This is a genomic window from Streptomyces sp. NRRL S-87 (genome assembly GCF_000719335.1).
Classification (GTDB): domain Bacteria; phylum Actinomycetota; class Actinomycetes; order Streptomycetales; family Streptomycetaceae; genus Streptomyces.
This window is the reverse complement of sequence record NZ_JOGB01000062.1, coordinates 1-40,574: the sequence shown is the minus strand read 5'-3', so window position 1 is coordinate 40,574 and position 40,574 is coordinate 1. Positions and strand designations below refer to the sequence as shown.

Here is a 40,574-nt window from a genome sequence, read left to right as displayed (position 1 = left end):
TGGTACTGCAGGGGGGACCCTGTGGGAGAGTAGGACGCCGCCGAACAATCATTGTGGGAAAGCCCCGCACCTTCTGGTGCGGGGCTTTTCTGCGTTTACGGGCCGGTGATCCCCGTACCTTTAGGGTCGGGGTCATGGGCTATGAACTCGTCATCTTCGACAACGACGGCGTGCTGGTCGACAGCGAGCCGATCTCGAACCGCATCCTGGCCGGCTACCTGACCGAGCTGGGCCACCCCACCAGCTACGAGGACTCCCTGCGCGACTACATGGGGTCCGCGATGCACCGCATCCACGACCTCGTCCTCGAGCGGACCGGGCAGCGGCTGCCGGACGACTTCGACGAGGTCTTCCACGGCCGGGTGTTCGCGGCCTTCGAACGCGAGCTCAAGGCCGTGCAGGGGGCACGTCAGGTCCTGACGGAGCTGGCCGAGCGCGGGATCCCCTACTGCCTCGCCTCCTCCGGGAGCCACCAGCGCATCCGGGTCGGGCACCGCAGCGCGGGGCTCAGCGAGTTCTTCGACGACGCCCGCGTCTTCAGCGCCGAGGACGTCGGCAAGGGAAAGCCCGCCCCCGACCTGTTCCTGCACGCCGCCGCGCGCATGGGAGTCGCACCGCAGCGCTGCGTCGTCGTCGAGGACAGCGGGCTCGGCGTCCAGGCCGCCGTGGCCGCCGGCATGGACGTGTACGCGTTCACGGCGATGACCCCCGCCGAGCGGCTCGCCGGGGCGACCGGGTACTTCGGCGCGATGGACGAGCTGCTGCCCAAACTCGCCGTGTGATCCATCTACCCACCGGTAGGCACGGGCCCTACGCTGTGCGGCCATGACTGACGTGCGCCTGCGCCGCGGCAGGGCCTCCCTGGGTCTCAGCTTCTTCGCCCAGGGGGTCACCTTCGCGCTCCTCGTGACGAGGATCCCCGCCATCCAGGACCGGTACGGCATATCCGACGGCCTGCTGCCGCTCTTCCTGGCCGCCGTGCCCGTCCTGGCGGGAGCCTCCAGCGTCGCCACCGAGAAGCTGGTGCGGAGCGTCCCGCCGAGCCGGGTCCTGCGCTGGACGCAGCCCCTGGTGCTGCTCGCCCTCCTGGGCGTCGGTGCCGGGTCCGGGATGTGGCAGGTGGCGCTGGCGCTGGGCGCGTTCGGCCTGGCGGTCGGCGGGCTCGACGCGTCCATGAACATGCTCGGCGTGAGCCTCCAGCGCGACTACGGCCGCAGCATCATGCTGGGCTTCCACGCCGCGTACAGCCTCGGCGGGATCGTCGGGGCCTCCGCGGCCTGGGCCGGGGCGCACTGGCACCTGTCGCTGTTCGCCTCCTACCTCCCGGCCGTGGTGCTCCTGCTGCCCGCGGCCCTCCTCGGGTCCCGGTGGTACGTCGACCAGCAGGGCGCCGGGCAGGGGGCGCCGCCTGTCACCGGGGACGCTCCCGACGGGGACGCCCCCGCCCCGGCCGGCTCCGCCCTCGTGTTCCGGCTGCTGCTGCCGCTGTGCCTCGTCATGGCCTGCGCGTACATCGGCGACTCCACCGTCGCGAACTGGAGCGCCAAGTACCTCCAGGACGTCCTCGGCAGCTCCGAGCAGCTGGCGACCGTCCCCTACAACGTGTACATGGTGACGACGCTGCTCGGCCGGGCCGTCGGGGACCTCGGCGTGCGCCGCTTCGGGGCGGTGGCCGTCGTCCGGGCCGGCACGCTGGTCGCGGCCGCCGGGTTCGCGGTGGTGGCCGCGGCGCCCGGGGCGTGGACCGGCATGGTCGGCTTCACCCTCCTCGGGCTGGGGCTGTGCGTGATCGTGCCGCAGACCTTCGCCGCCGCGGGCCGGCTCTTCCCCGGCGCCTCCGACGCCGCGATCGCGCGGCTGAACATCTTCAACTACGTGGGCTTCCTGGTCGGCTCCCCGCTCGTCGGCGCCCTGGGCGACGCCTGGAGCTACCGCGGCGCCATGCTCGTGCCGATGGCCCTGGTCCTCGTCACTCTGGTCCATGCCCGCTCGTTCGGCGCGGAGGGAGCCCGATACGGTGGCGGGCATGAGCGGCCGCGGGTTGTTGATGTGGGACGAGGCGGTAACGGGGTATGACTTCGGACCGAACCATCCGATGGACCCGGTGCGCCTGGCGCTGACCATGGGCCTGGTCCGCGCCTTCGGGCTGGACCGGGAGATGGCGGTGCGGGCCGCCAGGCCGGCGGGGGACTCGACCCTGCGGCTGGTCCACCGGGAGGACTACGTGGCCGCCGTGCGGGAGGTCTCCGCCGATCCCGGGGCCGCCGACGGCTCGTACGGGCTGGGCACCATGGACGACCCGGCCTTCCGCGGCATGCACGAGGCCTCCGCCCTGATCGCCGGGCAGTCGGTGGCCGCCGCCGAGGCCGTGTGGCGCGGTGAGGCCGAGCACGCCGTGAACTTCGCCGGCGGGCTGCACCACGCGATGCCGGGCGGGGCGGCCGGCTTCTGCATCTACAACGACGCGGCGCTCGCGATCGCCCGGCTGCTGGAGCTGGGCGCGGAGCGGGTGGCGTACGTGGACGTGGACGTCCACCACGGGGACGGGGTCCAGGCGGCCTTCTGGGACGACCCCCGGGTCATGACCGTCTCCCTGCACGAGCACCCGCGGACGCTGTTCCCGCAGACCGGCTGGCCCCAGGAGACGGGCGGGCCGGGTGCGGCCGAGGGCACGGCGGTGAACGTGGCGCTGCCGGCCGGGACCGGTGACGAGGGCTGGGTACGGGCCTTCCACGCGGTGGTGCCGGAGCTGCTGGCGGAGTTCCGGCCGCAGGTGCTGGTGACCCAGCACGGGGCCGACACGCACTTCGAGGACCCGTTGGCGCACCTGGCGGTGTCCCTGGACGCGCAGCGGGAGGTCCAGGAGGCCTGCCACCGGCTGGCGCACGAGCACGCCGGCGGGCGGTGGGTGGCGCTGGGCGGCGGCGGGTACGCGGTCGTGGAGGTCGTACCGCGGTCGTGGACGCACCTGGTGGGGATCGCGGCGCACCGGCCCGTCGATCCGGCGACCGCCGTGCCGGCGTCGTGGCGCGACGAGGTGTACGCGCGGACGCGGCAGCTCGCACCGGCGCGGATGACGGACGGGCGGTCCGTCAGCTGGCGTGACTGGGAGGCCGGTTACGACCCGGCGGACCGGATCGACCAGGCGGTGCTCGCCACGCGGCGCGCCGTGTTCCCGCTGCGGGGGCTGCTGGCCTGAGGCCCGCCTGAGGCCCGCCGTTTTTTAGCCCAAGTGTGGGGAGTATCCGGGGTTTTGGCCCTGACACCGGTGGGGGCGCGGCAGCATCGGAGGGGTGTTGAGCACCGGCGCGCTGCGTGCGCATCTGCTGGCCGCCCGGTTGGCCGGGCCCGTGGCGACCTCCCGTGAGGACAGCCTGCGCAGTTACCGGCTGTTCGCGGCACGGGATCCGCGGGCGCTGCTGGGGCTCGACCCGGAGTGGGGCTGGGGCGAGGGCGACCTGCTGCGGCTGATGGCCGACAAGTGCGGGGTCTCGGCGGACCCCGGCCTGGTCAGCGGGCCGGACGTGATCGATCCGGAGCTGACGTTGGCCGGACTCGACGCGTTCGCGAGGCGGTTACGGCAGGCTGCGGCGGCGCGGGCGCCCGTGCTGTTCGGAACCGGTCACCCGCACCGTCTCCTGGCGTTCTACGGCAGTTTGGCGGAGGCCCTGTCGGCGGCGGGATGTGTTGTCCTCACCCCCGCGCAGGGCGCGCCCGTCGACGTCACCACCCGTTTCGGCGTACGCGGGCACACCCTCGATTACGTACGCGGCGTAGGTCTCGTGCGCGAGCCGGGATCGCGCACGGCCGGAAGTGCGCCCGGCGCGCACACCCACTCGCCGCTCCCGGTTCGGTACGCGCTGGGGGCGTTGGCGGAGGCCGGCGGGCCGCTGCCGGCGCTCGTGGTGGGAGATCACGGCTGGGTCTGCGGTGCAGGTCAGCTGGGTTTCGAGACGCTCGGGCTGGCCGATACGGATGATCCGGCGCTGTTCGTGGGGGAGGCCGAGGGGAGGGTGTCGGTCACGGTTCCGCTTGATGACGCCGTGCGCTCGGACTACTACCGTCCGCTCGCTCGCTATGTACTCAATCGGGCGAGTCTGTCGGCCTGATCCCGTGGCCGCTACTCCTCTTCCCCACTCGTATCATCCGCCCCTACCCTGGGAGTGAGCGCGCGGCGACGAGGAGTAACCGGAGGGGAAGCCGGTGCCCGTCATGCGCGGAAGGTTCAGGTGTGTCATGGCTGCTGGCGAGAGGCCTCTCAGTGAGGTTCAGTTCCTGACCGTGGCGGAGGTCGCCTCGGTGATGCGAGTGTCGAAGATGACCGTGTACCGCCTGGTGCACAACGGCCATCTGCCCGCGATCAGGGTCGGCCGGTCCTTCCGGGTGCCCGAAAACGCGGTCCACGAGTACCTCAGGGAGTCCTACGTGGGGGTGGAGACGGCCTGACGGAGACCCCCGGGTGACCCTCGGATTACAAGCTCGACGCTCAGGCGGGTAGGCTAGGCCGACGTAGGTCGTGTGGGCCCAGACGCCCCGCACCGAGTGAGAAGAAGTGAGCGAGGGTAGTCGTGGGCTCTGTTATCAAGAAGCGGCGCAAGCGGATGGCCAAGAAGAAGCACCGCAAGCTGCTCAAGCGCACCCGCGTCCAGCGTCGTAACAAGAAGTAAACGGCGTCTGTACGTGTTCTCCGGGGCCCCTCCGCCATCCTGTGGTGGAGGGGCCCCGGTGTGTTTCCGGGTGTATAAGGGCCCCTGTACGCCGCGTACGCAGCCGGGTACGGCAACGATGGGGAGGCGCTGACTTTGGGGAAGGTCGTGCTGGTGACCGGGGCTGCCCGGCAGCTCGGGAGCCGCTTCGTCAGACGGGTGCAACGGGACCCCGGGGTGTCCCGGGTGATCGCGGTGGACGCCGTGCCACCGCGCCAGCGGCTCGGCTCGGCGGAGTTCGTGCAGGCCGACATCAGGCAGCCGGCGATCGCCCGGATCCTCGCCGAGCACGCGGTCGACACGGTCGTCCACCTGGCGGTCACGGCCACCCCGCTGGGCGGCGGCGGCCGCACCGCGGTGAAGGAGGCCAACGTCATCGGGACGATGCAGCTGCTGGGCGCCTGCCAGAAGTCCCCGACGGTACGCCGGCTGGTCGTGAAGTCGAGCACGAACGTGTACGGGGCCGCGCCGCGCGACCCGGCGGTCTTCACGGAGACCACGCAGCCCAAGGCGCTGCCCGGCGGCGGCTTCGCCAAGGACACCGTCGAGGTCGAGGGGTACGTACGGGGCTTCGCCCGGCGGCGCCCGGACGTGGCGGTGTGCATGCTGCGGTTCGCGAACATCCTGGGGCCGCGCGCGGACTCGCCGCTGGCCGAGTACTTCTCGATGCCGGTGCTGCCGACCGTGCTGGGCTACGACCCGCGGCTGCAGTTCGTCCACGAGGACGACGTGGTGGACGTCCTGGAACTGGCCGCCGGCGAGCCGCGGCGCGGCAGCCTCAACAGCGGCACGTTCAACATCGCGGGGGACGGGGTGCTGCTGCTGTCGCAGTGCTCGCGGCGGCTCGGGCGGCCCACGGTGCCGCTGCTGCTGCCCGCGGTGACCTGGGTCGGCCAGGCGCTGCGCACGGTGGGGATGACGGACTTCTCCGCGGAGCAGATCCGGCTGCTCACGCACGGGCGGGTCGTGCAGACCACGCAGATGCGGGACGTGTTGGGGTTCCAGCCCGCCTACACGACGGCCGAGACCTTCGCGGACTTCGCGCGGAGCCGCGGGCCGGGGCTGCTGCCGCCGGAGGCGCTGGGACGTACGGTCGACCGCCTGAGAGGGGCGCTGTAGTCATGGCCGATGCCAAGGTGATCCCGTTCGACGAGGACCGGGAGCGGCCGCGCGGGCGCGCGCAGCGACGGCGTGGCGCGACCGCGTCCGCGCCGCGCCGGGGGGCCGCGGAGCGGGAGGCGCAGTCCGTCGCGGTGGCGCCGGAGTTGCCCGCCCAGGGCGAGGCGCCCGAAGCCCCGGAGACGGCCTCCCGGGCTCCTGGCGGGGCGGGGGCGGGGCCGGAGTGGGAGCGGCGGCTGGCGAGCGGGCTGGCGTTCCTGCGGCGCCGGGTCACGGGCGAGTACGAGGTCGACGAGTTCGGGTACGACAAGGAGCTCACGGACTCGGTGCTGATGTCGCTCCTGCGGCCGTTGTACGACACGTACTTCCGGGTCGAGGTGAAGGGCATCGAGAACGTCCCCGCGAAGGGCGGGGCGCTGATCGTCGCGAACCACTCGGGGACGCTGCCGCTGGACGGGCTGATGCTCCAGGTCGCGGTGCACGACCGGCATCCGGAGCAGCGGCACCTGCGGCTGCTGGCGGCGGACCTGGTGTTCATGCTGCCGGTGGTGAACGAGCTGGCCCGGAAGGCGGGGCACACGCTGGCGTGCGCGGAGGACGCGCAGCGGCTGCTGGAGGCGGGGGAGCTGGTGGGCGTGATGCCCGAGGGCTTCAAGGGGATAGGGAAGCCGTTCGGGGACCGGTACAAGCTGCAGCGGTTCGGGCGGGGCGGGTTCGTCTCGACGGCGCTGCGGGCCGGGACGCCGATCGTGCCGTGCTCGATCGTGGGGGCGGAGGAGATCTACCCCATGATCGGGAACGCGAAGACGCTGGCGCGGCTGCTGGGGCTGCCGTACTTCCCGGTGACGCCGACGTTCCCGTGGCTGGGGCCGCTGGGGGCGGTGCCGCTGCCGACGAAGTGGACGATCCAGTTCGGGGAGCCGATCGCCACGGACGGGTATCCGCGGGACGCGGCGGAGGATCCGATGCTGATGTTCAACCTGACGGACCAGGTGCGGGAGCAGATCCAGCACACGCTGTACAAGCTGCTGGTGCAGCGGAGGTCGGTCTTCTTCTGACGGGCCGTGGCCCCGTCTCCGGGGCCGCTGCGCGGAGCGTGCCGGAGGCCGGGGCCGCCGTGGGGCGGTCCCGGCCTCCGGGGGTGGTGCTACCTCGCGTCCTCGCCGCTGATGCCCAGGCCCGGGAGGATGCCGGGCAGGATGGGCGGGAGGGTGATCTCCGGCTTGGTGGTCGCCGGGTTCGTCGGGCTGGGCGTGGTCCCGTCGTCGGGCGGGTCGAGCAGGTCGCCGACGCCCCCGGTGATCGGGTCCTCGGGGCTGCCGTCGTCGCCGTCGGTGCCGCCGTCCCCGCCGCCGGGGTGCGGCGAGGCCGGCCGGCCGTTCTCGCCGGGCGGGGCGCTGGCGGCCGGGCCCGGGCGGGTGTCCGTACCGGTCCGGGACGTGCCCTTGTCCGCCGTACCACCGCCTCCGGACTTGGCGGAGCGGGGTTGCTCCGGGGGCCGCGGCAGCATGGACTGCAGCGGCTCGACCTCGTCGTCTATGGCGTCGAAGACCGAGTTCACCTCGTCGCCCACGTCGGTGAGCTGGGGCGGGAGCTTCTCGCGGAGCTGCCCCCACGCCTCGCGGTGCTGCCGGGAGAACGAGGACAGCGCCTGGATCGGGCCGAGTTTGCCGTCCCGCTCGTACTCGGCGTGCAGCAGCCGGTGGCCTTCCTCGGCGTCGTGCTTCACGTCCGCCAGCGCCCGCCGGACCTCGCCGAGGTGCTCGTGGTCGAGCGTCCCGGAGCGGCCGCGCTCCATGAGCCGGCGGGCCTCGGAGAGCCGGGTCGAGGCCTGGTCGAGGTAGAGCTCGCCGCGGTCGGCGTCGCCGTCGGCCATCCCGAGTCTGAGGTCCTCCATGCCGCGCTTGACCGGGTAGAGCGAGTCACCCGGCAGTGCGTCGGTACTGGCAGCGGCCACTCCGCTGAAGGCCCCGGCGGCCACACCGACGGTGAGTCCGCCCGCAGCGATGCCCTTCGACCAGCGGGAGCGGGGCCGCAACTTCCGGAGCGGGGTGGCCCGGTGGGCCCCACGGCCGGTCCGCTGTTCGGGCACGTGAGGGTCCGCCGAAGCACCGGCTCCGACCGTCCCCTCCATGACCATGGTCTCCATGGCGGCAATGAGCTGCGCTCGCTGCACCACCTTGACCTCCGCGTCCAACTGCGGGCGCGGCAGTGTGCCGAGTGCGTCCGCCAAGGCCAACATCCGGGCGTAATCGGCCGGTTCAGCCGTGTCGGCAGGCGCTTCGGGCTGCTCGGCCGCCGCCTCCGCGGGATCGGCCGGAGCCTGATCCTCCAGGGCCTGGGCGAAGGCGTTCGCCCGCCGGTGCGCCGAAACGTTCGCGATCACTGGCGGCACCTCCTCTCGTCATGACGATCGACTCCCGTGAGGGTCGGGAAGGTTGCGTGTCCAGTGGAAACCCACTCTTTCGAGTGAGGATCCCCGGATACGGCCTGTCCACAGGGAGCCTGCATTCCGCACAACGAGCGGCGCGGCACTTGGGTTACGGACGAAGGATGATCGGACCACAACGTCATACAGAGGTCACCGGTAGGGAGTTGGGATCAGCGGGCGTCGTCCGGGAGCAGTCGGGCCAGGGTGCGCACCGCTCGGTACTGGAGGGTCTTGATGGCCCCCTCGTTCTTGCCCATCACCCGGGCCGTCTCGGCGACCGACAGGCCCTGCAGGAAGCGCAGGGTCACGCATTCCTGCTGCTGCGGATTCAGTTTGCGTACGGCCTCCAGCAAGGCCGCGTTGGAGAGCGACTCCAGGACGGAGTCCTCGGGGGAGCGCTCGACCTCGTTGGCGTCGAGCATCTCGCCGGTGGTGACCTCCAGCCGGAACCGGCTGGACTTGAAGTGGTCGGCCACCAGGTTGCGCGCGATCGTCACGAGCCATGCGCCGAAGTCACGGCCCTGCCAGGTGAAGGTGGAGATGCGGCGCAGGGCGCGCAGGAAGGTCTCGCTGGTGAGGTCCTCCGCCGTCGCCTTCCCGCCGACCCGGTAGTAGATGTAGCGGTACACCGTGTCGCTGTACTGGTCGTAGAGGCGGCCGAAGGCCTCGGCCTCGCCGTTCTGGGCGCGCTCGACCAGGTCCATCATGCGGGCGCTGTCGCTGTCCGCGGTGGGGCGGCGGGCGGCCGACGTGGTCGTGCCGGCACCGGACCGGCCTCGTCTGCCCACGGTCGCCCCGCCGTCGGCCAGGGCGTAGCAGGGGCCGGCGAGGCCGGCTCCCGCAGGAACCGCGGCGGCGAGGGCGGGGACGGCGTACGCGGTGGGGACGAAGCCGCGCAGGTGGCCGAGGACCGTTGCGCGCAGCGTAGCCAGGCCCGAGGCGTCAACCCCGACAGGTGGGTACACGGGACTCCCAGAGGCAGAGCTTCCATCACGTGCAGTGCGGGCCTGTTCCGTTGACCGGCCACCGCGCCGACCGGCGGGTGGTGACGCAGGGGTGCCCGTATGCGTTTGAGGAGAATAACGCTTCGTACAGGCAGCGCTACACCCAGTTGCTCAAATCATCGATTCCGACATTTCTGTTGCGTGTCCAGGGCATATTCAGTCGCTGTTGATGATCGATTGGTGATCGCTTCTGCGCGCGGAATGGCTGCTTCCAGGGCGTGTTGTGGCCGTGGGGAAAGCACCCGTGTGCCCCGCGTGTCCTGCGGGGGGTGTGGGGGTAGTGGTGGGGGAATGCGCAGCGCGCCCCGGCCCCTCGCGGTGGGGGGCCGGGGCGCGCGGGGTCGCAGGCCCGGGACGGGCCGGTTCGCCGTTCTGGGCGGGCGCGTTCGCCCTCCGGGGCGGCGCGGAGCGCTACTTGCGGCGGCGGTGCAGGGCGACCGCGGCCGCCGTGCCGCCCGCCAGCGCGCCGACGCCGGCGGCCGCGGGGATGCCGACCTTGGCCGCCTTGCGGCCGGTCCGATAGTCGCGCAGGCGCCAGTCGTGGGCCCGGGCATGCTTGCGCAGTTTTGTGTCGGGATTGATCGCGTACGGATGTCCGACCAGCGACAGCATCGGGATGTCGTTGTGCGAATCGCTGTACGCGGCGCAGCGCGCGAGGTCGAGGCCCTCGGCGGCGGCGAGCGCGCGTACCGCCTCGGCCTTCGCGGGCCCGTGCAGCGGTTCGCCCACCAGGCGGCCCGTGTAGACCCCGTCGACGGACTCGGCGACCGTGCCCAGCGCGCCGGTCAGGCCCAGGCGGCGGGCGATGATCGTGGCCGTCTCGACGGGGGCCGCGGTCACGAGCCAGACCCGCTGGCCGGCGTCGAGGTGGGCCTGCGCCAGGGCGCGGGTGCCCGGCCAGATCCGCTCGGCCATGTACTCGTCGTAGATCTCCTCGCCGATGTCCGTCAGTTCGCTGACCCGGTGGCCCTTGACGATGGACAGGGCGCTGTCGCGCGCGTCCTGCATGTGGTCGGGGTCCTCGACGCCGGCGACCCGGAACCAGGCCTGCTGCCAGGCGAAGCGGGCCAGTTCGCGGCGGCGGAAGAACTCGCGCTTGTAGAGGCCGCGGCCCAGGTGGAAGATCGCCGCGCCCTGCATGACGGTGTTGTCGAGGTCGAAGAAGGCGGCGGCGTGTTCGTCGCCGACGACGGGGAACTCGGGTTCCTCGGCGCCCCCCTCCGTTTCCTGCGCTTCTCTCTCCTCTTCCCGCGCCAGTTCGCGCGAGGTCTTGCGCGCGGCCTCGGCAGAGGCCTCGCCTGCGAGCACGCTCCGTGCGGTCGCGGGGCGCTTACGAGGGGTGAGCCAGTCCAGAGCGGCCATGAGGTGAGGATAGCCACTGTGTTCGGGTCTCCCCGAACGGTCCGGATGCGGGGGCGTGAACAGTGCGGGGCGGCGGTGTTACGGGGGGCGGGGAGGGGGTGGGGGGTCGGCTCGCTTCGTGGGGCCGTCCCGTGGTGTGTGGGCCCCCACACACCACGGGACGGCCCTGCGGGGGCTTCGAGGCGTGGACGGGAGACGCCGGGCGAGAATGGCCGTATGAGCCCTTTGCTGCGCCGTAAGGAAAAGAAGGCCCCCGGGGAGCGGATGGTCACGCTCGTCGGGAAGCCGGGCTGCCACCTGTGTGACGAGGCACAGGCGGTGGTGGAGGAGGTGTGCGCGGAGACCGGCGCCTCCTGGGAGAAGAAGGACATCACCCAGGACGAGGAGCTGTACCGCAAGCACTGGGAGCAGATCCCGGTGGTGCTCGTCGACGGCGAGCAGCACACCTTCTGGCGGGTGAACCCGGAGCGGCTGCGCAAGGCCCTGGTGGGCTGAGCGGGCCGACCCGGGCGGGGGACGGCTGTCCGGGCGGGGCGTGGACGGGGGCCGGGCCGGTCGCGTCCGCCGGGGGGTGACCCCACCCGGACCAGGACGCCTGGGGGTGGCGCGCAGTTCCCGGCGCGTGCGCCCGGAGCGCGTGACCCCCATCACTTTGGTCGGACAAATTGGACACAATCTTTGTGCACGCGTTCACAAAGACATAGCCTGCTGTCGACGGGGCGGTCATGGGACAAGCGACCGCCCACAGCCCCGCTCATCCCGCAGGAGCATCGTGGCAACTGGCCGAAATCACCGACCGGCGACCCGCAGCCGAGGCATTCCCGAGGCCACCGTCGCCCGGCTCCCGCTGTATCTGCGGGCCCTCACCGCGCTCTCCGAGCGCTCGGTGCCCACGGTCTCCTCGGAGGAGCTCGCGGCCGCCGCGGGCGTCAATTCCGCGAAGCTGCGCAAGGACTTCTCGTACCTCGGCTCCTACGGCACCCGCGGTGTCGGCTACGACGTCGAGTACCTCGTCTACCAGATCTCCCGCGAGCTCGGCCTGACCCAGGACTGGCCGGTCGTGATCGTCGGTATCGGTAACCTCGGCGCGGCCCTGGCCAATTACGGCGGGTTCGCCTCCCGCGGCTTCCGCGTGGCCGCGCTCATCGACGCGGACCCGGCGATGGCCGGGAAGCCGGTGGCCGGCATCGCGGTGCAGCACACCGACGAGCTGGAGAAGATCATCGAGGAGAACGGCGTCTCCATCGGTGTCATCGCCACCCCCGCCGGCGCGGCGCAGCAGGTCTGCGACCGGCTCGTCGCCGCGGGTGTGACCTCCATCCTGAACTTCGCGCCGACCGTGCTGTCCGTGCCCGAGGGCGTGGACGTGCGCAAGGTCGACCTCTCCATCGAGCTGCAGATCCTCGCGTTCCACGAGCAGCGCAAGGCCGGCGAGGAGCCGGCGGCGGCCGCCGGCCCGGTTGCCGGTTCCGGCGCCGCTGCCGGTTCCGGCGCCGCGGCCGTGGAGGCCGCGGCCGGTGCGGCGCGCGCCGGTGCCCGCAAGGCCTCGGCCTCCGCCGCCTCCGGCGGCCCCGAGGGCGACGTCCCGGCGGTGATGCCGGCATGAGTCTGCTCGTCGTAGGGCTGAGCCACCGCAGCGCGCCCGTGAGCGTGCTGGAGCGGGCCTCGCTGTCCGTGGACGCGAAGGCGAAGCTGCTGCACGACACGCTGGCCGCCGAGCCGGCGACGGAGGCGGCGGTCCTCGCCACCTGCAACCGCATCGAGCTGTACGCGGACGTGGACAAGTTCCACGCCGGCGTCGCCGAGCTGTCCACGCTGCTCGCCCAGCACAGCGGCGTGGCGCTGGAGGAGCTCACCCCTTACCTGTACGTGCACTACGAGGACCGGGCGGTGCACCACCTGTTCTCGGTGGCGTGCGGCCTGGACTCGATGGTCGTGGGCGAGGGCCAGATCCTCGGCCAGATCAAGGACGCGCTCGCGCTGGGGCAGGAACTCCACACCGCCGGGCGCCTGATCAACGACCTCTTCCAGCAGGCCCTGCGGGTCGGCAAGCGCGCGCACTCCGAGACCGGCATCGACCGGGCGGGCCAGTCGCTGGTCACGTTCGGCCTGGAGCAGCTCTCCACGGGCGTGCCGGTCGAGGCCTGGGCCGCGGGCAAGCGGGCGCTGGTCATCGGCGCCGGCTCGATGTCCTCGCTGGCCGCGGCGACGCTCGCGCGGGCGGGCGTGGCCGAGGTCGTGGTCGCCAACCGCACGCTGGAGCGCGCGGAGCGGCTGGTGGAGATCCTGGGCGAGAAGGTGGCCGCGCGGGCGGTCGCCATGGACGCCGTCGCGCGCGAACTGACACGAGTCGACGTGGCCGTCTCCTGCACAGGGGCGACCGGTCTGGTGCTGACCGCCGACGACATCGCCGCCGCCCTGGCGGAGCGCGATTCCGTCGGCGCGGTGGCGCCCGGTGCGGCCGGTGCGGCCGGCGCGGCCGGTGCCGGAAGCCCCGCGGGAACCGTGTCCGTCCAGTCCCTCCCGGCCGTCCCGGGCGCCGACCGTGCGCCCCGGACCCCCTCCGCGGGGGTCACCGTCGACGCCGACCCGCAGGTCGTCGCGCGGCTCGCCGAGGCCGCGGCGCGGCTCGGGCGGCTCGCCGACGCGGGTGCGGCGCGGACGCTGGCGGCCGGTACGGGCGCGAGCGCCGACGTCGACGCCTGCCCCGTGGACCTGGCGCCCGGCGCCAGCGGCCGGGCCGCGATCGCCGGGGTGGACGCCACCTCGCTGGAGCTGCACGGCGCCTGGGCCGACCGGGCCGAGGCCACCGGGCGGCAGGCCGTCCGGCGGGCCACCGTCCCGCAGCAGGGCGGCCAGGGCGGTGGGGCGGTGCGGATCGCGCTGCTCGACCTCGCCATGCCCCGCGACGTGGACGCCGCCGTGCACCGCCTGGCCGGCGTACGGCTGGTGGACATCGAGTCGCTCGCCGAGGCCTCCGCCGACGCGCCCATGGCGGCCGACGTCGACCAGGTCAAGGCGATCGTGGCCGCCGAGGTGGCCGCCTTCGGAGCGGCCCAGCGGGCCGCGCACATCACCCCCACCGTCGTCGCGCTGCGCGCGATGGCGGCCGAGGTGGTCGCCAGTGAAGTGGCCCGGCTCGACGGGCGGCTTCCCGAACTCGACGAGCGGCAGCGGGCCGAGGTCACCCAGACCGTCCGCCGCGTCGTCGACAAGCTCCTGCACGCGCCCACCGTGCGGGTCAAGCAGCTCGCCAGCGAGCCCGGCGGCGCCGGGTACGCCGACGCCCTGCGGGAACTCTTCGACCTCGACCCGGAGACGGTCGCCGCCGTCAGCCGCGTCAAGAACACAGGACCGGCAGCATCATGAACTCAGCGAAGTCAGCGAATCCCGCCCAGGACGTCGGGGCCGCGGCCGGGGAGCAGCGGCCGCTGCGTCTCGGGACGCGGCGCAGCAAGCTGGCCATGGCCCAGTCCGGGCACGTCGCCGATGCCGTGCGCGCCCTCACCGGCCGGCCGGTCGAGCTCGTCGAGATCACCACGTACGGGGACGTCTCCCGCGAGAACCTCGCGCAGATCGGCGGCACCGGCGTCTTCGTGACCGCCCTGCGCGACGCCCTGCTGCGCGACGAGGTGGACTTCGCGGTGCACTCCCTCAAGGACCTGCCGACCGCGCAGCCCGCCGAGCTGGTCATCGCCGCCATGCCGCGCCGCGAGGACCCGCGCGACGTGCTGGTCGCCCGCGACGGCCTGACCTTCGAGCAGCTGCCCGACGGCGCCCGTGTGGGCACCGGGTCGCCGCGCCGCATGGCGCAGCTCAACCACTACGCCCGCCAGCTCGGCAAGTCGATCGAGACCGTCGCGATCCGCGGCAACGTCGACACCCGCATCGGATACGTGCGGGACGGCGAGCTGGACGCGGTCGTGCTGGCCGCCGCCGGCCTGAACCGCATCGGCCGCAGTGCCGAGGCGACCGACCACCTGTCGGTCGACAACGTCCTGCCCGCGCCCGGTCAGGGCGCCCTGGCGATCGAGTGCACCGCGGCCAACGCGGACCTCGCCGCCACGCTCGCGCAGCTCGACGACCCGCACACCCGGGCCGCCGTCACCGCCGAGCGTTCCCTGCTCGCCGCCCTGGAGGCAGGCTGCAGCGCACCCGTGGGCGCGCTCGCGGACCTGCTGCCCCACGGGAACGGCGGGGATGTCACCGAAATGCGCCTGCGCGGCGTCGTCGGCACCACCGACGGCTCGACGCTGGTGCAGCTGTCCACCACCGGTCCCGTGCCCCAGTCGTACGACGAGGCGATGGCGCTCGGCCGCGAACTCGCGGACGAGATGCTGGCCAAGGGCGCGGCCGGTCTGATGGGGGAGCGAGCACTTTGAGCCCCACACCTTCCACCACCTCCGCTTTTCCGGCGGTCGCGGCCCACGGGCACGTCACCTTCCTCGGTGCCGGCCCCGGCGACCCGGGACTGCTCACGCTGCGGGCGGTCGAGGCCCTCGCCGCCGCGGACGTACTGATCGCGGAGCCCGAGGTGCTCGACGTCGTACGCACGCACGCGCGGGCAGCGGTCGACACGCCGCAGCTGACGGTCGCTGACGAGACGTCAGCAGCCGCCGGAGTCCCGGTGATCCGCGATGCCGCCAATCTTGTCATGGAGGCCGCGCGGACCGGCAGGCGGGTCGTCCGTGCCGTCACCGGCGACCCCGGTCTCGACGGCAACGCCGCCGAGGAGATGCTCGCCTGCGCGACCGCGGGCATCCCCTTCGAGGTGGTGCCCGGTGTCGCGACCGCCGTCGGCGTGCCGGCGTACGCGGGTGTGCCGCTGCGCGACGGGCACGGTGCGGACGTCCGCTTCGTGGACGCCCGTACCGCCTCGGCCCGCTGCTGGACCGAGGTGGGCGCCAGCGACGGCACCCTCGTCGTGTCCGCGACGCTGGAGACCGTGGCGGCGGCCGCGACCGAGCTGGTCACGGCCGGCCGCAAGCCCGACACCCCGCTGACCGTCACGGTGGCCGGTACGACGACCCGGCAGCGCACCTGGACCGCCACGCTGGGTTCGATCGCGCAGGTCTTCAAGCAGGGCAAGGTGCTGCCTTCGCCCGAGGGCCACCAGCCCGTCATAGCCGTGGTCGGGGAGCACTCCACGACCGCCCGCCGCGACGAGCTCGCCTGGTTCGAGTCGAAGCCGCTGTTCGGCTGGCGGGTGCTGGTGCCGCGCACCAAGGAGCAGGCCGCCTCGCTCTCCGACCAGCTGCGCAGCTACGGCGCGGTGCCGCACGAGGTGCCGACCATCGCCGTCGAGCCGCCGCGCACGCCGCAGCAGATGGAGCGGGCGGTCAAGGGCCTGGTCACCGGCCGCTACGAGTGGATCGCCTTCACCTCGGTCAACGCGGTGAAGGCGGTGCGCGAGAAGTTCGAGGAGTACGGGCTCGACGCGCGCGCCTTCGCGGGCATCAAGGTCGCCGCGGTGGGCGAGCAGACCGCCGCCGCCCTGGTCGAATTCGGCGTCAAGCCGGACCTGGTGCCGAGCGGCGAGCAGTCCGCGGCCGGGCTGCTGGAGGACTGGCCGCCGTACGACCCGGTCTTCGACCCGATCGACCGCGTCTTCCTGCCGCGCGCCGACATCGCCACGGAGACGCTGGTGGCGGGCCTGATCGAGCTGGGCTGGGAGGTCGACGACGTCACGGCGTACCGCACCGTGCGGGCCTCGCCGCCGCCGGCGGAGACGCGCGAGGCGATCAAGGGCGGTGGCTTCGACGCCGTTCTCTTCACGTCGTCCTCGACCGTGCGGAACCTGGTCGGCATCGCCGGCAAGCCGCACAACGTCACCGTCATCGCCTGCATCGGCCCGGCCACGGCGAAGACCGCCGAGGAGCACGGCCTGCGGGTGGACGTCCTGTCGCCCGAGCCCTCGGTCTCGAAGCTGGCGGAGGCGCTGGCCGAGTACGGTGCGGCCCGCCGCGAGGCGGCCAAGGAGGCCGGCGAGACGGTCGCCCGGCCGAGCGAGCGGCGCCCCGGCGCGCGGCGGCGGCGGACCACGTGACGGCTGCCGGCTGCTTAGGGCCGCGCACGGCGCGTGACGGCGCCGCATGGCGAGTTCGAGAAGGGCCCGGGAGGCTGGCGGCAGCCTCCCGGGCCCTACGCTTGAAGCGCCAGCTTCGAATCCACCCAGAGGCGAACTGAACATGAGCGTGTACGGATCCTTCCCCGGCTCGCGGCCCCGCCGCCTGCGCACCACCCCCGCGATGCGGCGGATGGTCGCCGAGACCCGCCTGCACCCGGCCGACCTGATCCTCCCGGCCTTCGTGCGCGAGGGCATCAGCGAGCCGCTGGCGATCAAGGCCATGCCGGGTGTGGTCCAGCACACCCGCGACACCCTCCGCAAGGCCGCCGCCGAGGCGGTCGAGGCGGGCGTCGCCGGCATCATGCTCTTCGGCGTCCCGGCGGACGAGAACAAGGACGCCCTGGGCACCGCCGGCACCGAGCCGGACGGCATCCTCCAGCTCGCCATCCGCGACGTGAAGGCCGAGGTCGGCGACGACCTGGTGATCATGTCGGACCTGTGCCTGGACGAGTACACCGACCACGGTCACTGCGGCGTCCTGGACGCGGACGGCCGGGTCGACAACGACGCCACCCTGGAGCGGTACGCCGAGATGGCCCAGGTCCAGGCCGACGCGGGCGTCCACGTGGTGGGCCCGAGCGGCATGATGGACGGCCAGGTCGGCGTCATCCGCGACGCCCTCGACGAGACCGGCCACGAGGACGTGTCGATCCTCGCCTACACGGCCAAGTACTCCTCCGCCTTCTACGGCCCCTTCCGCGAGGCGGTCGCCTCCTCGCTGCAGGGCGACCGCAAGACCTACCAGCAGGACCCGGCCAACGCCAAGGAGTCCCTGCGCGAGCTCGCCCTCGACCTGGAGGAGGGCGCGGACATGGTCATGGTCAAGCCGGCGGGCCCGTACCTCGACATCCTCTACCGGGTGGCACAGGCCGTGGACGTGCCGGTCTCGGCGTACCAGATCAGCGGCGAGTACGCGATGATCGAGGCCGCCGCGGAGAAGGGCTGGGTCGAGCGCGACCGGGCCATCCTGGAGACGCTGACCGGCATCAAGCGCGCCGGTGCGGACACGATCCTCACCTACTGGGCGACCGAGGTCGCGGGCTGGCTGCGCCGGGAGCGCTGAGCCGGGAAGCGCGTGCCGTGCGGGCGTGCGGTCGCGGGTGCACGCTGGAATCAGCGGCCGGGCCCGGGGCCCGGCCAGGATCCGTGGTGGCCCGGAGGTGATCGCCATGAAGGATGCCGTGGGATGGCACGTCGACATGGAGTTCCAGGAGGACAGCAAGCACACCCGCGCGGCGGCCCTGGTCCGGCTGCCCGACGGCAGCGAGTTGCGCTCGCGCGGCTACGCGAGCCGCCACCCGTCGGACGGCAATCAGCCGCGGGTGGGTGAGGAGATCGCGGCGGCGCGTGCGTTGAACGACCTGAAGGAGCAGCTGCTCACGAAGGCGCACGACGAGATCGACGGCGCGTCGGGGCGGACCTCGTACCCGATCAGCCGGTAGCGGCGGAAGCGGGTGTCCGAAGACGACGGCCCGGGGCCGACGGCCCGGGCCGTCGCCGTCTCCGCGGAAGACCAGGCAGCGGGCCCCCTCGGGGTGCGCTACCGGCCGACCCAGCCGGTCAGCGCCGCCCAGGCGGCGGGGGCGAGGTCGATGACGGGGCCGTCGGCGGCCTTCGAGTCCCGGACGTGGATGGTGGTGGGGGTGGTGGCCACTTCGACGCAGTTGCCGCCCTGTTCGGTGCTGTAGCTGGACTTGAACCACGTCAGTGCGGTGCTCATCGCTCTCCTAGCAACCTGTCCAACAGGCCCTTCGTCTCTTCCGGGTTGAAGGCCTGAGTTCGCAGCATCGCATACTTGCGGGACAGGATGCTGACCTCGTTGCGGTCGGAGATGAGCTGACTGCCGCGTTGCGTCTCGGCGTATGCAAGTTGCTGGAGATCCGGCGTCTCGATCAGAACGAAGGGGCCGGAGAGTCCGGCGTGTGTCCGGCGTCCGAGCGGCATGATCTGGATGGAGATGCCGTGGAGGTCGGCGCATGAGCGTAGATGGCGGAGCGCCGCCCGGTACACGTCGCGGCCGCCGAGCTGGTCGAGCAGCGCGGCTTCGGCGATAACGTAGCTGAGGCCGGGTGGATCCTCGCGATACAGGATCGCCTGACGCTCCAAGCGGGTTTCGACGCGCTCATCGATCTTCCGCTGGCTGAGCGCCGGAATCTCGTTGGTGAAGACGGCGCGGGCGTACTCCGCTGTCTGCAGCAGGCCCGGAATGACTTGGTTCTCGTACGACGACATGCTGACGGCCTCGCGTTCGAGGTCGATGAACGCCTCGGCCCATACCGGGATTTGATCCACCGCGGGAAGGAAGGCAACGGCCGCCGCCAAGAGCCCGCCCGTCTCCAGGACCAGGTCCATCCGTTCCGCAGCGTCCGGCATCAGGGGGCGTCTGCCTTGTTCGATGGAGGCGACCGTTTCTCCGTCCAGGGAGACCTCGTGACCCAGCGCTTTCTGGGTCAGGTTCTTCTTCTTGCGGAGAATGGCCACCTGCGCTCCGATCATCTTGAGAGCGGTGCCGTTCTTAGCTACACGTTTCCTCGGCGGCATGAATCGGAACTCCCCACCTGCACCGGCGATGTACCCGTACTGACCCGTACCAACCAAGTGGTACGGGTCGGCGCACTGCACAACGCTAGTCACGCACCGCGACGATCGCCTCGTGAACCTTGAGACTCAACCCGCCCTGATGAGGGACCGGTTCTACCCCCGCTCCCGCCAAACCGTGCGGGCTGCGCGGGACTTCGCCGTGGAGACGCTCGACGCGTGGGGAGTCGGGCGGCGCAGGCACGACGTGTCGCTCTGCGTGAGCGAGCTGGCGACCAACGCGCTGCGGCACGGGGTGCCGCCGGGGCGGGGGTACCGGCTGCGGATGCTGCGCTTCGAGGGCGTCGTCCGCGTCGAGGTCCACGACAGCGGGCCCGGGCTGTCGCGGCTGCGGGTGGGGGCCGGGAGGGGGCTGGTGGTCGTCGCGGGGGTCGCCGACCGGTGGGGGGCGGTGCCGAGGTCGCCGGGGAAGGCGGTCTGGTGCGAGTTCGACGTGTGACGGCCGGGGATGGCGGAACGGCGGGGGCGGCCGCACCCTGGGAGGGGGGAGCGGTGGAGGTGATGTGGCATGTCTGAGCACCAGCACATCGGATGGCACGTCGAGACCGAGTTCGTGGACGAGGGGCACCGCACCAGCGCGGCCTGCCTCCTCAGGCTCGGCGACGGCACGGAACTCAAGGCGCGCGGCTACGCCCTGCGCCACCCCTCCGACCCGGAGCAGCTGAGGGTCGGGGAGGAGATCGCGGGCGCGCGGGCGCTGATGGATCTCGCGTCGCAGCTCCTGGAGAAGGCGCACACGGAGATCGACGAGGCGACGGGCAAGCACTCGTACCCGATCAACGGGTGACCGGTTCCGCGCTCCGCGGGTGAGCCGGCCCGGCCCCTCGGGGGCGGGCCGGCTCACCCCGTCGATCGGGCGAGGCGGAGCAGGCCGGCGCGCATCCGCTGCTCGCCGAGCTCCGGCAGGAGCGCGGCGACGTGGTCGGCCGCCAGCGGGGCGAGCAGGGCGTGGGCGGCCTGGTCGGGGTCGGGGGCGCCGGCGAGCAGGATCGCCACGTGGCGGTGCCGGAACCGGTAGGCCCCGATCCCCCCGTAGAAGCGGCCTGACTCGTCGGCCGGGCGTACGGGGCTTCGCCTACGGGCTCCCGGCCCCGGCCCGGCCGTCGCGGGCGGTGGCGGCCAGGGCCGCCGCCGTCACGGCGGCGAGGGCCGCCCACGCGGGGGTGAAGCCGCCGGTGGCGTCGAGCAGGAGGCCGAGGGCGGGCGGGACCAGGATGACGGCCACCTGGTTCACGGCCATCACCAGGCCGAGGGCGAAGCCGGTCCGGCCCGGTGGGGCGGCCTCGGCGAGGTACGCCACCCAGGGGCCGTACCAACCGATCCCGAAGAAGCCGAGCCAGGTGAGGGCGGCGGCGGCCACCCAGGGGGAGTGCCCGAGCGGTGTGGCCAGGGCCGCGAGTCCGGCCAGCGCCGCGATCATCGAGGTCCGTACGGGGCGGAAGCGGCCGGCGCGGCTGCGGTCGCTCCAGGCCGCCAGGGCGATCCGGCCGAGCGCGCCCGCCCCTTGGGACGCCACGAGGACCGCCGCCGCCGGGCCGGCCCCGAGGGACGTCACCTCGTGCAGGTACAGCGCACCCAGCACGCCGATGCCGCTGTGCACCGAGACCATGCTGGTGCCGGAGAGCACGGCCCGCCGCACCGCCGGCTCGCGCAGCATCCCCAGCCTGTGGACGGCCGGGCGCGGCGGCGGGGTCGGGGGGACGCCGGAAGGTTCGGTCGCGGGGGTCGCGGGGGTCGACGGGATGGTGCCGGAGGGCGGGGCGGTGGCCGGGAGCGGGGCGGCCGCCAGGGGTGGGGCGGCGGGCGGTCGGCGGTAGAGCGCGGTGAAGGCGGTGGCCCCCGCGAGGGCGGTCAGGCCGCCGACCACCAGTGCGGACCGCCAGCCGTACGCCGTGGCGACGGCGGGCAGGACCGCGGCCGCCAGCGCGCCGCCCAGGGGCAGGCCCGCCTGCCGGACGCCCATGGCCAGGCCGCGCTGCTCCGGGCCGAACCACACCGCCACCGACTTGCTGCCGCCGGGCTGGGCCGTGCTGTACCCGGCGCCCACCACCAGGAGGACCACGAGCAGGGACGCGTACCCCTGCGCCAGGCCGCCGGCGAGCAGCGCTGCGGCGACCACGCCGGTGCCGATGCCGACGACCCACCGTTCGCCGTACCGGTCCAGCAGCTCGCCGACCGCCAACAGCCCGACCAGCGGTACCAGTTGGGTGGCGGAGAGGAGCAGGCCGAGTTGGGTGGCGGTGAGGTCGAGGGCCTGCTGGAGGGGGACCGCCATGGGCCCGATGCCCTGGACGAAGAAGCAGGAGGCGGCCTGGGTGAAGGTGGCGGCCCCGAGGACCACCCAGCGGTACGGGGGCGGGGCGGTGGGGCCGGGTGCGGGGGCCAACGGGGGCGCGGAGGCCCGTACATGGGTCGTGGTGCCGTCGCTCGCGGGTGGTGCGTCGGTGGGGTGACTCATGACCACGAGACTGCTGTAATGGTCTTATGCACCTCAACCCTTACGGCGAGGATGCCGTGAACCTGGCCGCCGAACTCGCCAACCGGCGGCCGACGAGCCCCGCGGAACTGCTCGACCGCTGCCGGGCCGCCGGCCTGGCCGTGGACGGCCCGGCCGGGCCCGGGGACCTGGCCCGCACGCTCGCGCTGCTGGACGCCTGGGAGGGCGTGGTCGACGCCGCCGACGAGGCGGAGCGGGCCGGGCGGCTGAACCTGCTGCTGGCCGCCGGCGCCGCATACCCCCGGCTCACCGACCACGCGGGCGACGGCTGGCACCTGCACTACCGCGACGACGACCAGCCGCTCGCCGCGCTGCTGGCCACGCTGATCTCCGTCGGCACCGCGCTGCACCTGGTCGGGCGCGGGATGCACCGGCTCGGCCGGTGCGCCGTCGCCGAGTGCGCCGTGGTCTTCGCGGACACGACGCGCACCGGGCGCCGCCGATACTGCTCGCACCGGTGCGCCAACCGCGACGCGGTACGCCGTCACCGGGCGGGCCGCCCGGCGGGCGCGGCGGCCTGAGGAGGTGGGGCGGGCGGCTCGTAGGGCGGCGCGGTCGGCGTCGTGGTCAGGTCCCGGCCCCAGCCCTAACCAGCCCCGGTCCCGGTCCCGGTCCCAGCCCCGGCCCCGGCCTCGGTCCCGGTCCCAGCCCCGGCCCCGGCCTCGGTCCCGGTCCCGGATCCGGTTTCGGTCCCGGTCCCGGCCTCGGCCGCGGTCCGGGTGCGGAGGCGGCCCGAGGCCGCGCGGCGGGTCAGACGGCGCTGCTCGCGGTCGGCCCAGCGGCGGACCGGGTCGGGGTCCAGGGCGGTGCCGTGGCCGACGTGCAGGGCGGTCGGGCCCAGGGCGAGCATCGCGCGCAGGCTGGTGAGGTTGGCCAGCGGGTCGTCGTGGAAGGGCGGGTTGGCCGGGCGGCCACGGACGAGGCCGAAGAAGGAGTTGGCGATCAGGTCGCCCGCCACGAGGTCGCCCCCGTCGGTGAGGACGGACACGGAACCCGCCGTGTGGCCCGGGGTCGGCACGATGCGTGCCGCGACGCCGAAGTCCGCCAGGTCGCTCTCGCCGCGGACGAGCACCTGGGGTTCGATCGGCTCGGCTCGCACGTGCAGCTTGGGGTTGCGGGCCATCAGGCGGCCCATCGGCCCGGTCGGCAGGTACGGTTCCCGGACCCGGCCGGTGCGGTACGGGCCCAGGTCGGCGACGTGCCCCGCGACCGGCGCGCCGGTCAGCCGGTGCAGTTCGGCGGCGGAGCCGAAGTGGTCGATGTGGCCGTGGGTGAGGACGATCAGGGCGAGGTCGGCGGGGTCGACGCCGTGCGCCGCGATCCGGTCGCGGATCAGGCGCCCGCTGCCGGGGGTGCCCGCGTCGACGAGGACGGGGCGGCGACCCAGGAGCAGGTAGGCGTTGATGTTGTGGCGGCCCATGACGGGGATGGGGACGACCTTGGTCGGGGGCATGTGCTGCTCCTCGGAGGGGAGTCGGGGCCGGCCGCGCGGCCGGCCGGGGGTACAGGGGGACGGGCTACGCGGGCACGGCGGAGGTCCGCCCGGCGGCGGTGCGTGCGCGGGCGGCGGTCCGGGGCGGCGGGTGAGGGGGACGGGGGAGGAGGACGGGTGGCGGCGGGGCCGCCCGGCGCGTCCGGCTAGCGGAAGCGGCGGCGGTACTCGGCGGGGGTCGTGCCCAGGCGGCGCCGGAAGGAGCGGTGCAGGCTCTCCACCGAACCGAGGCCGCTGAGGGCCGCGACCTCCGGCAGGCCGTGGTCGCTGTCCTGGAGGAGCCGGCGGGCCGCCTCCAGGCGGGCCGACTCGACGTAGGCGGCCGGCGTGGTGGACGTACGGCGGCGGAAGAGCCGGGAGAAGTGGCGCACGCTCAGGTGCAGCCGGGCGGCCAGGGCGTCGGCGGAGAGGTCGTCGGTGAGGTGCTCGCCGATCCAGCCGCGCAGCTCGTCGATGCGGTCGCCGGCGGGGGTGGCCCCGGCGTCGGCGGGGGTAGCGGGTGCGGCCGTCAGGGGGACGCTGAACTGGCTCTGTCCCCCGGACCGTTTGACGTACATGACCATCATCCGGGCGGTGGCGAGGGCGAGTTCGGGCCCGTGGTCGGCGGCGACCATGGCGAGCGCCATGTCCATCCCGGCCGTGATGCCCGCGCAGGTCCACACCCGGCCGGCTCGGACGAAGATCGGGTCCGGGTCGACGTGCACGCGGGGGTGGTCGGCGGCGAGGCGGGGCGCCGTGAGCCAGTGGGTGGTGGCCCGCAGGCCGTCCAGCAGGCCGGCGGCGGCCAGGAGGTGGGCCCCCGCGCAGATCGAGCCGACGCGCTCGGGGCCGGCCGCCGACCTGCGGAGCCAGTCGACGACGGCCTCGTCGAGGACCGGCTCGACGCCGGCGCCGTCCACCCGGACGGCGCCGGAGACCAGCAGGGTGTCCACGTCGCCGGGCGCCACGTCGTCCAGCGCCAGGTCGGCCACCAGCCGTACGCCGCTGGAGGTGACCACCGGCTGCCCGTCGGGCGTCGCGATCCGCACCTCGTAGCCCGGATGGCCCTCGGCGGCGACCCGGGTGGCGACCGAGAACACCTCGGCCGGCCCGGTGACGTCGAGCAGCTCGACACCGGGGAAGGCGACGATCACGACGCGGTGGGGTGGGCGCATGCGTCGATCATTCCGCCGGGACGCGGATGGCCGCAATGACCGGGTCCTGTCACATCCGGCCTTCGGGGCGCGTCGCGGCAGAACGCGCGGGAGCCCGCGGCACGGGTGCCGCGGGCTCCTGGTGACCGGTCGTCGTCCAGTCGTCAGGCCGTCGTCCGGTCCGAGTGGTCAGAGGCGCTCGGGGGTGCGGATGCCGAGGAGGGACACGCCCTGGTGCAGCGTGCGGGCCGTCAGCTCGCACAGGAACAGGCGGTTCTCGACCTGCTCGGCGGTGTCGGCCTTGAGGACCGGGCACTCCGAGTAGAACGACGTGTACAGCGACGCCAGCTGGTACAGGTACGCCGCCAGCTTGTGCGGGGCGTAGTCCGCCGCCGCCTCCGCGATCAGCTCGCCGAAGGCGTCCAGGTGCAGGCCCAGCGCGCGCTCGGTCGGCGCCAGCGCCAGCTCCGGGTGCGCGACCGGCTTGGCGTCGCCCGCCTTGCGCAGGATCGACTGGATACGGGCGTACGCGTACTGGAGGTACACGGACGTGTCGCCGTTCAGCGACACCATCTGGTCCAGGTCGAACTTGTAGTCGCGGGCCGCGGACGTCGACAGGTCGGCGTACTTCACCGCGCCGATGCCCACCTGGGCGCCGCGCTCGGCGATCTCGGCCTCGGTCAGGTCCTGGGCCTTCTCCCGCACCACGGCCGAGGCGCGGTCGATCGCCTCGTCCAGCAGGTCCACCAGCCGCACCGTCTCGCCCTCACGGGTCTTGAACGGCTTGCCGTCGGCGCCGAGGACGGTGCCGAAGGCGAGCTGCACGGCCTTGGTGTCCTCGTTCAGCCAGCCGGCCCGGCGGGCGGTCTCGAAGACCATCTTGAAGTGCAGGGACTGCCGGGCGTCCACGACGTAGATCAGGCTGTTCGCCTTCAGGTTGCCCACCCGGTCGCGGATCGCCGACAGGTCGGTGGCCGCGTAGCCGAAGCCGCCGTCCGACTTCTGCACGATCAGCGGGGTCGGCTGGCCGTCCACGCCCTTGTACTCGTCGAAGAACACGCACAGCGCGCCGTTGGAGCGGACCGCGACGCCCGACTCCTCCAGCAGGCGGCAGGTCTCCACCAGCATGTCGTTGTAGCCGGACTCGCCGACGATGTCCTCGTCCTGGATGTCCATGTCCAGCTTGTTGAAGACCGAGTAGAAGTAGATCTTCGACTCGTCCACGAACCGCTGCCACAGGGCGAGGGTCTCCGGGTCGCCCGCCTGGAGGTCCACCACCCGGGCCCGGGCCCGGGTCTTGAACTCCTCGTCGGCGTCGAACAGGGCCCGCGAGGCCTTGTAGAGGCGGTTCAGGTTGGACATGGCCTCTTCGCCGGCCTCGTCCGAGGCGTCGGTGACCGCCGCGTCCGCCGCGTCCGCGGCGCCGCCCTCCTTGTGGTCCAGCTCGTGCGGGTGCTCCATCAGGTACTGGATGAGCATGCCGAACTGCGTGCCCCAGTCGCCGATGTGGTGGCGCCGGACCACGTTCTCGCCCGTGAACTGCAGGATCTCCACCATCGCGGCGCCGATGACGGCCGACCGCAGGTGGCCGACGTGCATCTCCTTGGCGACGTTCGGCTGCGCGTAGTCGATCACCGTCGTGCCGGCGTTCTCGTTGAGGGGCACGCCGAGCCGGGCGTCCGCGGCGCGCGCCGCGAGCGTCTCGACGATCGCCTTGTCGGAGACGGTGATGTTGAGGAAGCCGGGGCCGGAGACCTCGACCTCGGCCAGCACGTCGCCCTTGTCCAGGCCGTCGACGACCGTGGTCGCCAGCTCGCGCGGGTTGGCCTTCGCCTTCTTCGCGAGCGCCAGGATGCCGTTGGCCTGGAAGTCGGCCCGGTCGCTTCGTCGCAGCAGCGGGTCGGCCGCACCGGCCTCCGGCAGGGCGGAGGCGAGGGCGTCCGCGACGCGCTGGTTGACGATCGAGGCGAGGGAAGGGACCGAGGCCATGGGCTGCCGTTCCTGTGAGAGTGCGGGTGAGCGTCCGTACGCCCGGACGCCCGTACGGCACGCAGGGTGCGCGTACGTATACGCCGGGCCTCACGAGTATCCCACGGGGGCATCGACCCCATCGCGGCATATAAAGCAACCCCGGGGGCGGGGACTCCGTCTGGGAGAATGGTTCCCAGCCAAGCAGTACGAGCAGTACGAGATAGAAGGACGTGTCGTGGCTCAGAGCGCCCAGAGCAGCACCGAGACCGACTGGGTCTCCCGTTTCGCGGACGAGGTCATCGCCGAGGCGGAGCGCCGTGCGCCGGGCAAACCGATCGTCGTCGCGTCCGGTCTGTCCCCCTCCGGCCCCATCCACCTGGGCAACCTGCGCGAGGTCATGACCCCGCACCTGGTCGCGGACGAGATCCGCCGCCGCGGGTACGAGGTCCGCCACCTCATCTCGTGGGACGACTACGACCGCTACCGCAAGGTCCCCGCGGGCATCCCCGGCGTCACCGAGGAGTCGCACGCCCAGCACATCGGGCGCCCGCTGACCTCGGTCCCGGCCCCGGCCGGCTCCCCGTACCCGAACTGGGCCGAGCACTTCAAGGCCGCCATGGTCGAGTCCCTGGCCGAGCTGGGCGTCGAGTACGACCCGATCAGCCAGACCGAGCAGTACACGACCGGCGTCTACCGCGAGCAGATCCTGCACGCGATGAAGCACCGCGGCGACATCGACGCCGTGCTCGCCCAGTACCGCACCAAGCCCAAGGCCGCGAAGAAGCAGGGCCAGAAGCCGGTCGACGAGGCCGAGCTGGAGGCCGCCGAGGGCTCGGGCGCCGCGAACGAGGACGACGGCAGCGCCGAGGGCGCGGAGTACTTCCCGTACAAGCCCTACTGCGGCGCCTGCAACAAGGACTTCACCAAGGTCCTCTCCTACAACGACGAGACCACCGAGCTGACGTACGTCTGCACGGAGGACGAGTTCACCGAGACGGTCAAGCTGACCGAGTTCAACCGCGGCAAGCTGGTCTGGAAGGTCGACTGGCCGATGCGCTGGGCCTTCGAGGGCGTCGTGTTCGAGCCCTCGGGCGTGGACCACTCCTCGCCGGGCTCCTCGTTCCAGGTCGGCGGCCAGATCGTGCACATCTTCGACGGGCAGCAGCCCATCGGCCCGATGTACGCGTTCGTGGGCATCAGCGGCATGGCCAAGATGTCGTCGTCGAAGGGCGGCGTCCCGACCGCGGCCGACGCCCTGAAGATCATGGAGCCGCAGCTCCTGCGCTGGCTCTACGCCCGCCGCCGCCCGAACCAGTCCTTCAAGATCGCCTTCGACCAGGAGATCCAGCGGCTGTACGACGAGTGGGACAAGCTGGAGGCCAAGGTCGCCGACGGCTCCGTGCTGCCCGCCGACGCCGCCGCCCACTCCCGTGCCGTGCGCGTCGCCTCCCACGAGCTGCCGCGCACCCCGCGCCCGATGCCGTACCGGACCCTCGCGTCCGTCGTCGACATCACCGCCGGCCACGACGAGCAGACGCTGCGGATCCTGTCCGACCTGGACCCGGCGAACCCGCTGGCCTCCCTCGACGAGGTCCGCCCCCGCCTGGACCGCGCCGAGAACTGGATCACCACCCAGGTTCCGGCCGACCAGCGCACCCTGGTCCGCGACGAGCCCGACGCCGAACTGCTCGGCTCGCTCGACGAGGAGGGACGCCGCTCGCTGGCGCTCCTGCTGGAGGGCCTCGACACGCACTGGTCGCTGGACGGCCTGACGACGCTGGTCTACGGCGTGCCGAAGGTCATGGCCGGGCTCGACCCGGAGGCCAAGCCGACGCCCGAGCTGAAGGTCGCGCAGCGGCAGTTCTTCGCGCTGCTCTACCGCCTGCTCGTCACCCGCGAGACCGGCCCGCGCCTGCCCACGCTGCTCCTGGCGGTGGGCGCCGACCGGGTGCGCAAGCTGCTGGCCGCCTGATCGCTACGCACGACGGCCGAGGGCCCGCACCCCCTGGGGTGCGGGCCCTCGGCCGTTCCCGGAGCCGGTGCGGCTCAGGCGATGTGCTCGTTCTCCAGCTCCGTCTGGTGGCGCTGCTTCATGTAGGGCAGCATCCGGCGCAGCATGCTCGCCGCACGGGGGTGGGTCACCCCGTGGATGTCCGCGAGGTGTATCTCCAGGACCTCGGTGGACGGGTAGTTGTTGTACTCGTCCACGAACGCCTTGAACGCCTTGTACGCCAGCTCCTGGAACTCGGCGTCACCGGCCTGGACGGAGTCCTCGGCGCCGGCCCCGGACTCGTCGGACAGGTCCATGTCCAGGACGCCCTGGAGGTTCTCCGCGCGCCCCTGCTCGGGGGCGGGAGCGGCCCGGTCCGGCTCGGCACCGCTCGGGGTGGGCAGCGGAACCGGGGCCTGCTCCGGTGCGGCCTCCGGCCCCATCGGGGGCGCCACCGGGTGCGGCTCGAGACCCTCGACGAACTGCGGGTTGTAGCCGCCCTGGTACGCGCCCTTCGGCGCCGTCGGGCCGGCGAACCACGAGCTGCCGTGCGCGGCCGGCATCTGCGTCGGGTCCAGCTGGTCGGCCGGGATCGAGAACGGCGGCCCGGCCCAGACGCCCTGCTCGGCACCGGGCTGCGGTGCCTGCAGACCCTGCGGACCCTGCGGACCCTGCGGACCCTGCGGGGCGACGGGGCCGCCCTGCGGTGCGGGCTGGGGGAGCGGACCGGCGGACTGCTGGTGGCCGGTCGCGGGCTGGGGCGCGGCCTGCTGCTGGGGCACGCCCTGCTGCGGGGCGCCCTGCACGGGTATGCCCGGGCGGCCACCGGCCTGCTGCGCCTGCTGCGGCTGCTGCGGCCGGACCGGTGCCTGCGGCTGCCGGGCGTCCTGCGGGTGCGGGCCGGGCTGTCCCGCCTGGGCCGGCTGCGGCCGGCCCTGCGGTGCGGCCTGCGGCTGCCGGGTCTGCGGTGCGGCCTGCGGCGGCTGGACCTGCTGGTCGGCCTGCGGCTGCTCGGCCTGCTGCTCGGCCTGCTGCGCGGCCAGTGCCTGGATCTGAGCGAGCTGAGCCAGCTGGGCCAGCTGCGCGAGGTCCAGCGCGGGCAGCTGTGCCGCCGCGCCCGCCGCGAGCGCCGGCCGCGAGCCGTCGGCGGCCCCGACCGGGGCCGCGGCCGCGGCGGGGCCCGCCACGGCGGCCGGCTCGCCCGCGGCGACCGCGGGCTTCGCCGGGGGCAGCAGCACCGGGTCGATGCCCGCCGCGGCCAGGCCCTCCGGCGCGGTCTGCGCGAGCGGGACGCCGATCCGGGCCAGCCGGAGCGGCATGAGCGCCTCCACCGGCGCCTTCCGGCGCCAGGCCCGCCCGTACCGCGCCTGGAGCCGCGCCTGGTAGATCAGCCGGTCCTGCTCCATGCCGACCGCCTGCTCGTACGAGCGCAGCTCCCACAGCTTCATCCGCCGCCACAGCTTGAACGTCGGGAACGGCGAGAGCATCCAGCGCGTCAGGCGCACGCCCTCCATGTGCCGGTCCGCGGTGATGTCCGCGATCCGCCCGACCGCGTGCCGGGCCGCCTCCACCGTGACCACGAACAGCACCGGGATGACCGCGTGCATGCCCACGCCGAGCGGGTCCGGCCACGCCGCCGCACCGTTGAACGCGATCGTGGCCGCCGTCAGCAGCCACGCCGTCTGCCGCAGCAGCGGGAACGGGATCCGGATCCACGTCAGCAGCAGGTCCAGCGCGAGCAGCACGCAGATGCCCGCGTCGATGCCGATGGGAAAGACGAGGGAGAAGTCCCCGAAGCCCTTCTTGATCGCGAGGGCGCGCACCGCGGCGTACGAGCCCGCGAAACCGATGCCCGCGATCACCACGGCACCGGCGATGACGACACCGATGAGAATCCGGTGCGTCCGTGTCAGCTGCATCGCGGCCACCCGCGATCCCCTCCCCACCTTCGAGCCTGGCGGGCACAGCCTGGCACATGCCCGCCGTACGTCACACCGCCAGGCCCCACAAGGAACACAGCTGCTTACGGACGACTACCGACAGGTCACTGCTTGTTGGCACCGGCCACCGAGGCCACCGCCTCCTTGGCCGCCGCGACGGCGTCCTGGAGGAGCTTCGCCGTGTCGGGCGCCTTCTGGCCCTCGTAGGAGGCGCCGTTGTAGTCCAGCGTGATCACGACGTTCTCGGTGCGCACGACGACGGTCTGGTTGAAGAAGTCAACCTGCTTCTTCGCCCTCGACACCACCGTCGTCGCCTCGTCGCCGATGCCCGAGGCCGGCTGCGCCTGGACGCCCGTCGCGCCCTCGGCGGTCTTCGCCGCCTCGACCTGCTTCGCGTACTGCTCGGCGGCGCGCTTGTTGCCGCCGCCCAGGGACTCGTGCGAGTCGTAGCGGGCCATCGACACCGCCAGCCAGCGGTACGAGGAACCCTTCAGGCCGTCCTCGTCGAGGCCGTTCCAGGAGCAGGTGGCACGGCTGGAGAGGTCGTTGGACTTGGCGGCCGTACCGTCCGCGTCCTTCGCCTCGGGCACGAGCGCGCCGATCGTCTTCGCGGCGAGCGTCTTGCACGGCTCGGGCAGCTTGGCGAACGCCACCTTCTCCAGGGTGGGCGTGGGCTTGGCGGTGGGGGCCGAGGCCGAGCCCCCGTCGGACTTGCTGCCGCCGTCAGCGCCGGAGCCCGTACCCGAGTCGGAGTCCGAGGAGCAGCCGGAGACGGCCAGGATCACCGGGACGGCTGCACAGGCGATGAGGCGGGTGAGGCGCGAGGCTGATCGGTGCATGGTTCCTTCACTCAGTGGTCTGCGGGGACCCGGCAACGGTAGCCCGAGCGGGCCACGGACGCGTGTGCGTGAGGTCACGCCCCTGCAACCGCGGACGGTTGCAGGCCGGTCGGGTGGTGGGTCGGCAGTGGGTCAGGGAGTCAGTGGGTCAGGGGGTCAGTCGGCCAGCCATCAAGTCGGCCAGCCATCAAGTCGGCCAGCCGGTCAGTCGGCCAGCCGGTCAGCCGGTCAGTCGGTCAGCTCGTCGGCGAGCTGCGAGGCCAGCTGGAGCGCACGCTGCTGGGTCTGCTTCGCGTCCGGGACCGCGCCGGGCAGGATCGGCTGGACCGCGTACTCGAGCGTCACGATCACGTTGGACGAGCGGAAGACGATGCGGACGGTCCGCGCCTGGGACGTCGGGCCGGCCGGGTTGAGCCGGTCCTCCAGGAACGCCTCGTCGCCCAGGTCCTCCAGCACGCGCGAGCCCAGGAACTCGTCGTCGCCCTCGTCCTCGCCGGTGCCGGGGCCCGTGCTGGTGGGGGCCGACGGCGTGCCGCTCGGGGAGCCCTTGCCCGGCGCGGCCGAGGTCCCGGGGGCTGTCCCCGCTGCCTGGCCGGTGCCGGGCGGCTTGCCGGAGGCCGTGCCGGCCGACGTGGCGGGCGTACCGGCCGCGCCGGGGGCGCCGGACGCCTTTGCCGTCGGGGCGGTGACCGAGGTGGGGGCGGACGCGGTCGCCGAAGCGGTGGCCGCGGTGGTCGGGGTCGGCAGGGTCAGGTGCGCGGCCTGCAGCTGGCGTACGTACACCTCCTGCGCCTTGTCGTCGTCGCTGGTCGACGGGTCGTAGGCGACCACCCGCTCGTACCCCACGGACAGCAGTCGCGTCGCGTCCTCGGCCTCCGCCTTCCAGCGGCAGCCGACGCGGCGGTCGCCGTCGTACGAGACGTCCGCCGTGCCCGCGTACAGCTCCTCGCGCTGCTCGGAAGTGAGGGACGACATGCTCGGCAGCATCGACTTCAGCCGGCGCGACCCGACGGACGAGCAGGGCTCGGGCAGCACGCTGTACTTGCCGGGCGCGGCCTGCGTGACGGGGGTCTCGCCGGGCTTGGGGTCGGTCCCGGTGCCGTCGGCGCCCGCGCCCGCGCTGCACCCGGCGGCCAGGGCCGCGAGCACCGCGAGGCCGGGCAGCACGGCCTTCCGTCGTCGCCGGTCGCGCTGCGTCTCGCGAGGCACTCGGGGGGCTCCCTTCGGGCGGAAAAGCGGTTGCCGCCCTCCGGCGGCGGCTGGACACAATGTCTATCGCACGCACACGCGCCGACGCTGGTCCGATGTCTCTTTCGGGCCCAAGAGCGAGGTTTTTGCGTTTTCTAGACTTCTGATCAATTCCGGGGGAATGAGCACGGTATGTCGTATGTAGAGGTGCCGGGGGCGAACGTCCCCATCCGCATGTGGACGGATCCCGCCACGGTGGAGGACGTCGCGATGCAGCAGCTCCGCAACGTCGCGACCCTCCCCTGGATCAAGGGCCTGGCCGTCATGCCGGACGTCCACTTCGGCAAGGGCGCGACCGTCGGCTCCGTCATCGCCATGAAGGACGCCGTCTGCCCGGCGGCGGTCGGCGTGGACATCGGCTGCGGCATGTCCGCCGTCCGTACCTCCCTGACGGCGAACGACCTCCCGGGCGACCTCTCGCGCCTGCGCTCCAAGATCGAGCAGGCCATCCCGGTCGGCGCGGGCATGCACCGCGACCCGGTGGACCCGGGGCGGTTGTACGGGTTCCGGGCGGGGGGCCTGGACGACCTCTGGGAGCGCTTCGACTACGTTGCCGAGGCGGTCAAATTCCGTCGTGAGAGGGCTGGGAAGCAGCTCGGGACGCTTGGATCCGGGAACCACCTGATCGAAGTCTGTCTCGATGATGCGGGCTCGGTCTGGCTCATGCTGCACTCCGGCTCGCGGAACATCGGCAAGGAGCTCGCCGACCACCACATCGGCGTGGCGAGGAGCCTTCCGCACAACCAGAACCTGGTCGATCGCGACCTCGCCGTGTTCATCGCGGAGACCCCGCAGATGGAGGCGTACCGGAACGATCTGTACTGGGCGCAGGAGTACGCGAAGTACAACCGCGCGATCATGATGAGCCTGCTCAAGGAGGTCGTCCGCCGGGAGTTCCGCAAGGCGAAGGTGACCTTCGACATGGAGGTCAGCTGCCACCACAACTACGTGGCGGAGGAGCGGTACGACGGCATGGACCTCCTGGTCACCCGCAAGGGCGCGATCCGGGCCGGCCGGGGGGACTTCGGGATCATCCCGGGATCGATGGGCACGAGCTCGTACATCGTGAAGGGGCTCGGCAACGAGGACGCGTTCAACTCGGCCTCCCACGGCGCCGGCCGGCGCATGAGCCGCACTGCGGCGAAGCGGCGCTTCACGGTGAGGGATCTCGAGGATCAGACGAGGGGCGTCGAGTGCCGTAAGGACGCCGGTGTCCTCGACGAGATCCCGGCGGCCTACAAGCCGATCGAGCAGGTCATGGAGCAGCAGCGCGACCTCGTGGAGGTCGTGGCGAGGATCAAGCAGATCATCTGCGTCAAGGGCTGAGCGCAGGAACCGAAACCGAAACGGGGTTGCCGCGCTCGCGGCAACCCCGTTTCCGGTCTTCGGTCCGGGCTAGTCGGCGGGCGCGGGGGCCTGACCGGTGCGGAGGCGCCACAGGCGCATGTGACAGCTCTGCTCGGTGCGGTCGAGCGCGACGGCTGCGGCGGCGGGGTCGTCGAGCCGCAGGAGCTCGCGGTCGTCGGCGGGGGTCCAGCGCCGGCGGGGCGGCGCGATCCTCATCTCGGCGGGCCGCACCCAGGTCTGGATGGCCGCCGCGTTGGCCTTCTTGTGCTCCAGCCCGAGGCAGCCGGGGTAGTAGAGGTGCTCGGCCAGCTGCTGTGCCTGCTCCTTGAAGTAGACGACGTTGTAGACCCCGTCGCGCGTGTTGCGCTTGATGGTGCGCTCCACGCCGGTGATCCTCTTGCCGTAATGGCACAGGTACGCGGCCGTGGCCGTGCTCGCGGACGAGAACGAGAGGAACGGCCAGCCGTCAGCGGCCAGCCGACCGATCCGTCGGCGTCGATGAGGCCGCGGAGGTAGTCCGGGCGGGAGAACTCGATGCGGGGCGGCCGGACGATCCGTGACTTCTTGCCGTAGGGGATCCCGAGCTCGTTGACGACGGTCCTGGCTTCGAGTGCGCACAGGGTCCACGTGGCCGAGGGGTGCTGCTCGGCGAAGTTGGTGGTGCGGACCCGCTCCGTGACGGAGCTGTAGTACGGGGTCAGCCGCTGGAACTCGTGGAGGATGTGGATGTCCCGCGCGTTGATCTCGGCGGTCAGCCTGCCCTTCTGACCCGTCCCCCGGGCCAGGTGTCCATCGGCTTGGAGGAAGCCGAACATGTAGGCGTAGTGGGAGTCTTGGAGGTCCATGAAGCGCACGGGGGCGCTAGGGTCCTGCTCAGCCATGGGAAGCCAACTTCCTGGTGGTGAGGCCCTCGGTCCGGGATGGCCGTCCCGGTCGGGGGCCGTTTCGGGTCTTGGGCCGACGCTAGGGCCGGGTTCGGGGGTCGGAAGGGCGCTCGCGCGTACTTCGCTCGAACGAGCGGCGGAATCCGCTCCTCCGATCGCTGAGCGGGCGATCTTGCACGGGCGAGCACACAATTGAGCGCGAGGGTGTCCCGTCGCGTCCGCGGCGGGACCGTCCCGGTCCCTGGGCCGTCTGCGTAGGGCGTGGCGGCCCGGCCGCCCCGTACTCTCCCCTGACCAGCGAGGGGCTGATAGGTGATGTCGGACGAGACAGCCCAGCGCATCGCGGACTTCATCGCGCCCCTGCGGGTGGAACCGGGGTCGGACGTGCGCCTGGGGCGGGACTTCGACCCCCGCTACAAGGCGGGCCTGAAGAAGCAGGACGGGGTCGAGCTGCTGCAGGCCGGGGTGTCGCTGCTGGCCGAGTACCAGGAGCGGCTGGCGGCCCAGGACACCCACGGCGTGCTGCTCTGCCTCCAGGCGCTCGACGCCGGCGGCAAGGACGGCACGATCCGCCACGTGATGAGCGGCGTGAACCCCCAGGGCGTACGGGTCAGCAGCTTCAAGGTGCCCTCCGCCGAGGAACTCGACCACGACTACCTGTGGCGCTACGCGCAACGCCTGCCCGCGCGCGGCGAGATCGCCATCTTCAACCGCTCGCACTACGAGGAGGTCCTCGTCGTGCGCGTCCACCCCGAGAACCTCGTCCGGCAGCGGCTGCCGGAGGTCGAGGACGGCCGGGACGTGTGGGACCGGCGCTACCGGGAGATCAACCGCTGGGAGCGGTACCTCACGGACAACGGGTTCTCGGTGGTGAAGATCTTCCTGAACCTGTCCAAGGAGGAGCAGCGCATCCGCTTCCTGAAGCGGATCGACCGGCCGGAGAAGAACTGGAAGTTCTCCGCGGCCGACGTCCGGGAGCGGCGCCACTGGGACCACTACCAGCACGCGTTCTCCGACATGCTGTCGGCCACGAGTACGACGTGGGCGCCCTGGTACGTCGTGCCGGCCGACCGGAAGTGGTTCGCGCGGATCTGCGCGGCGGCGATCCTCGCGCACACCCTGATGGAGATCGATCCGCAGTACCCCGACGTCGGGGAGGCGGCGCGCAAGGACCTGCTCGCCACCAAGCGGGACCTGGAGCGGGAGGCTCCGGCGGGGGCCGCCGCCGATCCGTACGAGGACCGGGCGGAGCAGGGCAGGTCGGAGCAGGGCCGGCCCGAGCAGGGCCGGTCAGAGGCGGGTCGGTCAGAGGCGGGTCGGTCGGGGAAGCGTCGGTCGGGGAAGGGGCGGTCGGGGAAGGGTCGGTCGGGGAAGGGTCGGTCCGGCAAGAGGCGGGGCTAGGGCTTTCGGAGTGGCGTGATCGGCCCGGGGGCCACCGCACCCGCGGCCGCGGATCGGAGGCAGGACGATGACGGTGCGTTCGGATTCCGCGGGGGAACGGCCCCCGGCCCCCGGGGACGACGGCTGGTACGCGCACACGGCCGAAGAGGTCGTGGCGGCGTTCGCCGTCGATCCGGCGGTCGGCCTCTCCGCAGGACGGGCCGCGGAGCTCCTGGCCGCGCACGGCCCGAACGCGCTGCCCGAGGAGAAGGGGCTGCCGACCTGGCGCCGCTTCCTCCGGCAGTACCGCAGTTACATGCAGATCGTGCTGGTGGCCGCGGCGGTCGTCTCGCTGCTCATCCAGGAGTGGACCACCGCGATCCTGCTGATCGTCCTGACCCTGCTCAACGCGGTCGTGGGCCTGCGCCAGGAGGGCAAGGCCGAGAGCGCGATGAACGCGCTGCAGTCGATGATGAAGGCGACGGCGCGGGTCCGCAGGGACGGCACGGAGGCCGAGATCCCCGCCGAGGAGCTCGTCGTCGGTGACGTCGTGCTCATCGCCGCCGGGGACCAGGTGGCGGCGGACGGGCGCATCATCGAGGCCAACGCCCTGCAGATCGACGAGTCGGCGCTCACCGGTGAGAGCGTTCCCGCCTCGAAGGACGTCGACGTGCTCCGGGGAGCCCGGCCGGCGCCCGGTGACCGGACGAACATGGCGTTCATGAACACCCCGGTCACCCACGGCAGCGGCGTGCTCGTCGTGACCGCGACCGGTGCCGCGACCGAGGTCGGCAAGATCTCCGGGATGCTGGCGACCACGGAGAAGGAGGTGCCGCCGCTCACCAGGGAGCTCGACACCCTGACGCTGTGGATCACCGGGGCGGCGGGCCTGACCATGATCGTGATGTTCGTGCTGGGGCGGCAGCGCGACCAGGCGTGGGACGTGCTGTTCGTCAGCGCGGTGTCGCTGGCGATCGCCGCGATCCCCGAGGCCCTGCCGACCGTGACCCAGGCGATCCTGTCCGTCGGCAGCCTCAACCTGGCGAGGCGGAACGCCATCGTCAAGGAGCTGCCGTCGGTCGAGACGCTGGCGTTCACGTCGGCGATCAACTCGGACAAGACCGGCACCCTGACGATGAACCAGATGACCGCCGTCGAAGTCGTCAGTCCCACCGACCGGTACACCGTCTCGGGCACGGGCTACGGGCTCGACGGGAAGGTCCACCACGCCGCGGGCTCCTCCGCCGGCATCGAGGACGCGATCCTGCCGTACGTGGTGGCCAGCGACGCGAAGCTGGTCGACGGCAAGGTGGTGGGCGATCCCACCGAGGGCGCGCTGCTCGTGCTCGCGCACAAGGCGGGGCTGGACGTCGACACCACCAGGGAGGGCCTCCCCCGGCTCGCCACGCTGCCGTTCGACCCGAACTACAAGCTCATGGCCACCTTCAACTCGGCGGTCGACGCCTCCGGCCGGCAGGTCGTCCGGTGCTTCGTCAAGGGTGCGGTGCCGGCGGTGGTGGCGCGGGCCGCCACCGCGCTCGCGGCGGGCGAGACCGTCCCGTGGGACGCCGGACTGTCCGCGCGCGCCGAGGCGCAGACCGAGCGGATGGGTGGCGAGGGCCGCCGTGTGATGGCCGCGGCCACGCGCGATCTGGACCCGGCCGACTTCGATCCCGGTGGCGACCTGCTGGGGTACGTGACGGAGCTGCGGATGACCAGTCTCGTCGGCATGGTCGACCCGCCCCGCGAGGACGCGAAGACCGCCGTGGCCGGGGCGCAGGCGGGGCACATCCGGGTCCGCATGGTGACCGGTGACGACGTCACCACCGGCGCGGCGATCGCGCGGCAGCTCGGCATCCCGGGCGAGGCGATCCTGGGGGCCGACTTCGCCGCCATGAGCGAGGAGGAGCAACTCGCCCGCATCGACGGCATCGGGGTGGTGGGGCGCGTCGCGCCGGAGCACAAGGTGCTGCTCGCCGACACGCTCAAGAAGAAGGGCGACGTGGTGGCGATGACCGGGGACGGCGTCAACGACGCCCCCGCCATCAAGGCCGCCGACATCGGCATCGCCATGGGCAGCGGCACGGACGTGGCGAAGAACGCCGGACGCATGATCCTCTCCGACGACAGGTTCGCCACCATCGTCTACGCCGTCGAGCAGGGCCGGAGGATCTACGACAACCTCACGAAGTACATCCGGTTCGTGCTCCTGTTGCTGGTCACCTTCGTCCTGACCTTCCTCGGTGCCACCGTCTTCAACATCGCCGCGGGCGAGCCCTTCACCCCGCCGCAGGTGCTGTGGATCCACTTCGTCGTCAACGCGTCGTTCGGGTTCGCGCTCGGCTTCGACCAGGAGAGCCCCGGGCTGATGCGGCGCAGGCCGCGGCCGCGCGGGGAGTCGGTGCTGACCCGGCCCGTGCTGGTCACGGTCGGGCTGGCGGGGTTGGCGATCACCGTGATGCTGCTGGGGCTGATCAAGCTCGGCGAGGCCCGCTACGACAGCACGGGGACGGGCCAGTCGATCGCGTTCACCGCCTTCGCGCTGTGCCTGATCGTTGCCGCGTTCGAGTGCCGCAGCGAGACGGACTCGGTGCTGTCGCCGTCCACCTTCGACAGCAGGCAGATGAACTGGGTGGCGCTGGCCCAGTTCGTGCTCGCGGTGCTGGTGACCCAGATGGACGGCTTCCGCCGCCTCCTCGGGACGACCGAGATCGACGCGCGGCAGTTCGGCTGGGCACTGCTGGCCGCGCTCGCGCTGCTGGGGCTGTGGGAGCTGGGGAAGCTGCTGGCGCGGCGGGCGCGGGCGCGGTCTGATTGAGGGGAGCGGCAACTTCCCTTTGGGGTACGGGTATTGACCGCACCTCTTGGTCTAGACCAAGGTGTGCGGCATGTGGAGATCTCGGGTTGTCGTGGGCCTGCTCGCGGCGGTGGGGTTGAGCCTCGGGGCGGTCGGGTCGGCCGGTGCGCGGCCCGCCGGGCTGCCGCCGGTGGTGTCGCACGTGCCGACCGCGGACAAGGTCGTGTTCATCACGATCGACGACGGCTGGTACCACGACCCGGAGGTGGCGCGGACGCTGGTCGAGGGGCGGGTGCCGGCATCGCTGTTCCTGTTGCCGGGGGCCTTCTCGTACGACGCCGGCTACTTCACGGGCCTGGTGGCCGAGGGGCGGGTGCAGGTGGAGAACCACACCGTGAACCACCCGGACCTGACGGCCCTGGACGCGGCCGGGAAGGACGCCGAGCTGTGCGGTGCGGAGGAGCAGGTGGCGGCGGCTTTCGGGCGGTCGCCGAAGCTGGTGCGGCCGCCGTACGGGGCGTACGACGACACCGTGCGGCTGGCGGCGAAGGCGTGCGGGGCGAAGGCCCTGGTGACGTGGACGTACGACTTCACGACCTGGGGGGACACCCCGCCGGCGACGCCGGCGCTGCGGTCCGGTGACATCGTGCTGCTGCACTTCACTCCCGGGCTCGGGGCCGACCTGCGGCGGGCGCTGGACGCGGCGAGGGCCGCGGGGCTGAGGCCCGCGGCCCTCATGCCGTACCTGAGGTCTTCCCGGGTGCTGCCTTCCTGAGACGTGAGGTCTTCCGGGGTGCTGCCGTCCCAGGCGCCGGGGTGCCGGCTGCGGCGGTCAGAGCTCGCGGTGGACCTTCGTGTTCGAGGCCTGGGCGCGGGGGCGGACCACCAGGAGGTCGATGTTGACGTGGGAGGGGCGGGTGACGGCCCAGGTGATCGTGTCGGCGACGTCGTCGGCGGTCAGGGGCTCGGCCACTCCCGCGTACACCTTGGCGGCCTTCTCGGCGTCGCCCCGGAAGCGGGTGGTGGCGAACTCCTCGGTCCGGACCATGCCGGGGGCGACCTCGATGACGCGGACGGGCTGGCCGACGATCTCCAGGCGCAGGGTCTCGGCCAGGACGCGGGCGCCGTTCTTGGCGGCCACGTAGCCGGCGCCGCCCTCGTACGTGGCGTGGCCGGCGGTGGAGGACAGCACGACCACCGTGCCGTCGCCGGAGGCGACCAGGGCGGGCAGCAGGGCCTGGGTCACGTGCAGCGTGCCGATGACGTTGACCTCGTACATCGTGCGCCAGTCGGCGGGGTCGCCGGTGGCGACGGGGTCGGCGCCGAGGGCGCCGCCGGCGTTGTTGACGAGGACGTCGCACCGGTCGAGGGAGGCCGCGAAGGCGTCGACGGCGGCGCGGTCGGTGACGTCGAGGGCGTGGGCGGTGGCCTGCTGCCCGGCGGCGGTGAGCTCGGCGGCGAGGGCCTCGATGCGGTCCTTGCGCCGGGCGGTGAGGACGACGTGGTACCCGGCGGCGGCGAGCTGCCGGGCGGTGGCGGCGCCGATTCCGCTGCTGGCTCCGGTGACGACGGCCGTGCGGGTGGTCATGCGTACTCCTCGGTGGGTGGTTCGCGTGCTGCGCTCGGTCACGTGCGGTCGCGGGTTCGCTCGGTCACGTGGTCGAAGGTCCGTGTGTCGCCAGCATAGGTGTGAGGGGGTGGGCGGGCGG

The 40,574-nt window shown here is 72.8% G+C and carries 38 protein-coding genes; 23 read left to right on the top strand and 15 right to left on the bottom strand.

Annotation, left to right across the window (positions count from 1 at the left end; translation table 11 throughout):
* Positions 1 to 134 precede the first annotated feature (134 nt).
* The 8 genes from IF43_RS0129590 (at position 135) to IF43_RS0129560 (ending at position 6,883) form a co-directional block, all read left to right on the top strand.
* Positions 135 to 782, top strand: coding sequence for an HAD family phosphatase (locus IF43_RS0129590; RefSeq protein ID WP_030207666.1), 648 nt, complete (start codon positions 135 to 137; stop codon positions 780 to 782).
* Positions 783 to 825: 43 nt separating this feature from the next.
* On the top strand, positions 826 to 2,076 hold the full coding sequence (locus IF43_RS0129585) for an MFS transporter (protein ID WP_030207663.1): 1,251 nt from the start codon (positions 826 to 828) through the stop codon (positions 2,074 to 2,076).
* A complete protein-coding gene (locus tag IF43_RS0129580; RefSeq protein WP_199922801.1) occupies positions 2,027 to 3,199 on the top strand; it encodes an acetoin utilization protein AcuC in 1,173 nt (390 codons plus the stop codon). Before IF43_RS0129585 ends, IF43_RS0129580 begins: the two co-directional genes overlap by 50 nt.
* Before the next feature lie 94 nt (positions 3,200 to 3,293).
* Positions 3,294 to 4,109, top strand: a complete 816-nt coding sequence (locus IF43_RS0129575) for a phosphatase (protein ID WP_030207657.1) — start codon at positions 3,294 to 3,296, stop codon at positions 4,107 to 4,109.
* A 127-nt stretch (positions 4,110 to 4,236) separates the two neighbouring features.
* Positions 4,237 to 4,446, top strand: a complete 210-nt coding sequence (locus tag IF43_RS0129570) for a helix-turn-helix domain-containing protein (RefSeq protein ID WP_158939552.1) — start codon at positions 4,237 to 4,239, stop codon at positions 4,444 to 4,446.
* A gap of 122 nt (positions 4,447 to 4,568) precedes the next feature.
* A complete protein-coding gene (locus IF43_RS39980) occupies positions 4,569 to 4,667 on the top strand; it encodes an AURKAIP1/COX24 domain-containing protein (protein ID WP_003948845.1) in 99 nt (32 codons plus the stop codon).
* A gap of 135 nt (positions 4,668 to 4,802) precedes the next feature.
* Positions 4,803 to 5,825 carry an NAD-dependent epimerase/dehydratase family protein gene (locus IF43_RS0129565; protein ID WP_030207650.1) on the top strand — a complete coding sequence of 341 codons (1,023 nt, stop codon included), beginning with the start codon at positions 4,803 to 4,805 and terminating at the stop codon, positions 5,823 to 5,825.
* A gap of 2 nt (positions 5,826 to 5,827) precedes the next feature.
* Complete coding sequence (locus IF43_RS0129560; protein ID WP_030207648.1) at positions 5,828 to 6,883, top strand: lysophospholipid acyltransferase family protein; 1,056 nt, start codon at positions 5,828 to 5,830, stop codon at positions 6,881 to 6,883.
* 89 nt (positions 6,884 to 6,972) lie between these two features.
* On the opposite strand, the gene IF43_RS0129555 is transcribed toward IF43_RS0129560, so the two are convergent.
* The 3 genes from IF43_RS0129555 to IF43_RS0129545 all read right to left on the bottom strand — a co-directional run bounded on the left by IF43_RS0129555 (position 6,973) and on the right by IF43_RS0129545 (position 10,622).
* Positions 6,973 to 8,211 (bottom strand): DUF5667 domain-containing protein, encoded by a 1,239-nt coding sequence (locus IF43_RS0129555; protein WP_030207645.1) that lies wholly within the window; start codon positions 8,209 to 8,211, stop codon positions 6,973 to 6,975.
* 215 nt (positions 8,212 to 8,426) lie between these two features.
* Positions 8,427 to 9,221 (bottom strand): ECF subfamily RNA polymerase sigma factor, BldN family, encoded by a 795-nt coding sequence (locus tag IF43_RS0129550; protein ID WP_030207642.1) that lies wholly within the window; start codon positions 9,219 to 9,221, stop codon positions 8,427 to 8,429.
* Between the two features lie 450 nt (positions 9,222 to 9,671).
* On the bottom strand, positions 9,672 to 10,622 hold the full coding sequence (locus tag IF43_RS0129545) for an HAD family phosphatase (RefSeq protein ID WP_030207637.1): 951 nt from the start codon (positions 10,620 to 10,622) through the stop codon (positions 9,672 to 9,674).
* A gap of 216 nt (positions 10,623 to 10,838) precedes the next feature.
* On the opposite strand from IF43_RS0129545, the gene IF43_RS0129540 reads away from it, so the two are divergent.
* From IF43_RS0129540 to IF43_RS0129510, 7 genes are all read left to right on the top strand, one after another.
* Positions 10,839 to 11,117 carry a glutaredoxin family protein gene (locus IF43_RS0129540; RefSeq protein ID WP_030207633.1) on the top strand — a complete coding sequence of 93 codons (279 nt, stop codon included), beginning with the start codon at positions 10,839 to 10,841 and terminating at the stop codon, positions 11,115 to 11,117.
* A gap of 277 nt (positions 11,118 to 11,394) precedes the next feature.
* The gene (locus IF43_RS0129535; protein WP_030207630.1) at positions 11,395 to 12,228 is read left to right on the top strand and encodes a redox-sensing transcriptional repressor Rex; all 834 of its coding nucleotides are present in this window, start codon (positions 11,395 to 11,397) and stop codon (positions 12,226 to 12,228) included.
* Positions 12,225 to 13,991, top strand: coding sequence for a glutamyl-tRNA reductase (locus IF43_RS0129530; protein ID WP_030207626.1), 1,767 nt, complete (start codon positions 12,225 to 12,227; stop codon positions 13,989 to 13,991). Before IF43_RS0129535 ends, IF43_RS0129530 begins: the two co-directional genes overlap by 4 nt.
* Positions 13,988 to 15,004 carry a hydroxymethylbilane synthase gene (gene hemC / locus IF43_RS0129525; RefSeq protein WP_051796401.1) on the top strand — a complete coding sequence of 339 codons (1,017 nt, stop codon included), beginning with the start codon at positions 13,988 to 13,990 and terminating at the stop codon, positions 15,002 to 15,004. Before IF43_RS0129530 ends, hemC begins: the two co-directional genes overlap by 4 nt.
* Positions 15,001 to 16,668, top strand: coding sequence for a bifunctional uroporphyrinogen-III C-methyltransferase/uroporphyrinogen-III synthase (locus IF43_RS0129520; RefSeq protein ID WP_030207611.1), 1,668 nt, complete (start codon positions 15,001 to 15,003; stop codon positions 16,666 to 16,668). Before hemC ends, IF43_RS0129520 begins: the two co-directional genes overlap by 4 nt.
* A gap of 142 nt (positions 16,669 to 16,810) precedes the next feature.
* The gene (gene hemB / locus IF43_RS0129515) at positions 16,811 to 17,812 is read left to right on the top strand and encodes a porphobilinogen synthase (protein WP_030207608.1); all 1,002 of its coding nucleotides are present in this window, start codon (positions 16,811 to 16,813) and stop codon (positions 17,810 to 17,812) included.
* Between the two features lie 106 nt (positions 17,813 to 17,918).
* Positions 17,919 to 18,191, top strand: a complete 273-nt coding sequence (locus IF43_RS0129510; protein ID WP_030207605.1) for a DUF1876 domain-containing protein — start codon at positions 17,919 to 17,921, stop codon at positions 18,189 to 18,191.
* Positions 18,192 to 18,289: 98 nt separating this feature from the next.
* Here the strand turns inward: IF43_RS0129510 and IF43_RS0129505 are convergent, their stop codons facing one another.
* A complete protein-coding gene (locus tag IF43_RS0129505; RefSeq protein ID WP_030207601.1) occupies positions 18,290 to 18,469 on the bottom strand; it encodes a DUF397 domain-containing protein in 180 nt (59 codons plus the stop codon).
* Positions 18,466 to 19,383: a helix-turn-helix transcriptional regulator gene (locus IF43_RS0129500; protein WP_234332581.1), complete on the bottom strand. Its 918-nt coding sequence runs from the start codon at positions 19,381 to 19,383 to the stop codon at positions 18,466 to 18,468. Before IF43_RS0129500 ends, IF43_RS0129505 begins: the two co-directional genes overlap by 4 nt.
* Positions 19,384 to 19,402: 19 nt before the next feature.
* Here IF43_RS0129500 and IF43_RS0129495 point away from each other — a divergent pair, with 19 nt between their 5' ends.
* Positions 19,403 to 19,786 carry an ATP-binding protein gene (locus IF43_RS0129495; RefSeq protein WP_324605140.1) on the top strand — a complete coding sequence of 128 codons (384 nt, stop codon included), beginning with the start codon at positions 19,403 to 19,405 and terminating at the stop codon, positions 19,784 to 19,786.
* Between the two features lie 69 nt (positions 19,787 to 19,855).
* Positions 19,856 to 20,134: a DUF1876 domain-containing protein gene (locus IF43_RS0129490; protein ID WP_030207589.1), complete on the top strand. Its 279-nt coding sequence runs from the start codon at positions 19,856 to 19,858 to the stop codon at positions 20,132 to 20,134.
* Between the two features lie 53 nt (positions 20,135 to 20,187).
* Here the strand turns inward: IF43_RS0129490 and IF43_RS39975 are convergent, their stop codons facing one another.
* The gene (locus IF43_RS39975; RefSeq protein WP_234332580.1) at positions 20,188 to 20,343 is read right to left on the bottom strand and encodes a hypothetical protein; all 156 of its coding nucleotides are present in this window, start codon (positions 20,341 to 20,343) and stop codon (positions 20,188 to 20,190) included.
* Between the two features lie 79 nt (positions 20,344 to 20,422).
* Complete coding sequence (locus IF43_RS0129480; protein WP_078910559.1) at positions 20,423 to 21,805, bottom strand: MFS transporter; 1,383 nt, start codon at positions 21,803 to 21,805, stop codon at positions 20,423 to 20,425.
* Between the two features lie 26 nt (positions 21,806 to 21,831).
* Here IF43_RS0129480 and IF43_RS0129475 point away from each other — a divergent pair, with 26 nt between their 5' ends.
* Entirely contained in the window at positions 21,832 to 22,365 is a 534-nt protein-coding gene (locus IF43_RS0129475; protein ID WP_030207583.1) for a CGNR zinc finger domain-containing protein, read from the top strand.
* A gap of 65 nt (positions 22,366 to 22,430) precedes the next feature.
* Here the strand turns inward: IF43_RS0129475 and IF43_RS0129470 are convergent, their stop codons facing one another.
* From IF43_RS0129470 to argS, 3 genes are all read right to left on the bottom strand, one after another.
* Entirely contained in the window at positions 22,431 to 23,297 is an 867-nt protein-coding gene (locus tag IF43_RS0129470; RefSeq protein ID WP_078910558.1) for an MBL fold metallo-hydrolase, read from the bottom strand.
* A 185-nt stretch (positions 23,298 to 23,482) separates the two neighbouring features.
* Positions 23,483 to 24,490: a GlxA family transcriptional regulator gene (locus IF43_RS0129465; RefSeq protein ID WP_030207577.1), complete on the bottom strand. Its 1,008-nt coding sequence runs from the start codon at positions 24,488 to 24,490 to the stop codon at positions 23,483 to 23,485.
* A gap of 168 nt (positions 24,491 to 24,658) precedes the next feature.
* Positions 24,659 to 26,458, bottom strand: a complete 1,800-nt coding sequence (gene argS, locus IF43_RS0129460) for an arginine--tRNA ligase (RefSeq protein ID WP_030207574.1) — start codon at positions 26,456 to 26,458, stop codon at positions 24,659 to 24,661.
* Positions 26,459 to 26,675: 217 nt separating this feature from the next.
* On the opposite strand from argS, the gene lysS reads away from it, so the two are divergent.
* A complete protein-coding gene (gene lysS, locus IF43_RS0129455) occupies positions 26,676 to 28,412 on the top strand; it encodes a lysine--tRNA ligase (RefSeq protein WP_030207571.1) in 1,737 nt (578 codons plus the stop codon).
* Between the two features lie 74 nt (positions 28,413 to 28,486).
* Here the strand turns inward: lysS and IF43_RS0129450 are convergent, their stop codons facing one another.
* The 3 genes from IF43_RS0129450 to IF43_RS0129440 all read right to left on the bottom strand — a co-directional run bounded on the left by IF43_RS0129450 (position 28,487) and on the right by IF43_RS0129440 (position 32,418).
* On the bottom strand, positions 28,487 to 30,358 hold the full coding sequence (locus IF43_RS0129450) for a DUF2637 domain-containing protein (RefSeq protein ID WP_030207565.1): 1,872 nt from the start codon (positions 30,356 to 30,358) through the stop codon (positions 28,487 to 28,489).
* Between the two features lie 116 nt (positions 30,359 to 30,474).
* Positions 30,475 to 31,209: a hypothetical protein gene (locus tag IF43_RS0129445; RefSeq protein WP_030207562.1), complete on the bottom strand. Its 735-nt coding sequence runs from the start codon at positions 31,207 to 31,209 to the stop codon at positions 30,475 to 30,477.
* 228 nt (positions 31,210 to 31,437) lie between these two features.
* Positions 31,438 to 32,418 (bottom strand): hypothetical protein, encoded by a 981-nt coding sequence (locus tag IF43_RS0129440; RefSeq protein WP_063753418.1) that lies wholly within the window; start codon positions 32,416 to 32,418, stop codon positions 31,438 to 31,440.
* A gap of 171 nt (positions 32,419 to 32,589) precedes the next feature.
* On the opposite strand from IF43_RS0129440, the gene IF43_RS0129435 reads away from it, so the two are divergent.
* Positions 32,590 to 33,783: an RtcB family protein gene (locus IF43_RS0129435; protein WP_030207556.1), complete on the top strand. Its 1,194-nt coding sequence runs from the start codon at positions 32,590 to 32,592 to the stop codon at positions 33,781 to 33,783.
* Positions 33,784 to 33,852: 69 nt separating this feature from the next.
* On the opposite strand, the gene IF43_RS43770 is transcribed toward IF43_RS0129435, so the two are convergent.
* Positions 33,853 to 34,188: a hypothetical protein gene (locus tag IF43_RS43770; RefSeq protein WP_324605139.1), complete on the bottom strand. Its 336-nt coding sequence runs from the start codon at positions 34,186 to 34,188 to the stop codon at positions 33,853 to 33,855.
* An 815-nt stretch (positions 34,189 to 35,003) separates the two neighbouring features.
* Between IF43_RS43770 and IF43_RS0129425 the strand changes: the two genes are divergently transcribed.
* From IF43_RS0129425 to IF43_RS0129415, 3 genes are all read left to right on the top strand, one after another.
* Positions 35,004 to 36,089 carry a polyphosphate kinase 2 family protein gene (locus IF43_RS0129425; protein ID WP_078910557.1) on the top strand — a complete coding sequence of 362 codons (1,086 nt, stop codon included), beginning with the start codon at positions 35,004 to 35,006 and terminating at the stop codon, positions 36,087 to 36,089.
* A gap of 67 nt (positions 36,090 to 36,156) precedes the next feature.
* A complete protein-coding gene (locus IF43_RS0129420) occupies positions 36,157 to 38,886 on the top strand; it encodes an HAD-IC family P-type ATPase (RefSeq protein ID WP_030207550.1) in 2,730 nt (909 codons plus the stop codon).
* A gap of 70 nt (positions 38,887 to 38,956) precedes the next feature.
* The gene (locus IF43_RS0129415) at positions 38,957 to 39,640 is read left to right on the top strand and encodes a polysaccharide deacetylase family protein (RefSeq protein ID WP_030207544.1); all 684 of its coding nucleotides are present in this window, start codon (positions 38,957 to 38,959) and stop codon (positions 39,638 to 39,640) included.
* A gap of 57 nt (positions 39,641 to 39,697) precedes the next feature.
* Here the strand turns inward: IF43_RS0129415 and IF43_RS0129410 are convergent, their stop codons facing one another.
* Entirely contained in the window at positions 39,698 to 40,453 is a 756-nt protein-coding gene (locus IF43_RS0129410) for an SDR family NAD(P)-dependent oxidoreductase (RefSeq protein ID WP_030207541.1), read from the bottom strand.
* Positions 40,454 to 40,574 lie beyond the last annotated feature (121 nt).

Excerpts from the sequence above, each read along its gene's own strand:
- IF43_RS0129590 (WP_030207666.1), top strand. The coding sequence starts at position 135 with ATGGGCTATGAACTCGTCATCTTCGACAACGACGGCGTGCTGGTCGAC.
- IF43_RS0129585 (WP_030207663.1), top strand. The coding sequence starts at position 826 with ATGACTGACGTGCGCCTGCGCCGCGGCAGGGCCTCCCTGGGTCTCAGC.
- IF43_RS0129580 (WP_199922801.1), top strand. The coding sequence starts at position 2,027 with ATGAGCGGCCGCGGGTTGTTGATGTGGGACGAGGCGGTAACGGGGTAT.
- IF43_RS0129570 (WP_158939552.1), top strand. The coding sequence starts at position 4,237 with ATGGCTGCTGGCGAGAGGCCTCTCAGTGAGGTTCAGTTCCTGACCGTG.
- IF43_RS0129560 (WP_030207648.1), top strand. The coding sequence starts at position 5,828 with ATGGCCGATGCCAAGGTGATCCCGTTCGACGAGGACCGGGAGCGGCCG.
- IF43_RS0129545 (WP_030207637.1), bottom strand. The coding sequence starts at position 10,622 with ATGGCCGCTCTGGACTGGCTCACCCCTCGTAAGCGCCCCGCGACCGCA.
- IF43_RS0129540 (WP_030207633.1), top strand. The coding sequence starts at position 10,839 with ATGAGCCCTTTGCTGCGCCGTAAGGAAAAGAAGGCCCCCGGGGAGCGG.
- IF43_RS0129530 (WP_030207626.1), top strand. The coding sequence starts at position 12,225 with ATGAGTCTGCTCGTCGTAGGGCTGAGCCACCGCAGCGCGCCCGTGAGC.
- hemC (WP_051796401.1), top strand. The coding sequence starts at position 13,988 with ATGAACTCAGCGAAGTCAGCGAATCCCGCCCAGGACGTCGGGGCCGCG.
- hemB (WP_030207608.1), top strand. The coding sequence starts at position 16,811 with ATGAGCGTGTACGGATCCTTCCCCGGCTCGCGGCCCCGCCGCCTGCGC.
- IF43_RS0129510 (WP_030207605.1), top strand. The coding sequence starts at position 17,919 with ATGAAGGATGCCGTGGGATGGCACGTCGACATGGAGTTCCAGGAGGAC.
- IF43_RS0129505 (WP_030207601.1), bottom strand. The coding sequence starts at position 18,469 with ATGAGCACCGCACTGACGTGGTTCAAGTCCAGCTACAGCACCGAACAG.
- IF43_RS0129490 (WP_030207589.1), top strand. The coding sequence starts at position 19,856 with ATGTCTGAGCACCAGCACATCGGATGGCACGTCGAGACCGAGTTCGTG.
- IF43_RS0129480 (WP_078910559.1), bottom strand. The coding sequence starts at position 21,805 with ATGAGTCACCCCACCGACGCACCACCCGCGAGCGACGGCACCACGACC.
- IF43_RS0129475 (WP_030207583.1), top strand. The coding sequence starts at position 21,832 with ATGCACCTCAACCCTTACGGCGAGGATGCCGTGAACCTGGCCGCCGAA.
- IF43_RS0129470 (WP_078910558.1), bottom strand. The coding sequence starts at position 23,297 with ATGCCCCCGACCAAGGTCGTCCCCATCCCCGTCATGGGCCGCCACAAC.
- IF43_RS0129465 (WP_030207577.1), bottom strand. The coding sequence starts at position 24,490 with ATGCGCCCACCCCACCGCGTCGTGATCGTCGCCTTCCCCGGTGTCGAG.
- argS (WP_030207574.1), bottom strand. The coding sequence starts at position 26,458 with ATGGCCTCGGTCCCTTCCCTCGCCTCGATCGTCAACCAGCGCGTCGCG.
- IF43_RS0129445 (WP_030207562.1), bottom strand. The coding sequence starts at position 31,209 with ATGCACCGATCAGCCTCGCGCCTCACCCGCCTCATCGCCTGTGCAGCC.
- IF43_RS0129435 (WP_030207556.1), top strand. The coding sequence starts at position 32,590 with ATGTCGTATGTAGAGGTGCCGGGGGCGAACGTCCCCATCCGCATGTGG.
- IF43_RS0129425 (WP_078910557.1), top strand. The coding sequence starts at position 35,004 with ATGTCGGACGAGACAGCCCAGCGCATCGCGGACTTCATCGCGCCCCTG.
- IF43_RS0129420 (WP_030207550.1), top strand. The coding sequence starts at position 36,157 with ATGACGGTGCGTTCGGATTCCGCGGGGGAACGGCCCCCGGCCCCCGGG.
- IF43_RS0129415 (WP_030207544.1), top strand. The coding sequence starts at position 38,957 with ATGTGGAGATCTCGGGTTGTCGTGGGCCTGCTCGCGGCGGTGGGGTTG.
- IF43_RS0129410 (WP_030207541.1), bottom strand. The coding sequence starts at position 40,453 with ATGACCACCCGCACGGCCGTCGTCACCGGAGCCAGCAGCGGAATCGGC.